This window comes from Pseudomonas asturiensis, from assembly GCF_900143095.1.
Classification (GTDB): domain Bacteria; phylum Pseudomonadota; class Gammaproteobacteria; order Pseudomonadales; family Pseudomonadaceae; genus Aquipseudomonas; species Aquipseudomonas asturiensis.
Window position 1 is genome coordinate 1 of record NZ_FRDA01000004.1, and the last position, 57,671, is coordinate 57,671.

46 protein-coding genes (1 of these 46 running past the window's edge) are annotated in these 57,671 nt (G+C 60.8%); 29 read left to right on the top strand and 17 right to left on the bottom strand.

Annotated features, from left to right (window positions below):
- From BUB69_RS08070 to BUB69_RS08090, 3 genes are all read right to left on the bottom strand, one after another.
- On the bottom strand, positions 1–167 hold a 167-nt coding region (locus tag BUB69_RS08070; RefSeq protein ID WP_175561685.1), incomplete at its 3' end, for a pyridoxal-phosphate dependent enzyme.
- Positions 168–756: 589 nt separating this feature from the next.
- Complete coding sequence (locus BUB69_RS08085; protein ID WP_073164383.1) at positions 757–1,797, bottom strand: AraC family transcriptional regulator; 1,041 nt, start codon at positions 1,795–1,797, stop codon at positions 757–759.
- Positions 1,798–1,799: 2 nt separating this feature from the next.
- The gene (locus BUB69_RS08090) at positions 1,800–2,942 is read right to left on the bottom strand and encodes a carbon-nitrogen hydrolase family protein (protein WP_073164386.1); all 1,143 of its coding nucleotides are present in this window, start codon (positions 2,940–2,942) and stop codon (positions 1,800–1,802) included.
- Positions 2,943–3,167: 225 nt separating this feature from the next.
- On the opposite strand from BUB69_RS08090, the gene BUB69_RS08095 reads away from it, so the two are divergent.
- The 5 genes from BUB69_RS08095 (at position 3,168) to BUB69_RS08115 (ending at position 10,780) form a co-directional block, all read left to right on the top strand.
- Positions 3,168–5,207 (top strand): NADPH-dependent 2,4-dienoyl-CoA reductase, encoded by a 2,040-nt coding sequence (locus BUB69_RS08095; RefSeq protein ID WP_073164389.1) that lies wholly within the window; start codon positions 3,168–3,170, stop codon positions 5,205–5,207.
- Between the two features lie 51 nt (positions 5,208–5,258).
- Positions 5,259–6,170: a 1-aminocyclopropane-1-carboxylate deaminase/D-cysteine desulfhydrase gene (locus BUB69_RS08100; protein ID WP_073164391.1), complete on the top strand. Its 912-nt coding sequence runs from the start codon at positions 5,259–5,261 to the stop codon at positions 6,168–6,170.
- Between the two features lie 462 nt (positions 6,171–6,632).
- Entirely contained in the window at positions 6,633–7,979 is a 1,347-nt protein-coding gene (locus BUB69_RS08105) for an MFS transporter (RefSeq protein ID WP_073164394.1), read from the top strand.
- A 312-nt stretch (positions 7,980–8,291) separates the two neighbouring features.
- Positions 8,292–9,500 (top strand): MFS transporter, encoded by a 1,209-nt coding sequence (locus BUB69_RS08110; protein ID WP_073164397.1) that lies wholly within the window; start codon positions 8,292–8,294, stop codon positions 9,498–9,500.
- Positions 9,500–10,780, top strand: coding sequence for an arsenic transporter (locus BUB69_RS08115; protein WP_073164401.1), 1,281 nt, complete (start codon positions 9,500–9,502; stop codon positions 10,778–10,780). Before BUB69_RS08110 ends, BUB69_RS08115 begins: the two co-directional genes overlap by 1 nt.
- Here the strand turns inward: BUB69_RS08115 and BUB69_RS08120 are convergent.
- Positions 10,746–11,729 (bottom strand): DUF1853 family protein, encoded by a 984-nt coding sequence (locus BUB69_RS08120; RefSeq protein WP_073164404.1) that lies wholly within the window; start codon positions 11,727–11,729, stop codon positions 10,746–10,748. The two genes, BUB69_RS08115 and BUB69_RS08120, sit on opposite strands and share 35 nt — an antisense overlap.
- 326 nt (positions 11,730–12,055) lie before the next feature.
- Here BUB69_RS08120 and BUB69_RS08125 point away from each other — a divergent pair, with 326 nt between their 5' ends.
- The 17 genes from BUB69_RS08125 (at position 12,056) to BUB69_RS08205 (ending at position 29,782) form a co-directional block, all read left to right on the top strand.
- The gene (locus BUB69_RS08125) at positions 12,056–13,141 is read left to right on the top strand and encodes a GGDEF domain-containing protein (RefSeq protein WP_073164407.1); all 1,086 of its coding nucleotides are present in this window, start codon (positions 12,056–12,058) and stop codon (positions 13,139–13,141) included.
- Positions 13,142–13,237: 96 nt separating this feature from the next.
- Positions 13,238–14,128: an NAD(+) kinase gene (locus BUB69_RS08130; RefSeq protein WP_024687806.1), complete on the top strand. Its 891-nt coding sequence runs from the start codon at positions 13,238–13,240 to the stop codon at positions 14,126–14,128.
- Positions 14,128–15,099: a metallophosphoesterase gene (locus BUB69_RS08135; protein WP_073164410.1), complete on the top strand. Its 972-nt coding sequence runs from the start codon at positions 14,128–14,130 to the stop codon at positions 15,097–15,099. Before BUB69_RS08130 ends, BUB69_RS08135 begins: the two co-directional genes overlap by 1 nt.
- Positions 15,096–15,968 carry a rhomboid family intramembrane serine protease gene (locus BUB69_RS08140; protein ID WP_073164415.1) on the top strand — a complete coding sequence of 291 codons (873 nt, stop codon included), beginning with the start codon at positions 15,096–15,098 and terminating at the stop codon, positions 15,966–15,968. The genes BUB69_RS08135 and BUB69_RS08140 overlap by 4 nt, the downstream gene beginning before the upstream one ends.
- Before the next feature lie 28 nt (positions 15,969–15,996).
- The gene (locus BUB69_RS08145; RefSeq protein WP_073164418.1) at positions 15,997–16,257 is read left to right on the top strand and encodes a YeaC family protein; all 261 of its coding nucleotides are present in this window, start codon (positions 15,997–15,999) and stop codon (positions 16,255–16,257) included.
- Complete coding sequence (locus BUB69_RS08150) at positions 16,254–17,087, top strand: DUF2797 domain-containing protein (protein WP_163032223.1); 834 nt, start codon at positions 16,254–16,256, stop codon at positions 17,085–17,087. The genes BUB69_RS08145 and BUB69_RS08150 overlap by 4 nt, the downstream gene beginning before the upstream one ends.
- A 12-nt stretch (positions 17,088–17,099) precedes the next feature.
- A complete protein-coding gene (gene pepN, locus BUB69_RS08155) occupies positions 17,100–19,766 on the top strand; it encodes an aminopeptidase N (RefSeq protein ID WP_073164424.1) in 2,667 nt (888 codons plus the stop codon).
- 190 nt (positions 19,767–19,956) lie between these two features.
- Positions 19,957–20,610, top strand: coding sequence for a YjfI family protein (locus BUB69_RS08160; RefSeq protein ID WP_073164428.1), 654 nt, complete (start codon positions 19,957–19,959; stop codon positions 20,608–20,610).
- A gap of 26 nt (positions 20,611–20,636) precedes the next feature.
- Positions 20,637–21,344, top strand: a complete 708-nt coding sequence (locus BUB69_RS08165) for a PspA/IM30 family protein (RefSeq protein WP_073164433.1) — start codon at positions 20,637–20,639, stop codon at positions 21,342–21,344.
- A gap of 30 nt (positions 21,345–21,374) precedes the next feature.
- Entirely contained in the window at positions 21,375–21,932 is a 558-nt protein-coding gene (locus BUB69_RS08170; protein WP_073164436.1) for a rhomboid family intramembrane serine protease, read from the top strand.
- An 85-nt stretch (positions 21,933–22,017) separates the two neighbouring features.
- Complete coding sequence (locus BUB69_RS08175) at positions 22,018–23,043, top strand: ion channel (protein WP_073164439.1); 1,026 nt, start codon at positions 22,018–22,020, stop codon at positions 23,041–23,043.
- Positions 23,040–23,702, top strand: a complete 663-nt coding sequence (locus tag BUB69_RS08180; RefSeq protein WP_073164443.1) for a YjfK family protein — start codon at positions 23,040–23,042, stop codon at positions 23,700–23,702. The genes BUB69_RS08175 and BUB69_RS08180 overlap by 4 nt, the downstream gene beginning before the upstream one ends.
- Positions 23,703–23,715: 13 nt before the next feature.
- Positions 23,716–24,141: a DUF350 domain-containing protein gene (locus BUB69_RS08185; RefSeq protein ID WP_024687816.1), complete on the top strand. Its 426-nt coding sequence runs from the start codon at positions 23,716–23,718 to the stop codon at positions 24,139–24,141.
- 27 nt (positions 24,142–24,168) lie between these two features.
- Positions 24,169–24,921 carry a DUF1190 domain-containing protein gene (locus BUB69_RS08190; RefSeq protein ID WP_073164447.1) on the top strand — a complete coding sequence of 251 codons (753 nt, stop codon included), beginning with the start codon at positions 24,169–24,171 and terminating at the stop codon, positions 24,919–24,921.
- Between the two features lie 12 nt (positions 24,922–24,933).
- Entirely contained in the window at positions 24,934–26,091 is a 1,158-nt protein-coding gene (locus BUB69_RS08195; protein ID WP_073164450.1) for a glutathionylspermidine synthase family protein, read from the top strand.
- A gap of 214 nt (positions 26,092–26,305) precedes the next feature.
- A complete protein-coding gene (locus tag BUB69_RS08200; RefSeq protein WP_073164454.1) occupies positions 26,306–27,364 on the top strand; it encodes a WD40/YVTN/BNR-like repeat-containing protein in 1,059 nt (352 codons plus the stop codon).
- A gap of 27 nt (positions 27,365–27,391) precedes the next feature.
- Positions 27,392–29,782: an efflux RND transporter permease subunit gene (locus tag BUB69_RS08205; protein WP_073164457.1), complete on the top strand. Its 2,391-nt coding sequence runs from the start codon at positions 27,392–27,394 to the stop codon at positions 29,780–29,782.
- 722 nt (positions 29,783–30,504) lie between these two features.
- Here BUB69_RS08205 and BUB69_RS08210 read toward each other — a convergent pair.
- A complete protein-coding gene (locus tag BUB69_RS08210; protein ID WP_024686099.1) occupies positions 30,505–31,218 on the bottom strand; it encodes a FadR/GntR family transcriptional regulator in 714 nt (237 codons plus the stop codon).
- 105 nt (positions 31,219–31,323) lie between these two features.
- The gene (locus tag BUB69_RS08215) at positions 31,324–33,066 is read right to left on the bottom strand and encodes an IlvD/Edd family dehydratase (protein WP_024686100.1); all 1,743 of its coding nucleotides are present in this window, start codon (positions 33,064–33,066) and stop codon (positions 31,324–31,326) included.
- A 214-nt stretch (positions 33,067–33,280) separates the two neighbouring features.
- On the opposite strand from BUB69_RS08215, the gene BUB69_RS08220 reads away from it, so the two are divergent.
- The 6 genes from BUB69_RS08220 to BUB69_RS08245 all read left to right on the top strand — a co-directional run bounded on the left by BUB69_RS08220 (position 33,281) and on the right by BUB69_RS08245 (position 38,615).
- Positions 33,281–34,594, top strand: a complete 1,314-nt coding sequence (locus tag BUB69_RS08220; protein WP_073164460.1) for an MFS transporter — start codon at positions 33,281–33,283, stop codon at positions 34,592–34,594.
- A gap of 33 nt (positions 34,595–34,627) precedes the next feature.
- Positions 34,628–35,620, top strand: coding sequence for an AraD1 family protein (gene araD1, locus BUB69_RS08225; protein WP_073164463.1), 993 nt, complete (start codon positions 34,628–34,630; stop codon positions 35,618–35,620).
- 250 nt (positions 35,621–35,870) lie between these two features.
- Positions 35,871–36,155 carry a DUF5629 family protein gene (locus tag BUB69_RS08230; RefSeq protein ID WP_073164466.1) on the top strand — a complete coding sequence of 95 codons (285 nt, stop codon included), beginning with the start codon at positions 35,871–35,873 and terminating at the stop codon, positions 36,153–36,155.
- Positions 36,156–36,416: 261 nt separating this feature from the next.
- Complete coding sequence (locus BUB69_RS08235; RefSeq protein ID WP_141121835.1) at positions 36,417–36,974, top strand: hypothetical protein; 558 nt, start codon at positions 36,417–36,419, stop codon at positions 36,972–36,974.
- 97 nt (positions 36,975–37,071) lie between these two features.
- Positions 37,072–38,244 (top strand): lactonase family protein, encoded by a 1,173-nt coding sequence (locus BUB69_RS08240; RefSeq protein ID WP_073164472.1) that lies wholly within the window; start codon positions 37,072–37,074, stop codon positions 38,242–38,244.
- A 188-nt stretch (positions 38,245–38,432) separates the two neighbouring features.
- Positions 38,433–38,615, top strand: a complete 183-nt coding sequence (locus tag BUB69_RS08245; RefSeq protein ID WP_024687554.1) for a hypothetical protein — start codon at positions 38,433–38,435, stop codon at positions 38,613–38,615.
- 186 nt (positions 38,616–38,801) lie between these two features.
- Here BUB69_RS08245 and BUB69_RS08250 read toward each other — a convergent pair whose 3' ends face one another.
- From BUB69_RS08250 to BUB69_RS08300, 11 genes are all read right to left on the bottom strand, one after another.
- A complete protein-coding gene (locus BUB69_RS08250) occupies positions 38,802–39,467 on the bottom strand; it encodes a glutathione S-transferase (protein WP_084537066.1) in 666 nt (221 codons plus the stop codon).
- Positions 39,464–43,111, bottom strand: a complete 3,648-nt coding sequence (locus tag BUB69_RS08255) for an AAA family ATPase (RefSeq protein WP_073164475.1) — start codon at positions 43,109–43,111, stop codon at positions 39,464–39,466. The genes BUB69_RS08250 and BUB69_RS08255 overlap by 4 nt, the downstream gene beginning before the upstream one ends.
- Entirely contained in the window at positions 43,108–44,352 is a 1,245-nt protein-coding gene (locus tag BUB69_RS08260) for an exonuclease SbcCD subunit D C-terminal domain-containing protein (protein WP_073164478.1), read from the bottom strand. Before BUB69_RS08260 ends, BUB69_RS08255 begins: the two co-directional genes overlap by 4 nt.
- A 40-nt stretch (positions 44,353–44,392) precedes the next feature.
- Positions 44,393–46,051, bottom strand: a complete 1,659-nt coding sequence (locus tag BUB69_RS08265) for a BatD family protein (protein WP_073164481.1) — start codon at positions 46,049–46,051, stop codon at positions 44,393–44,395.
- Positions 46,048–47,769, bottom strand: coding sequence for a VWA domain-containing protein (locus BUB69_RS08270; protein ID WP_073164484.1), 1,722 nt, complete (start codon positions 47,767–47,769; stop codon positions 46,048–46,050). The genes BUB69_RS08265 and BUB69_RS08270 overlap by 4 nt, the downstream gene beginning before the upstream one ends.
- Positions 47,766–48,824 (bottom strand): vWA domain-containing protein, encoded by a 1,059-nt coding sequence (locus BUB69_RS08275; RefSeq protein ID WP_073164487.1) that lies wholly within the window; start codon positions 48,822–48,824, stop codon positions 47,766–47,768. Before BUB69_RS08275 ends, BUB69_RS08270 begins: the two co-directional genes overlap by 4 nt.
- Positions 48,817–49,311 (bottom strand): DUF4381 domain-containing protein, encoded by a 495-nt coding sequence (locus BUB69_RS08280; protein ID WP_073164491.1) that lies wholly within the window; start codon positions 49,309–49,311, stop codon positions 48,817–48,819. Before BUB69_RS08280 ends, BUB69_RS08275 begins: the two co-directional genes overlap by 8 nt.
- Complete coding sequence (locus BUB69_RS08285) at positions 49,308–50,252, bottom strand: DUF58 domain-containing protein (RefSeq protein WP_073164495.1); 945 nt, start codon at positions 50,250–50,252, stop codon at positions 49,308–49,310. The genes BUB69_RS08280 and BUB69_RS08285 overlap by 4 nt, the downstream gene beginning before the upstream one ends.
- Positions 50,253–50,256: 4 nt before the next feature.
- Positions 50,257–51,216 carry an AAA family ATPase gene (locus BUB69_RS08290; protein ID WP_002554476.1) on the bottom strand — a complete coding sequence of 320 codons (960 nt, stop codon included), beginning with the start codon at positions 51,214–51,216 and terminating at the stop codon, positions 50,257–50,259.
- Positions 51,217–51,500: 284 nt separating this feature from the next.
- Complete coding sequence (locus tag BUB69_RS08295; protein WP_073164498.1) at positions 51,501–52,250, bottom strand: amidohydrolase family protein; 750 nt, start codon at positions 52,248–52,250, stop codon at positions 51,501–51,503.
- A gap of 41 nt (positions 52,251–52,291) precedes the next feature.
- Positions 52,292–52,651: a hypothetical protein gene (locus BUB69_RS08300; protein WP_073164501.1), complete on the bottom strand. Its 360-nt coding sequence runs from the start codon at positions 52,649–52,651 to the stop codon at positions 52,292–52,294.
- A 370-nt stretch (positions 52,652–53,021) separates the two neighbouring features.
- Between BUB69_RS08300 and BUB69_RS08305 the strand changes: the two genes are divergently transcribed.
- A protein-coding gene (locus BUB69_RS08305; RefSeq protein WP_073164505.1) for an NAD-glutamate dehydrogenase crosses the window boundary here: on the top strand, positions 53,022–57,671 show its 5' portion. The gene runs 207 nt beyond the window's last position; 4,650 of the gene's 4,857 nt are visible here — the first part of the coding sequence; the start codon lies at positions 53,022–53,024; its stop codon lies beyond the right edge, outside the window.

The window sequence follows — 57,671 nt, forward strand, 5'->3', positions numbered from 1 at the left end:
TAAGCGCCGCGAATCTTGAACGAGAACACCGGCTGCAGGTCTTCGCGCTTGAGCAGCACCTGGTTGCCAAGGCGCTCGGAGAGCTGTCGTGCGCCTTGCAGCGGGGTCTCGATGGCGACGTCGTAGACGCGGGACGTGAGGATCTTGCGAACGTAGTGATTGAGCAGATCAGGCTGGCCATGACTCATCGCGTCGTTTCCTTACAGGTCGTTGCTTTGCAAGAAGCGCAGCGGGAAGCTGCAGCAATCGAAGGCGAGGACGCAATGAGGGTGATAGAGCGATAGAGAGTGATCATGTCTGACTCCTGTTGAGCGTTAGGTGGCTCTGGAGGCAGAAAAAAACCCGCCTCCAGGGCGGGTTTTTTTGCAAACGTCGGCTAACCCGCCATGACTGGAATGACGGTAATAATAATCTGGCCGAGGTTTTGCTTGATTGGGTTCATGGTCTGGAGGGTAGGGCGGCCCGGGTAATGAAGTCAAGGTTTGATTGGCGACCCTGTACGACGTTCTGCGTCTGAAGTTCCTGTCGGATTTTTCGTTTATCGAGTGGTATCAACATTTTTGTTTCACATTGGCACTTTAATGTTGATCCCACGGTCAGTTATCTCAGCTTTACTGAACGTGGCAACACGTGAATGACTCAATCAGCCAAGAGGGCGAAAAAATGGATGAATATCAAGAAGAACTGCTCGAATACCGCGCATCGGAACTGGACCCGGTAGAGCCTGCCGACGACGCCACCGAACTGTGAAGGGCGTCAGGCGCTTCGACGCTGGCTGCGGCGGAACTCTCCAGGTGTCTGTCCGTTCCAGCGTTTGAAAGCGCGTTGAAAGGCCTCAGCGGAGGCAAAGCCCAGCAGGTAGGCGATTTCTCCGAATGCCAGTTCGGTGTCGCGAATGTAGGTCATTGCCAAGTCACGGCGTGTGTCATTGAGGACCGCGCGAAAGCGAGTGCCTTCCTCGGCCAGCTTGCGACGCAGTGTCCAGGTCGGCAGTTTCAACCTTGCCGCCACTTCCTCCAGATCCGGTTCCCGCCCACCGCTCAATAGCGGCCCCAGCAATTGCGTGATGCGCTCGCGCAGGCTGCGCGTGCGGGTCAGTTGGTCCAGCTCCTTCTCACACAGTTGCAGCAGATGCCGCCAGGTGCTCGGGCAGTGGTCGGGGTTTCTCAATGCCAGGCTGTCCAGATCCAGACGAAGCTGATTGGTCGTTGCACCGAACGCAATCGGGGTGTCGCTCAATGGCGTGTATTGCCCCGCGTAATCAGGTGCGTCGAACTCGATTTCGATTCGCTGCGCGCGCAATGCATGGCCAGCCAGCGATGACAGTTGGGTGATCCAGCCGCTCAGGATCGAATCCACCACAAAACGGTTGTAGGTGTTGTACGGGTTGATGGAATAGAAGCGCATCCAGGCTCCGCCGGCGTCTTCATGGAAGCCCGACTGGCCTCGATAGTTCGCGCCGTACAGGGCCTCGAAGCGGATCAGGGTGCGGGCTGCCTCGCGCACAGTAGGCGCTTGCGCCGCCGTGACGCCCGCAAGGCCTGCCTGCGCCATTCGACTGAGCTGACCCATGCGCAACCCCAGGCCCGGCTGTCCGGTGAGCTGGATGGCCGCGTGGCCCAGGCGCATATAGCGTGGGATCGACAGCCGGGCGCCTGCTTCGCCCAGACGCACAGCGTCCAAGCCATATTGTTCCAGCAGGACATGGGGATCGTGGCCGAAACTGCTGACCGCGTCGGTCAGGCTCTGAACGAAGCCCACTGAAAGGTCGCCCAGGCGCAGGGTCAGTGTGGGCATCGTTAGAGCCAGACGTTGATCAGGCGTGCGCCAGCCATCGCGCCACTCTGCGCGGGCTCCTCGGCCACGTTTTGCCCGTTATGGCTGACAAAGCTTTGTCCGGAACTACCCTGATTCCAGAACTGCCCACGCATGAACACACTGATACCCGCCCTGGCCGTGCTCGAAGGTTCACGGGTGCTCAGGGTGAGGCGATGCCAGGCTTCGCCCTCGCTGAGGCTGCCAGGCTGTAGGTCGAGCCGTGGCGTCTTGTGCGTGCGAGCGCCGCGCCATGGAGACGACCAGCCCGTCCTGCCTGCCACAAAAGCGGGCACGACAATCAGCTCTGCGCCTTGCTGATTCATGCGCGCATAGCTGTCGGGGTACCAGCTGTCGGTGCCGATCAGAATGCCCAGTCGCCCGGCGGGTGTGTCGATGACATTGAGTGGAGCATCGCCTGCCGGTTTGACGTAGTGCTTTTGATAGGGGTTGGCGAACAGCTGACGCTGCGCAGGACCGAGCGGCTTGCCGTCGGCGCCAAAGGTCACGCTGCTGTTGAACAGGGCACCTGTACCGACCTGCAATTGGCCGTTTTCTACACGTGGGTCCGGCAGCACAATCGAGCCGGCCACGAGCGTCACGCCAAACTCCTTGGCCAGCCCGCCGAACAGCTGTTGGTAATCGTGCGCCATGGCGCGTGACTTCATACGCAGATGGGCATCGTCCATACGCTTTTCACCCTCTGCGCCGAGGGTGGCCTGGATGAACTTGAACGGGTTGCTCCAGGCCAGCCACTTCATCGCCTCGTCGACCGTGGCCGCCTGATAGAACTGGTTCTTTTCACCGCTTGCAAACAGCCAGGTGCCGATATGCTCTGGCATCACGACGATGGTCTTGGCGCTGATCAAACCCTGATCACGCGCCTGTTGCAGGTAGGCTGCCAGCTTGCGATGCAGGTGCTCCAGGTCCTGGTAGTCGGTGGGAAACAATTCGGGTTCGACGCCCAGCAGGTTGCCTTGTTCACCGGGCTGCCCCTCATTGATGGCCAGCCGGATGCGCAGATCCGACAGGTAATGCCCCATCGGGCGCTGTTCGGTCCAGAGCATGTAACTTGCAAGGCTGGCCAGGCTCACCAGGATGAGGCACGTGGCAAAAAATTTACGCATAGGAAGGGCGCAGGGCTGCCATCGGGAAATTGTCGACTAGGGTAGGACTACACTCGGCGCTTGCCAAGGGGCGCTGTGCGTTTGGATCAATAACTTGTCACTTTCGGTCATTGAGTGTGATCGGATGGCTCTTTACTGTTGCGCCATGAACGGGCCTTGAGGCTCGAATGAAGAGGGCACACAGAGGCCCTCGTCTATCCGTGATTGAATCGATGGAGCTTTGCCATGACTGCTGCTCACTATCCGCATCTGCTGGCCCCGCTGGATCTGGGTTTCACCACGTTGCGCAACCGCAGCCTCATGGGCTCCATGCACACCGGTCTGGAAGAGAAACCGGGCGGTTTCGAGCGGATGTCGGCTTATTTCGCCGAGCGTGCGCAGGGTGGCGTGGGCCTGATGGTCACCGGCGGCATCGCGCCGAATGAGGAAGGTGGCGTCTACGAGGGTGCCGCGAAGCTTACAACCCCGGAAGAGGCCGAGCGCCATCGCATCGTGACCCAGGCGGTTCACGAGGCAGGCGGCAAGATCTGCCTGCAGATTCTGCACGCCGGCCGCTATGCCTACAGCCGCAAGCAGGTCGCGCCCAGCGCGATTCAGGCTCCCATCAATCCGTTCAAACCGCATGAGCTGGATGAAGAGGGCATCGAAAAACAGATCAGCGATTTCGTGACCTGCTCCACGCTGGCTCAGCGTGCAGGCTATGACGGCGTCGAGATCATGGGGTCGGAAGGCTACTTCATCAACCAGTTCCTGGCGGCGCATACCAACCACCGCACTGACCGCTGGGGTGGCAGTTACGACAATCGCATGCGTCTGGCCGTCGAGATCGTGACCCGTGTGCGTCAGGCCGTGGGCCCGAACTTCATCATCATCTTCCGCCTGTCCATGCTGGACCTGGTGGAAGGCGGCAGCACCTGGCAGGAAATCGTGCAACTGGCCAAGGCGGTCGAACAGGCGGGTGCGACGCTGATCAACACGGGCATCGGCTGGCATGAAGCGCGGATTCCGACCATCGCCACCAAGGTGCCACGCGCCGCGTTCAGCAAGGTCACGGCCAAACTGCGCGGCTCGGTGAATATTCCCTTGATCACCACCAACCGGATCAATACCCCGGAAGTCGCGGAGCGGATTCTCAGCGAAGGCGACGCCGACATGGTGTCCATGGCCCGCCCGTTTCTGGCCGACCCTGAGTTCGTCAACAAAGCGGCGGCCGGTCGTGCCGAATTGATCAATACCTGCATCGGGTGCAATCAGGCCTGCCTGGATCACACCTTCGGAGGCAAGCTGACCAGCTGTCTGGTCAACCCGCGTGCCTGTCACGAGACCGAGCTCAATTATCTGCCTGCCCGACAGATCAAGAAGATTGCGGTGGTCGGCGCAGGCCCGGCAGGACTGGCGGCGGCCACTGTGGCGGCCGAGCGCGGGCATCAGGTGACGCTGTTCGATTCGGCCAGCGAAATCGGAGGCCAGTTCAACATCGCCAAGCGCGTGCCCGGCAAGGAAGAGTTCTCCGAAACCCTGCGCTACTTTACCCACAAGGTGCAGGACACCGGTGTGCAACTGCGTCTGAACACTCGCGTGACGGCGCAGGATCTTGTCGGTGCAGGCTTTGATGAGGTGATCCTGGCGACCGGCATCGCGCCACGCACCCCCGCCATTCCCGGCATCGACAACCCCAAGGTGCTCAGCTATCTGGACGTCATTCTGCAACGCAAGCCGGTCGGGCACAGTGTGGCGGTGATCGGTGCGGGCGGTATCGGCTTCGACGTGTCGGAGTTTCTGGTGCATCAAGGTGTCGCCACCAGTCTGGACCGCGAGGCGTTCTGGAAGGAGTGGGGCATCGACATCACCCTGGAAGCACGCGGTGGCGTGGCGGGAATCAAGCCCGAGGTCCATGCGCCAGCGCGTCAGGTGTTCCTGTTGCAACGCAAGAGCTCCAAGGTCGGCGACGGTCTGGGCAAAACCACCGGCTGGATTCACCGCACGGGCTTGAAGAACAAACGGGTGCAGATGCTCAATAGCGTCCAGTACCTGAAGATCGACGACGCAGGCCTGCACATCCGTATAGGTGAAGAGGGTGAAGAACAACTGCTGCCGGTGGACAATATCGTGATCTGCGCCGGGCAGGACCCGTTGCGCGAACTGTACGACGATCTGGTCGCGGCGCAGCAGAACGTGCACCTGATTGGCGGCGCGGACGTGGCCGCCGAACTGGATGCCAAACGGGCCATCGATCAGGGCTCGCGACTGGCGGCCGGGCTGTGACATCGCGCACTGAGGGGTAGACTGCGCATCGTTCTGTAAACGGCCTTCATCATGATTTGCGACGCCCTCGACTGGCAGCCTGATGCACCCCTTGAAATCCTCGACTTCGCCTGGTTGCAACAGGCCGGGGTCGAGGTGGCGATTCTGCGTCTGGACCTTATCGACCCGCTGATCAGTGGCAACAAGTGGTTCAAGCTCATCGGCCACCTGACTCAGGCAGCCAGTCGCGGGGCCGCGGGTGCGATCAGCCTGGGTGGGGCACACTCCAATCATCTTCATGCGCTGGCCGCTGCCGGCAAACGCTTCGGCTTTCCGACCGCCGGACTGTTACGCGGTCATCCACAGGAAACGCCGACCGTGCTTGATCTGCAGGCCTATGGCATGCAGTTGCACTGGCTCGGTTACGCCGGTTATCGCGAGCGGCATGCGGCTGACTTCTGGGTGCCGTGGCAGGCGCACTATCCCGATCTTTACCCGATCCCGGAAGGCGGTGGCGGCTTGCCGGGAACGGAAGGCTGCGCTCGGCTATTGACGCTTGTTCGCAGCCAGCTCAGGCAGTGTGGCTGGGACGAGTATCACGGCTGGTGGCTGGCCGCCGGGACCGGCACGACGCTGGGCGGGCTGGTTATCGCCGAGCAGGGAGCCCATCCGGTGTACGGCGCGATGGCGGTGCCGGATGATCATGGCGTGGCGCAGAACGTTACTGCGCTGGTCGGCGTTGATACGTCGGGCTGGCAGTTGCTCGATGCCAGTCGGGGAGCGTTTGCCCGCACCGATCCGGTGTTGCTGGAGTTCCTGGCTCGCAGCGAAACGCAAAGTGGTGTGCCGTTGGAGCCGCTCTATACGGGCAAAGCGTTGCTGGCGCTACACGACGATGTACTGGCTGGCCGCTTCATGCCCGGCACCCGATTGATCTTCGTCCATACCGGTGGGTTGCAGGGGCGGCGTGCTGCTCTGATGTAGCGTTGTGGAAAATACCGCCGGCCCCTTCGCGAGCAAGCTCGCTCCCACTGGCTGAAACCGGTTTCCGTGGTAGTGGACCGGGCGGCGTTCCCGTTGTCCACGAAGACTGACTTTCAGGCGCAACCCTTCGACTGACTACACCGGCCCATTCGCGGACGAGTCCGCTCCCACTGGCTGAAACCGGTTTCCGTGGGAGTGGACCGGGCGGCGTTCCGTTTGTCCACGAAGACTGACTTTCAGGCGCAACCTCTCGGCTGAATGTGCCGGTTCCTTCGCGGACAATCCGCCTTCGATGGCCCCGCCTCTGCCAGAACGAACGCCCGTCCCAGAGCCTTGGCATGAAATCTGTACCGAATATGCCGAGGCGTCGGCCCTGAATACGCGGATGACTTTTCTGGACTGAGGTGTCCGGGTCGCTGTCTCGATAATCGATCCATTCCAGATCATGACGCCGAGGTCAGCATGACAACCACCGCCGCAGAAAACGTTGATCCTGCCACACTGAGAAAAGTCATCGTGGCCGCTGCCATTGGCAATTTTGTCGAGTGGTTCGATTTCGCTGTTTATGGCTTTCTGGCCACCACCATCGCCTTGCAGTTCTTTCCCAGCGGCGACACCAGTGCTGCGCTGTTGAAAACTTTTGCGGTGTTTGCTGTGGCATTCGCCTTCCGGCCTTTGGGCGGGATCTTTTTCGGCATGCTGGGCGACCGCATAGGCCGTAAGCGGACCCTGGCGATGACCATTCTGTTGATGGCGGCGGCGACTACGCTGATCGGGTTGTTGCCCACCTATGCGGCCATTGGTGTCACTGCGCCGATTCTGCTGACCATCATTCGTTGTGCCCAAGGCTTCTCGGCCGGTGGTGAATACGCGGGTGCCTGTGCCTACCTGATGGAGCATGCCCCGCGCACGCAGCGTGCCTGGTATGGCAGCTTCGTCCCGGTGTCGACCTTTTCCGCGTTCGCTGCAGCGGCCGTGGTGGCGTATGCACTCGAGGCCTCGTTGTCTTCAGAAGCCATGGGCAGTTGGGGCTGGCGTCTGCCGTTTCTGATTGCAGCGCCGCTGGGGCTGGTGGGCCTGTACTTGCGCTGGAAGCTGGACGAAACCCCGGCGTTCCAGGCGGTGACTCAGGAGCATGCGGTCGCCCATTCGCCCCTCAAGGAAACACTGCGCAACCACGCAGGTGCTATCTGCTGCCTGGGCGCTTTCGTGTCACTGACCGCGTTGTCGTTTTATATGTTCACCACCTATTTCGCGACCTATCTGCAGGTGGCGGGTGGCTTGAGCCGGGCTTCGGCACTGCTGGTGTCGTTGATCGCCCTGGCGTTTGCCGCCGTCATTTGTCCGCTTGCGGGCGCTTACTCGGACCGCGTAGGCCGGCGCGTGACCATGGCCACGGCCTGCATTCTGTTGATGCTGGTGGTGTTCCCTTCGTTTTTGATGGCCAGTTCCGGCTCGTTCGCAGCGTCTGTGGTCGGTGTGATGCTGCTGGCAGTGGGCGCAGTATTATGTGGCGTGGTGACGGCGGCGTTGCTGTCCGAGACCTTTCCGACGCGCACGCGGTACACGGCGTCGGCGATCACCTACAACATGGCCTACACATTGTTTGGCGGCACAGCGCCGTTGATGGCGACCTGGCTGATCAGTACGACCGGCAGCAACCTGTCACCGGCGTTCTACCTGATCGCCGTAGCGGTAATGGCCATGGTGGGAGGCCTGGCCTTGCCCGAGACCTCGAGGGTTTCGTTGCATGACGTGGCGGCAGCGGACAAAGGCACGGCGGTGGGCTCGGCGCAGACGCACGCATGACGTCTGCACGGGGTATGCAGAGGTCAATAGCGCATTGAAGCCGGGGTAAGCCAGCAGCGACGGGATAAATTACCGATCCCACGCAGTGCTGCGTTTACCCCGCAACGCCTGTGCATAACGCTGAGCCTTGTGCCCGATAATGCCGTGCAGGACGCTCTGCGCCCGTACGGGTGGCTGAACCGCTCAACGAAAACGCAACAAAACGTGGCACTACTGCCCCGAAAAATGGCACATTGGCGCGCCCTGGTACGCGTGACACATCTTGTAATCATCCGTCCGGGGACACCCGAAAACCTTTTACGGATGAATTCCATGGCGACCAGTGCTCAGCCAGGTGCGGCGACGGCCACGACAACTCCACACTCCAGCCCGCTGGTGATGCGCATCATCGGTGCCGTTGCCCTTGCGCACCTGATCAATGACCTGATTCAGGCGATCCTGCCGTCGATCTACCCGATGCTCAAGGCCAGTTATGACCTGAGCTTCACCCAGATCGGCCTGATCACCCTGACGTTTCAGATCACCGCGTCGCTGTTGCAGCCTTGGGTCGGGTATTACACGGACCGTCATCCCAATCCACTGGTATTGCCGGTCGGTTCGATCTGTACCCTGATCGGTATCGTGATGATGTCGATGGTCGGCAGTTTTCCGTTGATCCTGCTCGCCGCCGCACTGATCGGTATCGGTTCGTCCACCTTTCATCCGGAAGCCTCGCGTATTGCGCGGCTGGCCTCGGGCGGGCGTTTCGGCTTGGCGCAATCGACGTTTCAGGTAGGCGGCAACACCGGTTCTGCGCTCGGCCCGTTGCTGGCGGCGGCGATCATCATTCCGTTCGGGCAGGGCAACGTCGCCTGGATTGGTCTGTTCGCGCTGTTTTCCCTGGGCTTGCTCTACGCGATCAGCCGCTGGTATCGCGCGCACTTGAACCTGTTCAAGCTCAAGGCCGGTCAGGCCGCCACCCACGGCCTGTCGAGAAACCGGGTCATCGCCTCGCTGGCAGTGCTGGCGTTCCTGGTGTTTTCCAAGTTCTTCTACATGACCAGCCTGACCAGCTACTTCACGTTTTACCTGATCGAGAAGTTCGACCTCTCGGTGGCCAGCTCGCAGTTGCACTTGTTCCTGTTTCTGGGCGCAGTGGCGGCGGGTACGTTCTTTGGTGGCCCGATTGGCGACAAGATCGGCCGAAAGGCGGTTATCTGGTTCTCGATCCTCGGTGCGGCTCCGTTCACCCTGGCGCTGCCTTACGCCGATCTGTTCTGGACCAGCGTGTTGAGCGTGATCATCGGCTTCGTGCTGGCTTCGGCGTTCTCCGCCATCGTGGTCTACGCCCAGGAATTGGTACCCGGTAACGTTGGCATGATTGCCGGTCTGTTCTTTGGCCTGATGTTCGGCTTCGGCGGCATCGGTGCAGCCTTGCTCGGTCATCTGGCCGACACCCACGGCATCCTGTTTGTCTACAACCTGTGTTCGTACCTGCCGTTGCTCGGCATCTTCGCGATTTTCCTGCCCCGGACCAAATGATGCTCATAGCCACGCTGATCTTCCTGTTCACCATCACACTGGTCATCTGGCAACCCAAGGGGCTCGGCGTCGGCTGGAGTGCAGTGCTCGGGGCGGTCCTCGCGCTGCTGACCGGCGTGGTGCATCTCGGTGATATCGCGGTGGTGTGGGGCATCATCTGGAATGCCACGGCCACCTTCATATCGCTGATCATCATCACGTTATTGCTGGATGAGGCAGGCTTCTTTTCCTGGGCAGCCCTGCACGTGGCGCGCTGGGGCAACGGCAAGGGGCGGCGCCTGTTTGCACTGTTCGTGTTGTTTGGCGCGCTGGTGTCGGCGCTGTTTGCCAACGACGGCGCTGTGCTGATCCTGACACCCATCGTGATCGCGATGATGCTGGCGCTGCGTTTTTCTCCAGCCTCGACCCTGGCGTTCGTCATGGCTGCCGGATTCATTTCCGACACCGCGAGCCTGCCGCTGGTGGTGTCGAATCTGGTGAACATCGTGTCGGCGGACTATTTCAAAATCGGTTTCAACCGCTATGCGGCGGTGATGGTGCCGGTCAACCTGGTCAGCGTCGCGGCCACGCTGGCGGTCCTCATGCTGTATTTCCGTCGTGATATTCCGCGTGACTTCGATCCCGACCAGCTTGAGAAACCGGAGACGGCCATCAAGGATAGGGCGACGTTCATGGCCGGCTGGTGGGTGTTGCTGATTCTGCTGGTGGGCTGTTTCGCCCTTGAGCCCCTGGGCATCCCGATCAGCGCAATTTCCGCGACCTGCGCGGTGCTGTTGCTGGGCATTGCCGCCAAAGGCCACACCATTTCCACGCGCAAGGTCATGAAAGAAGCGCCTTGGCACATCGTCGTGTTTTCGCTGGGCATGTACCTGGTGGTTTATGGTCTGCGCAACGCCGGACTGACGGGTTACCTGGCCAGCCTGCTGGACTGGTTCGCCGGTTATGGCATCTGGGGTGCGGCCATGGGCACAGGGGTGATGACCGCGTTCCTGTCATCGATCATGAACAACATGCCGACGGTCCTGATCGGACTGCTGTCCATCGAGGCCAGCCATGCCACGGGCGCGATTCAGGAAGCGATGATCTACGCCAACGTGATCGGCAGCGACCTGGGACCGAAAATCACGCCAATCGGCAGTCTGGCGACCTTGTTGTGGCTGCACGTGCTGCAACGCAAGGGCATCAACATCGGCTGGGGATACTACTTCAAGGTCGGCATCGTGCTGACCGTGCCGGTGCTATTGATCACGCTGGCGGCGCTGGCACTGCGACTGAGTTGAACGGGTGGCTGGTGTCGGCCAGGTTCGGCCACAGGTCCGACACCAGAAAAAGCCGCTCGGCTTCCTCCCATTCGCCTTGAGGGTTCTCGGTCAGGCGCACCAGCAATTGCGCCGGGGCCAGCGGGTCGAGTTGCGTCAGCCAGTCCTGCAGCTGTCCGTGAGTCCAGGCTTGCCGATAGTGCGCGGGTGCAAGCCAGGCGTGGCGGGGCAGGGGTTGCCAGCGTCCGGTTTCGCTCTGATTCACGAATCTTTTCCAGTCTCGCTGATGCAGCCAGCGACCTTTCAAATGCTGGTGATGGGCTCCGGCAGGCGAATCAGCAGACCCCGGCCACGGATAGAGCAGATACCCGCCCAGCCATAGTTCGGCGTTGAACGCTTCGACGCCCAGGGCCGCAAGCGCCGATTGGCTTTCCGGGCGTGAAGAAATAGGCAACTGATGCTGGCTCAGGTGCGCCAGCTTGCGGTCCAGGCGGTCGTGACAGCCAGGGCCGAGCCATTGCGCGGGGTCGCTGCCATCGCCGTTCTGCGGGCCGAGATACAATTTGATCGCCAGTTCCACATGGTGCACGCCATCGCGATCGCGCAGCAGCATGTCCAGTTCGCCGAGCGTCTGACCGTCCAGCCGGATCGGCAGGTTGGCTGCGATGATCTCGACCCCCGGCGCGTGTTGCACTGCAAACTGCCAGAGCCTTTCGTAATAGCGTCCCAGTCGGCGTGTGGACGCCTGCGCAATCCAGTGCTCCAATTCACTGCTGTTCTGGTCCAGCCTGCGCAGAAAGTCGACCAGGCGCTGCGGTGCGTCGACCCAATCGCTGCCAGCCAGTGGATGACGTTGCGGCCAGGGCGTTGCATCCAGCATGGGCGGCGCCAGAATGACCCACGCGAGGTCGCGCACCTCAGGGTGTCGCAACTGGCGGGGAAGGTCGATAAGGTCGGGGAATAGAGTCATGTACCGAGAATAGCCTGACTTGGGGCTGGCCGGTGATGAGTTCGATCAGGCGTCAGGTTGATATCCCGCGACGCCCGCCCGACGCTTCTTTTTTGTCACGCCCTATCATGTATTTCTATCATGGCCTGTCAACAATCTCCGACCTGACTTGATACGAACTCTTTAATACGACATTGTATTCCTGTCCCCGTGCGCGGCAGGCATCAACGATTCATTGGCGGTAGGCCGATGGAGTGCCGGTATTAACAGTTGAGTGCTGTCAGCCGGTCGGCTGCGAATGAGGGCACTCTTCGCATGGTCAGGATACGGAAGGCCTGGGGTTATATATGAACAGTGAAATGCAGGCCCGTATTAAGTGTCTTCTGGCGCCGGCCGTTGCACTGGCGCAATGCCTGGCGATCGTATGCTGGTTGATTGTCCTGACGGTGACACCTTATATTCATTATGGTGTTCGGGAGTTTGTCCTGACCGTCGGTTTGCTCTTGACCTGTGCCTTCCAATATCGCGCACGGCAGTTCAGGACGTGGCGTCTGGCGGGCAGTCTGTTCGTGATTGTGGTCGCCCTCTGTTTTGCCAGGGCCAGCGAGTTGAACAGCGACATGGGCGTAAACTGGGCATTACCCATTGCTGTGATGATTGTTCTGGGCTCGACATTATTGATGGTGTATACCCGGGATTATCTATTTGTCACGATGCTGTCCTGGCTCATTCTCTCCCCGGCGCAAGGGATTAAACCCGGGGATGTTGCGTATCTGTTCATGAGCTTGTTGTTTGTTGCGTCGACCAGTCTGGGTGTCTTGCTCAATCTCACCTATACCCGAACACTGCGCAATGTCCTGTCATTGGAGAGCAAGTTCCGCGAACAGTCCTTGACCGATTACCTGACGGGTATATTGAATCGCCGCGCGTTGATGGAGGCGCTGGAGTGTCACCTGAAAGCGCGAAGTGCCGGTTACTTCCTGATGCTGGATATTGATAACTTCAAACAGATCAATGACGCGCTCGGGCATGATGCCGGTGATGAAGTGCTGCAGCTCATGGCGTCGTGCCTGGAGCAGACCCAGGGCAGTCTCGCGTATGGACGATTGGGTGGGGAGGAGTTCGGCGTGATTCTGCCGGTCAGTAGCGAAAGCGCGGCCCGGGACTACGTGATTCGTCTGCTGCGTGCAATCAGGCAGGCGGCGGTGAGTCGTCCGTTTACCTGCAGCGCCGGAATGGCTGATATCGACGCAACCTGCAGCAGTTCCCACGTGCTCAAAACCGCTGACATCAATCTGTACCAGGCCAAGGACGCCGGGAAGGATATGGCCTTCTGGAGGGGAGCGCCGCTGGTGGAACCCGCGGCAGACGGTCTTCCGGCCGGGTGCGAATCGCGGCCCCACCGGGTGGCCACGCCCGAGGCCGGGCTTTGAGGCGCGCTGTCTGAGCGCACGTTCGTTTGCTGCTGTGTGGTGCTTTCGCCCATAATCCCCTCTTTGAAGCCGTATCGAACCCGCAGCAGGAGTCTCATGGAGCAATTTCGCAACATCGGCATCATCGGTCGCCTGGGCAGTGTCCAGGTGCTCGATACCGTGCGCCGACTCAAGAGATTTCTGTTGGAGCGTCACCTTCATGTCATCCTCGAAGAGACGATCGCTGAAGTGCTGCCCGGCCATGGCTTGCAAACCTCATCGCGCAAGATGCTCGGTGAAGTGTGCGACATGGTGATCGTGGTAGGTGGCGATGGCAGCCTGCTGGGTGCTGCGCGGGCGCTGGCCAGGCACAACGTACCGGTACTGGGTATCAACCGTGGCAGCCTGGGGTTTCTGACCGACATTCGTCCCGACGAGCTGGAGGTCAAATGCGCCGAGGTGCTGGACGGGCATTATCTGGTTGAAAACCGGTTCCTGCTGCAGGCCGAGGTTCGTCGCCATGGCGAGGCCATCGGGCAGGGCGATGCGCTCAATGACGTGGTGCTGCATCCTGGCAAATCCACGCGCATGATCGAATTCGAGATCTACATCGACGGCCAGTTCGTGTGCAGCCAGAAGGCCGACGGCCTGATTGTCGCCACGCCGACCGGCTCCACCGCCTATGCGCTGTCTGCCGGCGGACCGATCATGCACCCCAAGCTCGATGCCATCGTCATTGTGCCGATGTACCCGCATACCCTGTCCGGCCGGCCTATCGTGGTTGACGGCAACAGCGAGCTCAAGATCGTGGTGTCCAAGGACATGACCATCTACCCGCAGGTCTCCTGCGACGGCCAGAACCACTTCACTTGCGCGCCCGGCGATACCATCACGGTCAGCAAGAAGCCGCAGAAGCTGCGGCTGATTCATCCACTTGACCATAACTACTACGAAGTCTGCCGCACCAAGCTCGGCTGGGGCAGCCGGCTTGGTGCTGGAGGCGACTGATGATCGATCCGGCGCGTGGCTACGATCTGATCGGTGACGTGCATGGGTGTGCTCATACCCTGGAGCATCTGCTGGAGCTTCTCGGCTATCGACGGCAGGCGGGTGTCTGGCGCCACCCCGAGCGCATGGCGATCTTTGTCGGCGACATCATTGACCGCGGGCCTCGTATCCGCGAGTCGTTGCATATCGTGTATGACATGGTTCAGGCCGGCCAGGCCTATTGCATCATGGGCAATCATGAGTTCAACGCGCTGGGCTGGGTCACACCGGCGCTGCCCGAGAGCGGCAACCGGTTCGTGCGTGAGCACACGCCACGCCACGCCAAGCTGATCGGCGAAACGCTGACACAGTTCGAGGAGCACCCGGATGAGTGGAAAGCGTTCGTCGAGTGGTTCTACGAACTGCCGCTATACCTGGATGCCGGGCGTTTCAGAGTGGTGCATGCCTGCTGGGATGCGACCCTGATCGACCCGCTGCGCGGCCTGCATGGCACCGGTTGTATCGACAAGCACTTTGTGCAGGCTTCGGCCGTGCCGGGCAGCTTCGCCAGCAATGTGTTCAACCGTCTGCTGCGCGGCACCGACATGCGCCTGCCGCATGGCCTGACGCTGACCGGCGGCGATGGCCTGACCCGCGCCTTTTTCCGTACCAAGTTCTGGGAGGATGATCCCCAGACGTACGGTGACGTGGTGTTCCAGCCTGACGCCTTGCCCGAGGGCGTGGCCAAGACGCCGCTGTCTACGTCCGAGAAGAACGCGCTGCTGCGTTACGGGGTCGACGAACCCCTGCTGTTCGTCGGGCATTACTGGCGCAGCGGCATCCCCGCACCTATCCGGCCGAACCTGGCCTGTCTGGACTACAGCGCAGTGCTCTACGGCAAACTGGTCGCCTATCGGCTTGATCAGGAAACACAGATCGACCCCGACAAGTTCGTGTGGGTCGATGTACAGCGTCCCGAGGTTTCACGATGAGCCCTGTTGCAGCCCTGCGTTTGCCATTAACCGCTGATTTAAGCGGATTTGTCAGCCTGCTGCACCGCCTGCAGATCCCTCATCGGGTCAGCGAAGAGGTGGGTAAGCAAGTGCTGTGGGTGCCCGATGCTGGCGAGTTGGCCCAGGAGGTGCGCGCCCTGTACGAGCGCTTCCCGGAAGGTGACGAGGCTTTTCAACTGCCCGGTATTGCGCAAGAGACCGTGGCCAGCAACCCCGGTCTGCTCTATCAACTGCGTCGTAGCCCGGTCACCGCGCTGGTGCTGCTGGCGACACTGCTGGTGGCAGGACTGACCCTGCTGGGCGACAACCTGGAAGCCATTCGCTGGCTGACGTTTCTTGATTTTCGCGTGCATGGCGACTATGCGTCGTTCCTGCCGCTGGCCGACAGTCTTGCAGCCGGACAGTGGTGGCGTATCGTGTCGCCGATGCTGATTCACTTCGGCATCCTGCATCTGGCCATGAACGGCCTGTGGTACTGGGAACTGGGGCGGCGGATCGAGATTCGCCAGGGCAGCTGGCATTTGCTGGGCCTGACGCTGCTATTCTCGGCGGTGTCCAATTATGTTCAGTATCTGTCGTCAGGTCCCAGCCTGTTTGGCGGGCTGTCGGGCGTGCTTTACGGGTTGCTCGGTCACTGCTGGATCTTCCAGATGTTGGCGCCCAACCCGGTTTATCGCCTGCCACGCGGCGTGCTGGTGATGATGCTGGTCTGGCTGGCGCTGTGTCTGTCCGGTCTGGTGAGCATGCTCGGTTTCGGCGAAATCGCCAACGGCGCTCACGTCGGTGGCCTGATCATCGGTTGTGTTACCGGCCTGCTGGGTGGTGCGCTCGCGCGCCGCAAGGCCTAAAATTGCCCGCTATTTTCTGGAGTGCGCCATGTCGTCTTTTGTAGAAATGATTGAAAACATCACCCCGGACATCTACGAGAGCCTGAAGCTGGCGGTGGAAATCGGCAAATGGTCAGACGGTCGCAAACTGACCCAGGAACAGCGTGAGCTGTCGCTGCAGGCGTTGATCGCCTGGGAAGCGCAGAACCTGCCTGAAGACCAGCGCACCGGTTACATGGGGCCGCAGGAATGCGCCTCCAAATCGGCACCGGTGCCCAACATCCTGTTCAAGTCGGATGCCATCCATTGATTGAGATTGGACGCGGTGCTGTAAACAAGATGTCCGTGCGCCAGGACGATTCGTCACTGGTGCAATACGCATTTCGCTTGGGCGAGACCGAGATCGCGGTCAACCCGCTGATCGGCAAGACGGTCCGTCTGGAGTTTCTGGGAGCCATTCACTGCAGCCACTGCGGTCGCAAAACCAAGTCCAGCTACAGCCAGGGTTATTGCTACCCCTGCATGCTCAAGCTGGCGCAGTGCGACGTGTGCATCATGAGCCCGGAAAAATGTCATCACGATCAGGGCACCTGCCGTGATCCGGCGTGGGGCGAGCAGTTCTGCATGACGGACCACATCGTCTACCTGGCCAATTCGTCGGGCGTGAAGGTGGGCATCACGCGCTCCACCCAGTTGCCGACCCGCTGGCTGGACCAGGGCGCCAGTCAGGCGCTGCCGATTCTGCGCGTCGCCACACGTCAGCAGTCGGGTTTCGTCGAAGACCTGCTGCGCAGTCAGGTGGCCGACCGGACCAACTGGCGCGCCTTGCTCAAGGGCGATGCCCAGCCGGTGGACCTCAAGGCCATCCGCCAGGAACTGTTCGAGACCTGCGGTGCGGGCCTGCTGGGATTGCAAGAACGATTCGGCCTGCAGGCCATCCAATTACTTCATGACGCCGAGCCAGTCGAGTTTCGCTATCCGGTCGAGGCGTACCCGACCAAGATCGTGAGCTTCAACCTGGACAAGAACCCGATTGCCGAGGGCACGCTGCTGGGGATCAAGGGTCAATACCTGATCTTCGATACGGGCGTGATCAATATTCGCAAATACACGGCCTACCAGCTGGCCGTGCATCAGTAAAAGGATTCCAGCATGCGCACCGAACAACCGACCATGATCTACCTGAAGGATTATCAGGCGCCCGAGTACCTGATCGACGAAACGAACCTGACGTTCGAGCTGTTCGACGATCACTCGCTGGTCCACGCGCAACTGGTGATGCGCCGCAACCCGGCACGCGGTGCCGGTCTGCCGCCACTGGTGCTGGACGGTCAGCACCTGGAGCTGCTTTCGGTGAATCTGGACGACGTCGAACTGACGGCCGCCGATTATCAGTTGACCGAAGATCACCTGACCCTGCACCCCAAGGCAGAGCGGTTTACGGTCGATAGCACGGTGCGCATTCACCCGGAAACCAACACGGCGCTGGAAGGCCTGTACAAGTCCAGCGGCATGTTCTGCACCCAGTGCGAGGCCGAAGGCTTTCGCAAGATCACTTACTACCTCGACCGCCCTGACGTGATGAGCAAATTCACGACCACGGTCAGTGCTGAAAAGCACAGCTTCCCGATTCTGCTATCCAACGGCAATCCGGTGGCCAGTGGCGATGAAGAAGACGGCCGTCACTGGGCGACCTGGGAAGACCCGTTCATGAAACCGGCCTACCTGTTCGCGCTGGTGGCGGGCGATCTGTGGTGTGTCGAGGACACTTTCACCACCCTGAGCGAGCGGGTCGTGACCCTGCGCATCTATGTCGAGCCGGAAAACATCGACAAGTGCCAGCACGCCATGAACAGCCTGAAGAAGTCCATGCGCTGGGACGAGGAGACCTACGGTCGTGAATACGACCTGGATATCTTCATGATCGTCGCCGTCAACGACTTCAACATGGGCGCGATGGAGAACAAAGGTCTCAATATCTTCAACTCCAGTGCCGTGCTGGCCCGTGCCGAAACCGCCACCGATGCTGCGCACCAGCGCGTCGAGGCCATCGTTGCGCATGAATACTTCCACAACTGGTCGGGCAACCGTGTGACCTGCCGTGACTGGTTTCAGCTGTCGCTCAAGGAGGGCTTCACGGTTTACCGGGACGCCGGTTTCTCCGCCGACATGAACTCGGCCACGGTCAAACGCATCCAGGACGTCGCCTTTCTGCGCACTCACCAGTTCGCCGAAGACGCAGGCCCGATGGCCCATGCCGTGCGCCCGGACAGCTTTATCGAGATTTCCAACTTCTACACCCTGACGGTCTATGAGAAGGGATCGGAAGTGGTCGGCATGCTTCACACCCTGCTGGGTGCAGAGGGCTTCCGCAAAGGCAGCGACCTGTATTTCGAGCGTCATGACGGCCAGGCGGTGACCTGCGACGATTTCATCAAGGCCATGGAAGACGCCAACGGCATCGACTTGACCCAGTTCAAGCGCTGGTACAGCCAGGCCGGTACGCCACGTCTGGCGGTCAGCGAGTCCTACGACAGCACGGCGGGCACTTACAGCCTGACGTTCCGCCAGAGCTGCCCGACCACACCGGGCCAGCCGGGCGATCAGAAACAGCCGTTCGTGATTCCGGTCGAACTGGGCCTGCTGGACAGCCAGGGTCGTGACATTGCGCTGCGCCTGTCAGGCGAAGCGGCAGCCAGCAGTACCACGCGGGTGCTGTCGGTGACCGAAGCCGAGCAGACGTTCACATTCGTCGATGTCGCGGAAAAACCGTTGCCTTCGTTGCTGCGCGGCTTCTCGGCGCCAGTCAAACTGAGCTTCCCTTACGACCGCGACCAGCTGATGTTCCTGATGCAGCACGACAGCGATGGCTTCAACCGTTGGGATGCCGGTCAGCAACTGTCCGTGCAGGTGCTTCAGGAAATGATTGGCCAGCATCAGCAAGGTCAGGCGCTGGTCATGGACCCGCGTCTGGTGAAGGCTTTGGGCACCGTGCTGGCTGATGAGCAACTGGATCAGGCGATGGTCGCAGAAATGCTGTCGCTACCGGGCGAAGCTTACCTCACGGAAATCAGCGAAGTGGCCGATGTCGAGGCCATTCACGCGGCGCGCGAGTTTGCCCGTCAGCAACTGGCAGACAGCCTGTTCGACGGCCTGTGGGCGCGTTATCAGGCTAATCGTGACATTTCCAGGGTCATGCCTTACGTTGCCGAAGCCGAGCATTTCGCGCGCCGTGCATTGCAGAACATCGCGCTGTCCTACCTCATGCTCAGCGGCAAGCCAGAAGTGTTGGCCGCGACCATCGACCAGTTCGACACCAGCGACAACATGACCGAACGCCTTACTGCACTGGCGGTGTTGGTCAACTCGCCATTCAGCGAGGAGCGCGACAAGGCGCTGGCCGTGTTCGCGGAGAACTTCAAGGACAACGCGCTGGTCATGGATCAGTGGTTCAGCGTTCAGGCGGGCAGCACTCAGCCGGGCGGTCTGCAGCGCGTCAAGGCGCTGATGCAGCATCCCGCGTTCAACATCAAGAACCCGAACAAGGTTCGGGCGTTGATCGGTGCCTTTGCCGCGCAGAATCTGATTAATTTCCATGCGGCGGACGGTTCCGGCTATCGCTTCCTGGCGGACCTGGTGATTGAGCTGAACGGCTTCAACCCGCAGATCGCGTCTCGCCAACTGGCACCGCTGACCCGCTGGCGCAAATACGACAGCGCGCGTCAGGCGCTGATGAAAGCTGAACTTGAGCGCATCCTCGCTTCCGGCAAGCTGTCGCCAGACGTGTATGAAGTGGTGAGCAAAAGCCTGGCCGAGTAACGGCTGACGTCATGACGGGTGTGATGTCGGCACCCTGCACAGAAAGGCTGTCCGCTGCGGTGGACGGCCTTTTTTATTGGTTTTTTGTGACAAAACCTGCGAAAAAACTCACATGTGATGCATATCCAGCTGCCAGAACATCTGATACGTTATGTGCCTGATACACGGCCACATGCAAGAGGAAGCGCCAATGCCTCGTAAAACCCAAGGCGATAACGCAACCGTCCCGGCCAAGGTACCGAAGAGCTCAACCGACTACATGCGTGAAATGCGTCTACGACTCAAGGACGCCGGGCTGGTCAAGCGAGAGTTCTGGATACGGCCCGAGAACGTCGATGCCCTGCGGGGTATCGAGAAAGCGTTAAGACAGCCCTTTCTGGGTGACAGGATCAAACTGGAGGATTTCATGACCGAGAACACCAACTGGACGATCAGCTCTCTGCAAAAGGCCCTGGCCGAACTGGATCTGGTCACTGAGGGCAAGATCGAGATGGCCGTGCTCGAAGGAGACGCGGCCGGGATCAAGCTGACCATGGCCGATTTCGGTGATCTGCCGATCTACATCGCGGTCGAGGGCGATCAGATTCTGGCCGACGCCACCCTGATCGAGGTGAACAAAATCAAGGACGTGGCCGCTTTCAACAGTGAAGTGCTGCGCAGTCGTGATCTGTTTCCCCTGTCGTCGGTAGGTATCGAGAAGCTGGCTGATGATCAGGAAGTCTATTGCCTGTTCGGTGCCCTGAGCGCTGCCTCCTCCCTCACCGTCATCGTTCAGGAAATTCTCACCCTCGCGGACAACGTGATCCGGGCGGCCGACGCCTTCGAAGATCATTTCATCTACTGATCACTCCCGTCAGGAGCAATGCATTCATGACAACAAGCATCTGGAAAAAACTGGTTACTGCCGTTCGTGGCGGCGCTTCCGAAGTGGGCGAGTCGATTGCCGACGCCAACGCCATCCGCATTCTGGATCAGGAAATCCGCGACGCGGACAATGCCCTGATCAAGGCTCGCGACGGCCTGATCACCATCAAGGCCAAGCACAAGCTTTCGGCTCAGCGCCTTGAAGAGCACGCCACCAGCATCGCCAACTGGGAAGGCCGCGCCATGCAGGCCCTGAACAAGGGTGAAGAAGCGCTGGCCGTGGAGTGCGCGACCAAGATTGCCGAGATCGAAGCCCTGCGTGATCAGGAGAAGGAGCTGGCTGACCAGTTCAGCAAACAGATCAGTCTGCTGCAGGATCAGGTCATCAAGGCCGAGTCGCGCATCAAGAGCCTCAAGCAGCAGGTCGAAATGGCCAAGGCGCGCGAAACCGTACAGAAGGCCCGTGTTGCAACCGCCACCGCTACTGGCGGTGCGAGTGGCGCGGTCGAGACTGCAGTCGGTTCGCTGGCACGACTCAAGCAGCGTCAGGACGAGCAGGATGCCAAACTGGAAGCCGCCGAAGAACTGGCCAGCCAGTCGAGCGGCAGCGATCTGGAGCGTCGCCTTCAGGAAGCTGGCATTGGCGCCAAAAGCGGCGGTGCAGATGATGTACTGGCGCGCCTGAAGGCTAAAAGCCAGACGCCGGCACCGTAAGCCATTCTGGAGAACGGGCGAGGGCGCAGAATGGGTTTCTCGATACGATTGCAGGTCGTTCTCGCGCTGTCGCTGCTGCTGGTTGCGGTGCAAGTGGTCAATTCGTTCACCGCTGGCAGCCTGATCGGGTACGGCATCATCCCGCGTACGGCATCGGGCTTGCAGGGCATTGTTTTTGCGCCCTTCATCCATGCCTCGTTTCAGCACTTGCTTGGCAATCTACTGCCCTTCATGATTCTGAGCTGGCTGGTTGCAACGGAGGGCGTCAGGCGATTCGCGTGGGTGGCAGGGCTGATTTGCCTGCTGGGCGGCTTGTTGGTCTGGGTGTTCGCACGCACCAGTATTCATGTTGGTGCGAGCGGCTTGATCTTCGGCCTGTGGACCTATCTACTGGCGCGGGCGTGGTATCAGCGCAGTCTGATGAGCCTGCTGCTGGCGATGATCGCATTGGTGGGTTATAGCGGGCTGATCTACGGGTTTATTCCAGTGGCCGGTGTTTCATTTGAATCACATCTGGCCGGCGCAGTTGCCGGCATCGGTGTTGCCCGGCTGATGCACTCGCGGACGTTGCCGGCCGAAGTCACCTGATCAAAAGGGTGGCAGGGCATTGCGGTGAAGCGCGAGTCGTCATTGACTCGTCAGGAAATGCAATCTGACTCAAGGATTTGAACGGATGACCCTGTTGCTGTTGATTCGGCGTCATACCTCGGCGTTCTTCGAACGGTTCGGTTGGGCAGGCATCGGCCTGTTGCTGCTCACCCATTACATCGTGTCCTGGCTGCTGTTGAGCCTGGCGGGCGAAGAGCACCTTGTTCAGGGTGTCGATTTCACTTATTTCTACCTCACCACTGCCACCACCGTGGGTTACGGCGATCTGTCGCCCAAATCCGGCTGGGGCAAGATCATTACGACCACCTGGATCATGCTGGGCGGTATCGCCTTGCTGACCACGGTCATTGGCAAGGCGTCGACATCGGTCGGTGAAATCTGGAGACGGAACATGAAAGGACAGGGCGACTGTTCGACACTCACCGGTCATACCGTGCTCATCGGCTGGGACGGTGAAACCAGTGAGCGCATTGTCGAACTGCTCAACCAGGACTCGGCCACCCAAGGTACGGGCCTGGTTATCTGCGATTCACTCATTGTCGAAAACCCGATGCCGGGTCGCGCCTCGTTCATCAAGGGCGACTCGCTGGATTCGCCTGCGGTGCTGCTGCGTGCCGGGGTCATCGGTGCGCAGCGTATTCTGGTGCACACTCAGTCCGACAGCCTGACCCTGGCGATTGTCCTGACGCTCAAGAACCTTGGGCCGACCGGCCATGTCGTCGCGCACTTCAACAACTCTGAGCGGGCTGCGCTGGCCAGAACCTACGCGCCCGAACTGGAGTGCACCTCGGACATGGCGATCGAAATGCTGGTTCGTTCCTCTCAGGATCCTGGCTCAAGCACGGTCATCACCGAACTGCTGTGCATCGGGCAGGGCGCCACCCAGTTCCGACATGTGCTGCCATCCGACTACACATCCTCCTGTGGCGAGTTGTACATGCGCCTGCGGCAGGACTTCAACGCCACGCTGATCGGCTATCGCGCCTCCTCAATGGCGCAATTCCAGATCAATCCCGCCAATGATGTTGCCATTCTGGGCGGGGAAATCTTCTACATCGCCTCCAGCCGCCTTCAAGGAAATGCGCTATGAACTGGTTTAAACGTGCCATGGGGCTGGAAGCGCCCAAGGGCTCGACTCAAGGCACAGGGTCCACCGGTTCGTCCGGTGCACTGGGCCTGGCCTCCGGCCGCATGCTGTGTCTGGACACGTCGCTGAAGATGCTGCTTGAAGGTCATTCGTATGTGGTCGTTCCGGGAGATGAAAAGGTCTGGGCCGTCGGCCGGATCGACCTTGGGCAATCGCTGACCCTGCAGCGGTTCTACCTGGATGACGAGGATTACTTCCTGCAAGTGGTCTCGAATGGCCCGAATGCCGAGGATATTCAGGACATCATCCTGTTCGGCTATTACAGTGCCGCGCCGATCACCAGCAAGGACGAACTGCTACGCCTGACCGGTCCTGGCTCGAAGATCGGCCTGCCGACCTATGAACACGAAGGTGAGGTGTTCGAAAGGCAATGGGGAACCGAAACCGGACAGACTGAGCTGACGCCTCTGGACGAAGACATCGTCAGCCCTGACGGTGCCTATCGCGTCAAACACCTGAGCATGCTGTACGCCCGTGAAACAGGCCTGATCAACCGTCGCGAGTTTCTGCTTTTCTCGGTCGAAGAAGACGAAGAGGGGACGATTACCCTGACCACGGCGGTCGGCGTCACGCTGCAATCCACTGATATCAACGTTCTATGACAAGGAAATCCTCATGATCGACGCGCTTCGTATGTCGCTCAACGCCACCGCGGTGTTTGGTTTTGTGATGTACATCCTGGTGGCGGCCATCCTGTTCGCCCTGTTCCAGTTCATCTACAGCCGCGTCACGCCGCACAAGGAGTTCGCGCTGATCCGCGAGAACAACAGCGCAGCTGCGCTGGCTCTGGGCGGTTCGCTGATCGGTTTCGCGCTGCCGGCCAGCAACATCATTACCTACAGCATCGGCATTCTGGACGTCATCGTCTGGGTGGTGATTGCGGCCGTGGTGCAACTGGCGGCCTTCGGCGTGACCAGCCTGGTGCTCAAAGGTCTCTCGACCCGGATCGCCAAGGGTGAAATGGCGGCTGCCATCTATTCGGCCAGTGTCGCGATCAGCGTCGGTCTTCTCAACGCGGCCTGCATGACCCCTTCGGTCTGACAGCGGCGACGGTCAAGGAGACTCACGATGAGACGCAGTTCAGTAAAACTGGTGCTTGCCAGCACGATTCCACTGGCCCTCGCCGGCTGTGGTTCCAGCGACGAGCCTAACTTCAAGGCCCAGGCCAACTTCAAGTCCGTGCAGGAGTGTGCCGAGGCCAAGGTTCCGGTGGACGTGTGCTCGGATGCCTACATGCAGGCGCTGTCCGATCACCGACGCATCGCGCCCACCTATGATGACAAGGCCTCTTGCGATGCCGACTTCGTCCCGGACTACTGCCAGGTCACGTCTGACGGCAAGTACATGCCAAAGCTGGGTGGCTTCGAGCTGGGGTTCGAAGGTAACGTGCCCAAGGCGGCCCTGGACCGGGCCAATCAGGAAGTGGCCCAGTCAGCGCCTGCCGGCATGAGCGGTACCAGCGGCCTGCTGACCGGTCTGTTGATCGGCAACCTGATGAGCAACGGGTTCGGCAACAATCGTTATTACTCCCAGCCGATCTACCAGACGCGCGATGACCGCAATTCAGGCGGCGGGACGTTCGGGTATTACGGGTCCACATTGTCCAGCCAGATGGACCGTGGCAAGACCTTCGGCAACTCGAACCAGGCCCGCTCCAACTCCGGCAGTTACAACAAGAACACCCTGGGGCGCAGCCTGGGCAGTTCCGGCTCCGGTTCGTCGGTCTCCTCGACGATCTCGCGGGGCGGTTTCGGCAGTCAGGCATCCGCACGCAGCGGCTGGAGCGGCAAGAGCAGCAGCGGTAGCAGTTTCGGAGGCTAAGGGATCCGCCCCATGAAAAAGATCAGTATCGAAGAGCGGCCGCACTGGCAGGCCACCGTCGAGCGGGAGGGATTCAACTTCCACACCATCGACGGTGAACGCTACTGGGATGAGCGCGGGTATTACCTGTTCACGGAACAGCAGATCACCCGCGATCTGGAAGCACCGACCCAGGAGCTGCACCAGATGTGCATGGACGCCGTAGGGCGCATCGTGGACAGCGAGGCACTGCTCGAACAGCTTGCCATTCCCGAAGCCTTTTTCGACCTGATCCGTACATCATGGAAGGAGGGGCATCCGCATTTGTACGCGCGCTTCGACTTCGCCTACGACGGTACTGGCCCGGCCAAGATGTATGAAATCAACGCCGACACACCGACCAGCCTGATGGAGGCCGGGGCTGTGCAGTTGCTCTGGCTTGAAGAGCAGATGGCGCGTGGCGTGCTGCCGGCCCATGCGACGCAGTTCAATTCCATCGCCGAGGATCTTGTGCGGGCCTTTGCCGAATTTCCTCATCCGGGCCCGTTTCACTTCTCATGCATGTCCGGGTCGGTGGAGGATCGGGGCACCACCGATTTTCTGCGCCGGATGGCGGCCCATGTCGGCATCAACGCCAGGCATATCGACATCGAGGACATCGGACTGACCGCAGACGGCCGCTTTGTCGACCTGGAAGGGCAGCAGATCGAGCGTCTGTTCAAGCTGCATGCCTGGGAGCACATCTTCCATGAGTCGTTTGGTGAACACGTGGCGGCCAGCGGCACTCAGTTCGTGGAGCCTGCCTGGAAATCGATCCTGAGCAACAAGGGCATTCTGCCGCTGCTGTGGCAATTCAATGAAGGCCATCCCAATCTGCTGGCGTCCCATGTCGATCACCACCCTCGGCAACCCGTGCCCAAGGGTTGGGTGCGCAAGCCTTACTTTTCCCGCGAAGGCGCCAACATCGAGATGCGCACCCCCGGCGATCAGGTGATTGCGGTCGACGGCCCCTATACCGACGCGCCTTACATTCTGCAGGCGTACTCGCCGCTGCCGCGCTTTGACGACAGCTATACGTTGATCGGCTCCTGGGTGATCGGAGATCTGGCCTCGGGGATCGGCATTCGTGAAGACGACAGCCTGATCACCAAAGACACCAGCCGCTTCCTGCCGCACGTCGTCATCGACTGAGCGCACTCAAGCCGTCTGCATCAGGCTCGCTGATAGCGCATCAATCACACTCAGTGCGCTTAACAAAAGATAACGACATGTCGATTGTCAGGCATTTGCAAAACTGCCTAGGATGGCGAGGCTTCCAAAAAGGTACGGCCAGAGCGCTCGCGAGCGTCTGGACGGTACGAACGGGTCGATCCAGGGCCTGAATAACAATAAGAGGGGAGAGTCCATGAGTGAGCCTGTCTACCGGCGCACCCGATCAAGTGCGGGCATGTCCCTGGCAACCCTGCTGTTCTGCTCGATGGCTGCTCCGGCAATGGCTGCGTCCGATCCGGCGGCAGCGCCAGCTGCCAATACCAATGCCGATACCAGCACTGTTTACGCCATCGAGTCAGCCAAGGCCTCGCGCGGCCTGCTGCTGGACGTGGCTCACGCGGGCGCTCGACTGGTCGCCGTCGGCGACCACGGTCACATCCTGTATTCCGACGATCAGGGCAAGAACTGGGTCCAGGCCCGCGTGCCGACTCGCCAATTGCTGACCGCGGTTTATTTTGTCGACGAGCAGCACGGTTGGGCCGTAGGCCACGATGCGCAGATTCTGGGCAGCAGCGATGGCGGCAAGACCTGGAGCAAGCAGTTCGAGGACCTGGCGCGCGAGGCACCGTTGCTGGATGTCTGGTTCAAGGACCTGCAAAACGGCTTTGCCGTCGGTGCCTATGGTGCCTTGTTGACCACCACCGATGGCGGACAGCACTGGGAAGATGTCAGTGATCGCCTGGACAACGAAGATCAGTACCACCTCAACGGTATCGCACAGGTCAAGGACGCAGGCCTGTTCATCGTCGGCGAGGCCGGCAGTATGTTCCGCTCCCGTGACGAGGGGCAGACCTGGGAAAAACTCGAAGGCCCGTATCAGGGTTCGTTGTTCGGGGTGATCGGCACGGCCAGTCCCTCGACGCTGCTGGCTTATGGTTTGCGTGGCAACCTGTTTCGCTCCACCGATTTCGGTGACAGCTGGCAGCCCATCGAGCTGCAAGGCGCGCGCGGTCCGCTGGAGTTCGGTCTTGCCAGCGCGTCCCTGCTGGCAGACGGTTCGGTGGTGCTGGTCGGTAACGGCGGCAGCGTGATGCGCAGCAGCGATGACGGCGAAACGTTTCAGGTTTTCAACCGCCCCGACCGTATTTCGCTGGCGGGCGTGACCTCCAATCTTCAAGGCAATCTGATTCTGGTAGGTCAAGGAGGCGTACGCGTCACCTCGCCAACGGGCGCCGAGACGACCCAACAATAAGACCTTTCAGGGCGGGGACATTCAGGCATGAGCAATCTTCAACACACCCAGCACTCCGGCGGAAAAGAGACCTTTCTCGAGCGCCTGATCTTCAACAATCGTCCGGCCGTGATCATTCTGTGTCTGCTGACCAGTATTTTTCTGTTCTGGCAGGCCACTCAGGTTCGCCCGTCTACCAGCTTCGAAAAAATGATCCCGCTGTCCCATCCGTTCATTCAGAACATGATGGAGCATCGTAACGACCTGGCGAACCTGGGCAACACCGTGCGTATCTCGGTGGAAGCCAAAGACGGCGACATCTTCTCCAAACAGTACATGGAAACGCTGCGCCAGATCAGTGACGAGGTGTTCTACATCCCCGGCGTTGATCGCTCTGGCCTGAAATCGCTGTGGAGTCCCAGCGTGCGCTGGACCGAAGTGACCGAGGAGGGCTTTGCGGGGGGCGAGGTCATTCCACAAAGTTACAACGGTTCCGAAGGCAGCCTGGATCTTCTGCGTAACAACGTGCTCAAGTCCGGACAGGTCGGGCGGCTGGTCGCCAACGATTTCAAGTCGAGCATCATTGATGTGCCGTTGCAGGAGTCCTACCCGGACCCGGCCGATCAAGGCAAGTTACTGGCGCTGGACTATCAGCAGTTCTCGCACCAGCTTGAAGAAAAGATTCGCGACAAGTACGAAGCGCAGGACCCCAACATCAAGATTCACATTGTCGGTTTCGCCAAGAAGGTCGGCGACCTGATCGATGGTCTGTTCATGGTGGTGATGTTTTTCGGCATTGCCTTTCTGATCACGCTGGTGCTGCTGATCTGGTTCACGCGCTGCATCCGCAGCACCATCGCCGTGCTGATCACCACATTGATTGCTGTGATCTGGCAACTGGGGCTGATGCATGTGGTGGGGTTCGGCATCGACCCGTATTCGATGCTGGTGCCGTTTCTGATCTTTGCCATCGGCATTTCCCACGGGGTCCAGAAGATCAACGGGATCGCGTTGCAATCCAGTGATGCGGAGAACGCATTGATGGCGGCGCGGCGTACGTTCCGCCAACTGTTCCTGCCCGGCATGATCGCGATTCTGGCTGACGCCGTGGGTTTCATCACGCTGCTGATCATCGACATCGGCGTGATTCGCGAGCTGGCCATCGGCGCGTCCATTGGTGTCGCAGTGATCGTGTTCACCAACCTGATTCTGTTGCCGGTGGCGATTTCCTACGCAGGTATCAGCAAACGGGCAATCAATCGCAGCAAGCAGGATGCAGTGTCCGAGCATCCGTTCTGGCGATTGCTGTCCAACTTCGCCAGCGCAAAAGTTGCCCCGGTTTCCATCGTGCTGGCGCTGCTGGCCTTCGGTGGTGGCCTCTGGTACAGCCAGAACCTGAAGATCGGCGATCTGGATCAGGGTGCGCCGGAGCTGCGTCCCGATTCACGCTACAACAAGGACAATGCGTTCATCATCAATCATTACTCCACCAGCTCTGACGTGCTGGTGGTGATGGTCAAGACGCCGCCCGAGGGCTGCTCGGCCTATCCGACCATGGCGGCGATCAACGAACTGGCCTGGAAGATGGAGAACACTCAGGGCGTGCAGTCGGCGATTTCGTTGGTGACGGTTTCCAAACAGGTCATCAAGGGCATGAACGAGGGCAACCTGAAATGGGAAACCCTGTCACGCAACAAGGACGTGCTCAACAACTCCATCGCCCGTGCCGACGGTCTGTACAACAACACCTGCTCGCTGGCGCCGCTGCTGGTATTTCTCAACGATCACAAGGCTGAAACCCTTGATCGCGCAGTGCATGCGGTGCAGGACTTCGCCAGGGAAAACAACCGCCCTGACATGCAGTTCCTGCTGGCGGCCGGTAACGCCGGTATCGAAGCGGCCACCAACGAGGTGATCAAGAAGTCCGAGTTGACCATTCTGGTGCTGGTCTACATCTGCGTGGCGGCCATGTGCATGATCACCTTCCGTTCCTGGGCGGCGACGCTGTGCATCGTCCTGCCGCTGGTCCTGACTTCGGTACTGGGCAATGCGCTGATGGCGTTCATGGGCATCGGCGTGAAAGTTGCGACCTTGCCAGTGGTGGCGCTGGGTGTGGGGATCGGTGTCGATTACGGCATCTACATCTATAGCCGTCTGGAGAGCTTCCTCAGAGCGGGGTTGCCGTTGCAGGAAGCCTATTACGAAACGCTGAAGTCCACGGGCAAGGCCGTGCTGTTTACCGGTCTGTGCCTGGCGATTGGCGTGTGCACCTGGATCTTCTCGGCGATCAAGTTCCAGGCCGACATGGGGCTGATGCTGACCTTCATGCTGTTGTGGAACATGTTCGGCGCACTGTGGCTCTTGCCAGCGCTGGCGCGGTTCCTGATCAAGCCGGAGAAAATGGCAGGGAAGGTGGGCAATTCACTGTTTTCACATTGAGACGTCAGCAGCGCGTGAGCGTACCCACGTTGCGCGCTCAGCGTTTTACAGTCCCACGCAATAAACCTGGGAGGCGGCTTGCCGGCGATGCGTATCTTCAGTCGATTCATCAGTGACTGACCTGACGCTTTCGCCGGCAAGCCGCCTCCCACAGGTTGTGCGCTCAACCGGCCATTCGCTGCCTGGCCTTGTCCTGCGCACGGCATGGATCAAACCCCGCCCAGCACCACGCGATTAAAAGCGTGGGAGGCGGCTTGCCGGCGATGCGTATCTTCAGTCGATTCATCAGTGACTGACCTGACGCTTTCGCCGGCAAGCCGCCTCCCACAGGTCGTGCGCTCAACCGGCCATTAGCTGCCTGGTCCTGTCCTGGCACGGCATGGATCAAACCCCGCCCAGCACCACGCGATTAAAAGCGTGGGAGGCGGCTTGCCGGCGATGCGTATCTTCAGTCGATTCATCAGTGACTGACCTGACGCTTTCGCCGGCAAGCCGCCTCCCACAGGTTGTGCGCTCAACCGGCCATTAGCTGCCTGGCCTTGTCCTGCGCACGGTGTGGATCAAACCCCGCCCAGCACCACGCGATTAAAAGCGTGGGAGGCGGCTTGCCGGCGATGCGTATGTTCAGTCGATCCATCAGTGACTGATCTGACGCTTTCGCCGGCAAGCCGCCTCCCACAGGTTGTGCGCTCAGCCGGCCACTGGCTGCTTGGCCGCCCCCATCAAACCCCGCCCAGCACCACGCTCAGCGCATTACGCGCATCGTCCAGTTGCACCAGTGAGGCATGGCGGGCGCCGAGGGCGTCGCGGTTCTGGATGGCGGTGAGTATGGCTTTATGACGCGGCATCGCCAGTTCGTGCAGGTTGGGACGCTTGTTGGAATACTTGAGCGCCTCGCGCAAGGCCAATGACAGCATGTTGCACAGATGAGCCAGCAGGTCATTGTGGGTTGCGTCGGCGATGCGGCTGTGGAAATCCAGGTCCGGCTGTAACAGGTCCTCAGGGGTCGGAGCCGCCTCCATGCGCTGATAGGCCTCATGGATGGAGTCGATTTCCTCATCCGTCGCATGCTGTGCTGCCAGCGCGGCGACTGCGGGCTCGATCACTGCGCGTACGCTGGTCAACAGGTTGAAGAACTCATTCTGCGGCGAACTCTGCATCACCCAGTGCAGCACGTCCGGGTCAAGCAAGTGCCACTCACGTCGAGCCTTGACCACCGTGCCGACACGCGGTCTCGAGTAGACCAGGCCTTTGGCTACCAGCACCCGCGTGGCTTCACGCAGCACCGGACGGCTGACTGCGTACTCTTCACAGAGCAGTGCCTCGGCAGGCAGTTTTTCGTCAGGTTTGAATCGACCGGATACGATCTGCATGCCCAGTTCCTGGACAATGCGCGCATGCATGCTTTTACGGTCAGAAGGCTTTCGATAGTCCATGGGAACGCGAGTCGATCCTGGCGATGAATGCCGCGCATGATAACACTGCGCACAGCCCTGAGCGGCCGCCCTTGCGAGGCAACCGCCACATTGGCCGGTGAGCGGTCAGTGAGAATGCCTCGGCACTTCGGACCCGCGGTTACCGATCAGGAAGTCGAAATCGCAACCCTGATCGGCCTGCATCACATGATCGACATACAGCTGACGATAGCCGCCAAGCAGCAGTTGAGGCGGTGCCTGCCAGTCAGCCAGACGTGCGGCCAGTTCGGCCTCGGGGATATCCAGATGCAAACGCCCGCTGGCACAGTCCAGTTCGATCCAGTCGCCTTCCTTCACCACCGCCAACGGTCCGCCTGCTGCCGCTTCCGGCGCGACGTGCAAGACCACGGTGCCATACGCGGTGCCACTCATACGTGCGTCGGAAATCCGCACCATGTCGGTTACGCCCTGAGCCAGCAGCTTGGCCGGCAGCCCCATGTTGCCGACCTCAGCCATGCCCGGATAACCCTTAGGCCCGCAGTTCTTGAGGACCATGACGCAGGTTGCATCAATATCCAGGTCCGGATCGTTGATGCGCGCCTTGTACATCTCGAAATTCTCGAACACCACCGCGCGACCACGGTGCTGCATCAGTGCAGGCGTTGCGGCGGAAGGCTTGAGTACTGCGCCCAGCGGCGCAAGGTTGCCGCGCAGCACGCAAATGCCGCCATCGGCGCGGATCGGGTTGTCCAGCGCGCGGATGACCTGGTCTTCGCCATAGATAGGTGAGTTGCAGGTGTTCTCGGCAATGCTTTTGCCATTGACGGTCAGCGCGTCAGGGTTGGGCAGCAACCCGGCCTCGTTCATGCGTCGCAGCACGGCGGGCAGGCCGCCTGCGTAGTAAAACTCTTCCATCAGGAAGCGCCCGGAAGGTTGCAGGTCGACGATGGTCGGCATGCCGCGACCGACACGGGTCCAGTCATCCAGCTCCAGGTCGACACCGATGCGTCCGGCGATGGCTTTCAGGTGGATCACCGCGTTGGTCGAACCGCCGATGGCGGCGTTGACCCGAATCGCATTTTCGAACGCGGCCTTGGTGAGAATCTTCGACAGGCGCAGGTCTTCGCGAACCATGTCCACCGCCCGCATGCCAGACATGTGCGCCAACACGTAACGACGCGAATCCACCGCTGGAATCGCCGCGTTGTGCGGCAACGAGGTGCCCAGTGCTTCGGCCATGCAGGCCATGGTCGAGGCGGTGCCCATGGTGTTGCAGGTGCCTGCCGAGCGGGACATGCCCGCTTCAGCGGACAGGAACTCATCCAGGCTGATCGTCCCGGCTTTATAGGATTCGTGCATCTGCCAGACGATGGTGCCCGCGCCGATGTCCTTGCCTTCATGCTTGCCGTTGAGCATCGGTCCGCCGGTCACGACGATGGCTGGAATGTCACAGCTGGCCGCGCCCATCAGCAGTGCAGGGGTTGTCTTGTCGCAACCGGTCAGCAGCACCACGCCATCAATCGGGTTGCCACGGATCGCCTCTTCAACGTCCATGCTCGCCAGGTTGCGGGTGAACATTGCGGTGGGGCGCAGGTTGGATTCGCCGTTGGAGAACACGGGAAACTCCACCGGCCAGCCACCGGCCTCGATCACGCCGCGTTTGACGTGTTCGGCAATCTGACGGAAATGGGCGTTGCAGGGCGTCAGTTCTGACCAGGTGTTGCAAATGCCGATGATCGGTTTGCCTTGAAACTGATGGTCGGCGATGCCCTGATTCTTCATCCAGCTGCGATACATGAAGCCATTCTTGTCGGCAGTGCCAAACCACTGGGCAGAACGGAGGGTCGGTTTTTTATCGGAGTCAGACATGATCGGCTCTCTTATTGTAAGACTTAATGTCGATGCTGCTGGCTAAGGTAAGCCTAAAAAACGCCGATTGGAAGAGTTGTCAGTTTAAATAGTATTACTATATAGTCGTTTTCAGTCGAGGGACGACCCTTGCTTCGGTGTTGTGTCATAACAGCCCCAGGTACAGAGGCGATCTCCGCAGGTTCCATAACAAAAACAATGGGAGACCGCCTTCATGAGCCAGGAACTGCGGCTTATACGCCGCATCACGTTCAAACTGATTCCCTTTCTGATCCTGCTTTACCTCATCGCCTATGTGGACCGCTCTGCCGTGGGCTTCGCCAAGCTGCACATGGGTGCCGATATCGGCATTGGCGACGCGGCCTACGGGCTGGGTGCCGGGCTGTTCTTCATTGGTTACTTCCTGCTGGAAATCCCCAGCAACCTGATGCTCGAACGCTTTGGCGCACGCCGCTGGTTCGCACGAATCATGATCACCTGGGGCGCCATCACCATCGGCATGGCCTTCGTTCAGGGACCCCACAGCTTTTATGTGATGCGTTTCCTGCTGGGCGCGGCCGAGGCGGGCTTCTTCCCCGGCGTGCTGTACTACATCACCCAGTGGTTCCCGGTGCGTCATCGCGGCAAGATCCTGGGCCTGTTCATCCTGTCGCAACCCATCGCCATGATGATTACCGGTCCTGTGTCCGGCGGTCTGCTGGGCATGGATGGCGTACTGGGTCTGCACGGCTGGCAGTGGCTGTTCATCGTGATCGGTACGCCTGCGATCCTGCTGACCTGGCCTGTCTTGCGCTGGCTGCCAGACGGTCCGCAGCAGGTCAACTGGATGGATCAAGCCGAGAAAGACTGGTTGACCGGTGAACTGAAGAAGGATCTGGAAGAATATGGCCAGACCCGGCACGGCAACCCGCTCCACGCCCTGAAGGACAAGCGCGTGCTGTTGCTGGCGCTGTTCTATCTGCCCGTCACATTGAGTATTTATGGACTTGGCCTGTGGCTGCCGACGCTGATCAAACAGTTTGGCGGCAGTGACCTGACCACCGGGTTCGTGTCTTCGGTGCCCTACATCTTCGGCATCATCGGCCTGTTGATCGTGCCGCGCAGTTCCGACCGTCTCAATGATCGTTACGGCCATCTCGCGGTGCTCTATGTGCTCGGTGCCATCGGCCTGTTCTGCAGCGCCTGGCTGACCCTGCCGGTCGCCCAACTGGCGGCGCTGTGTGTGGTGGCGTTTGCGCTGTTCTCGTGTACGGCGGTGTTCTGGACCTTGCCGGGCCGCTTTTTTGCCGGTGCCAGTGCAGCGGCCGGTATCGCTCTGATCAACTCGGTGGGCAACCTGGGCGGCTATATCGGACCGTTCGTCATCGGTGCCCTGAAAGAGATGACCGGCAGTCTGGCTTCCGGGTTGTACTTCCTGTCCGGCGTCATGGTCTTCGGGCTGTTGCTGACCGGTATCGTTTACCACGTGCTGGAGCGCAAGCATGTGCTGCCCGCTTCCGAATTCGCTGCCAGCGCCAAGGCGCGCTAGGTCCGGCTTTCCACTGTCTGAAAGGAGATTTCCATGCGGTTGGTGCAATTTGAACTGAACAACGGTCAGCGTCGGGTCGGTCTGGTGGACGGCGATCAGGTGCGTGAAGTGCTGGGCGCCGAGAGCGTTCGCGAACTGGCGCTGGCGGCGATTCAGGCAGGCTCTGGGCTGGCGCAGCAGGTCGAGCAGTCAGGGGTGGGCGAGAGCCATGATTACGCGCAACTGCTGGAAGAACTGCGCATTCTGCCACCGCTGGACCACCCGGATCCTGCGCACCTGCTGGTCAGTGGCACCGGCCTGACGCACCTTGGCAGCGCCTCTGCGCGGGACAAGATGCATCAGCAATCGGGTGACGAATCGGCGATGACCGACACCATGCGCATCTTCAAATGGGGCGTGGAAGGCGGCAAGCCGCCCGCCGGTCAGGCCGGTGTGCAGCCGGAATGGTTCTACAAGGGCGACGGCAGTATCGTCGTGCGCCCGGGTGCATCCTTTTCGCTGCCGCCGTTCGCTGAAGATGGCGGTGAAGAGCCGGAACTGAGCGGCCTGTACGTCATCGGGCATGACCGCAAGCCTTACCGGCTCGGGTTCGCGATCGGCAACGAATATTCCGACCACATCATGGAGCGTCGCAATTACCTGTACCTGGCGCACTCCAAGCTGCGCGCCTGCTCGTTCGGACCTGAATTGCGGGTAGGTGAGTTGCCGCAGAATCTTTCAGGCACCAGCAAGATCTGGCGTGACGGTGAAGTGGTGTGGGAGAAGGAGTTTCTGAGCGGCGAGGCCAACATGTGCCACAGCCTGGAAAACCTTGAGTATCACCACTTCAAATATGCCCAGTTCCTGCGCCCTGGAGATGTGCATGTGCATTTTTTCGGCACCGCGACCCTGTCTTTCGCCGATGGCGTGCGGACTCAGCCGGGGGACAGGTTCGAGGTCAGTCAGGCCGAGTTCGGCAAGCCACTGATCAATGGCCTGGCACCGGGCGAAGCGGTGTTCCAGCCGGGTGGGATTGGCAGGTTGTGAGATAAGGGTAGCGATGACGTCCATCGCTGCCATCATAAAACCCGAGTAGATGAATGTGTGCCTTGTGGGAGGCGGCTTGCCGGCGATGGCGTCAGTTCAGTCGCTGACAGGTCGCCTCAGAAAAAGCATCGCCGGCAAGCCGCCTCCCGCAGTCCGTTGGTCGTCACTGCCGTCGCGGTTTTCGCCAGGATCATGGCCAATCATCGTGCGATTGCCCTATCATTCGCGTTTTTGCAGCCCGGATAACCTCATGACGACTACCCCAGAGACCTTGCTCGCCGCCCTCGAAACGTCCTCGATGCTGGAAATCGATGGTCTGCACGCTTGGGAATTTTCGCTGGACGATGAACTGAACGTTGAATGCATGGACGGTCGCGAGCGCAAGGTGTGGCGTTTCACCCTTGATCAGGTCAAGGCTGCGACGTTCGACGAGTCCCTGCAAAGTTGGGTCGTCAATGACGGCAACGCTGACCACCGGATCGTCTGCCTGGATGCGTTCACGCCTACTGATGAAGACGACGCTGACGAAGCTTGATCCAGATCAAGTCATGCTCACCGATTAGTCGCTAGATTCACCTGTGCGCGTCGACTGCTTTTGTGAAGGCATCGGCGCCAACTAGCAGGGTGCCGAGTGTGACGTCGTTAGCGACGGTGCTCACTTCGCACACACGGATGTGCTTGCCTTTTCTTATTGCCCCGACGCGTTTTGCCGTCCGGGAATAACGACGTTTCATACACTGGCCTCGCCAGTGTCGGCCCAATGGACTGGGCCATACCAACAAGATAGGGAGATCCAATGTCTACTCAAGGTGCGTTGAGTCGTGCACGTATGTTGCCGACGTTGCTGGGCGTTCTGTTGCTGGTACTCGGTCTGGTGATGCTGATCGGCGGCTTCAGGCTGGTCGGCCTGGGCGGTTCGTTCTATTACATGTTGTGCGGTTTCGGTTTCTCGGCCATCGGCGTTCTGCTGGCCATGGGGATGCGTTTTGCTGTCTGGCTGTTCACCCTGATGCTGTTGTTGAGCACCGTCTGGGCGTTGTGGGAGGTGGGCCTGGATCGCCAACAGTTGCTGCCGCGCCTGTTCGTTTGGTTTCTGGTCGGGCTGGTGTTGGTACTGCCGATCACCAGGCAAGGGTTGCGGCCGCTGCGCCGCAGTGTGCCGATTGGCGGTCTGGTCATCGCGTTGATCCTGGCGGGTGTGACGTTCGATCCCATCGGGCAGTTCAGGCGGCTCGCCCAGCACACCGAGGATTTCATGGTGGCGCTGGTTCCGGGCATGGACCTGCGCTGGATGCCCTCCGTCGACAGCGAGACCGGGTTGCAGAGGCCGGAAAGTCAGGCCGGGTGGCAATGAATGCGTGCGCTGCAAAACTACCCGACCGTATTCAGTGTCATAGCCCTGACTGTCGCGTGACAGGCGTCAATAACGTCAACAAAAAAGGGATGCCCCCATGCCCCATAAAATTCTGCCGTGGCTGGCGATGGCCAGTGCCATGAGCACGTTTACCTTGCAGGCTCAACCCATGACCGATTCCCAATTGCTGCTGGGTTCCTACACCCAGGGAAAAAGCGAGGGTATCTACCGGTTCGGCTTCGACAGCAAGACCGGCATGATCGACCCCAAACCGCTTCAGGTGATCAAGACCGAAAATCCGTCCTGGCTGACGGTTTCCAAGGACCAGCGTTATCTGTTTGTCGTCAATGAGAACGGCCCCGGCCAGACCGATGTGGTCGGTAAGGTCAGCAGTTTTTCCATCGAACCCAAGACCTTCAACATTGCGCCGATCAATCAGGTGGAGACCAAAGGTGAGGAGCCGACTCACTCGAGCCTGAGCAAGGACGGGCGTTATCTGTTCGTGGCCAACTACGCGGTAAACCCGGATCCGGGTGGCGCGTTGTCAGTGATGCCGGTCAGCAAGGACGGGCAGTTGGGTGACGCCGTTCAGGTATTGCCGCTGGGCCCCGGCAGCAAGGTCAATCCAGAGCGCCAGATGTCGTCCCACGTTCACCTGGCGGTGCCGACACCGGATGACAAATACGTCGTAACGGCCGACCTGGGTGCCGACAAGCTATTCGTCTACCGCTACAACGCTGATCAGAGCAAACCGCTGCAGCCTGCCAGTATACCGAGCGTGCAGTTGCCGGCAGGCAGCGGACCGCGTCATGTCCTGTTCAGCGGCGATGGCAAGCATGCCTGGCTGGTGCTGGAGATGTCGGCCCAGGTGGTGGTCTTCGACTATCGGGATGGCGTCTTCAAGCAGACCCAGATCGTGGACATGAAGAACAAGGGCGTCGAACAGAAGAACGGTGGCGGTGCGTTGCACACCTCGCCCGACGGCAGGTTCCTGTACGTGACCAACCGTGGCGAAGCCAATCAAGTGGTGGTGTTCCGGATCGATCCCAGCAGCGGAAGGCTTGAAGAAATCCAGCGCCGGGCCGTCGAAGGCGCAGAGCCTCGTGAGTTCAGCTTTGACCCCAGCGGCATGTTCATGCTGTTTGCCAATCAGAAGAGCAACCAGATCGTGACGGTGCGCCGTGATGTGAAAACCGGCTTGATCGGCGATACGGTGCAGAAAGTCGATGTGGATGCACCCTCGTATTTGCACTTTCTGAATGAAAAATAAGTTACAAAGCCTTCAGCCCGCGAAACGCGCGGGCTGAAGCCGTTATCAATGCCGATGATATGAGTTAGTGCTACAAAAGATTTCTGCTGACCCGCCCTCAGGCGTAAGTTTGAGTCACGGCCAAGACGGCCATAACTCAAAGCGGCACATAACAGCGTGCAGCGCCGACACAAAGAGAGGTGACCCAGATGAACTTCAATCTTTTCTCCATCATTGCTGCATCGGCTATTTCCGCGTCTGTGGCACTTCCTGCCAGCGCCAGTGTCGATGTGAGCGACAAGAAAGCCCACGCGACCCAAACCTATACACCGAAGTACCTGCAACAGAGCGCCAACTTTTACGCCGCGCTGGATCACAAGTCTGCGCAATGAAACGTCCGTGAATTCATTCCCCGTTAGCGACGGTGCCGATACCGGGGAATGGATTCGTGAACGGCAATGCTTTCGCGAGCATGTTCGCCCACACAGGTCCACGCGACCACTGCCCATTGCGTGGCAGACCCTGCATGGACTGTTACGTGAGCCTGCTCGCGAAAGCGTTGAATCCCCTTGTCCCTGCTACCGTGCTGGTAGCGGGGATTTTTTTGCATCCGGTGCCTGGGTATCCCGCCCTTGAAGATCGGCCTGTTTATGCATGACCGCTGCAAACAGCCCGCTGTCCAGAAAGCGCTGTAGCCATTCGCGCAGCGCCGGATAAGCACTTTGCGCGAACCAGTCCGGATCGACAAAACAGAACTGGCGAATAAAGGGCGCGATGGCAATGTCGGCCAGTGTCGGGTGCTCTCCCATCAGGTAAAAACCCGACTGCAGTCGAATGTCCAGCGTGCGCAGAAAGGCTTCGCCCTGTTCGCGATAATGCTCGGCGCAATGTTCCGGGTAACGCACGGCGTATTTATATCGGTCCAGATTCGGCTTGAAGACCTGATCGTTCTCTTCGATCAGGTCGGCCATTTCACGTTGTGCTGAAGAATCGCAGGCCAGCAGCCAGTCATCTGGATCATTCTGCGCCAATGCCCAGTGCATGATGTCCAGGCTCTGCTCCAGAACACGGTCGGCAACAATCAGCACCGGTACCGTGCCCTTGGGCGAGCGTTCGAGCATGTGCGGCGGTTTGGCCTTGAGGCTGACTTCGTGGATGTCCACCTCACAGCCCGCGTAGTGCAACGCCATGCGTGCACGCATGGCGTAGGGGCAGCGGCGGAACGAGTAGAGCACCGGCTTCATGAGCTGCCGACTTCAATGGTGCTCAACCCGTTACCCTGACGCCGGACCTTGATCTGCACCGGGATGCGCTCGTGCATTTCCTGAACGTGGGAAATGACGCCCACCTTACGGCCCTGCGCCTGCAAGCCGTCCAGTGCATCCATGGCCAGTTGCAGCGATTCGGGGTCAAGGCTGCCGAAGCCTTCGTCGATGAACAGCGATTCGATACGCAAGGTGCTGGACGCCATCGACGCCAGACCCAGGGCCAGGGCCAGCGACACCAGAAAGGTTTCCCCGCCCGACAGCGAATGCACCGAGCGTGTCTCGTCGCCCATTTCGGTGTCCAGCACCAGCAGCCCGAGCATGCTGCCGCCGCGCTTGAGGCGGTAGCGGCGCACCAGTTGTTTCAGTTGGGCGTTGGCGTGGTGCACCAGCAGATCGAGGTTATAGGCCTGGGCGATCTTGCGGAATTTGTCGCCTTCGGCCGAGCCGATCAGCGCAGCCAGTCGAGCCCAGCGCTGATATTGGCCAGTAGCTTCGTTGATGCGGGCCTGCAATTCACTGTTGGCGTCACGGCGGCGCTGGTCTTCGCTCAGTTGCGCGCGGAGTTCGGCACAGTGTTGTTCGCTCAGCGCCGTCTGTTCCTGGGCCTGCAACAGGGCGGCATTCAGCGCGTCGCCGTCGGTCAGGTCGGCATGTTGCGTCTGATGTTGCTGCACGCGTTGTGTGCGTTCATCGAGCAGAATCCGCGCCTGCTCCAGGGCTTTCTCGGTCGCTTGGGACTGCCTGCGCAATTGCTCGACGTGTTCGTCGTCGTAGGTGAGCAGGGTGTCGAGCGCAGCGTCGTCCAGTTCCGGGTGCTGATTGCGCCAGTCGGCGAGCGTGGCATCAAGCTCTGTCAGTTCCTGCTGCAAGGCCTGCTGCTGTTGCTCGCCGGAATTGAGTTCGGCGGCCAGCTGGATCAACTGACTCTGGATGTCCTGCAAGAATTGGGCTGCCGAGCCTTCGGCCTGGCGGGCCTGCTCGACGGCCTGTTCCAGGGCCTGCTGCCATTGCTCCGCGCTGGTGTATTCGCCCAGCAGCTCCTGCAACCGCTGCTGACTTGCCTGCTGCTGTTCAGTGAGTGCCGTGACCGTCTGCAGGTGTTCTGAGACGCGCAGCAGGCGGTTCTTCTGCTCGACCTGTTCGCTGTCGATGCGCTGCTGGCGTTCGCGTTGCTCCTGCTGCTCCTCGCCTTGCTGCTCCAGTTGATCGAGTCGCTGCGTCACGTGCTGTTCAAGCTGCATCACGGTGGTCGATGCATCGTTGCGCAGCCCGTCCAGCGTCTGCGGCGAGACCAGCGAAGCAAAGGCTGTCAGCTCTTCGTCCAGGCGCTGCTGATCGGCGCTCAACTGCTGGAGCTGATCGGCCACATGGCGTGCGGCCGTCTGGCTGGCCTCCTGTGCAGCCTGTACGGACTGTTGCAGGCGTGCGGCGTCTTTCTGCAGGGTGAGCAGGGCTTGCTGGCGTTGCTCGTCGCGGACGATGACCTCGGTCAACTGGCTGAGCTGCTGGCTTAACCAGGCGTCGCGTCCGGCAGGGTCGCGGTCCAGCAATTGAGCGCTCAGCGGGTGCGCTTCAAGGTCCGGTGCCAGTGCCTGCCGGCGCATGGTCAGTTGTTCATGTTGGCGCAGCAGTTCTTTCTGCCGGGCGATGATGCCGCCCACGTGCTCGCGCAACAGATTGCGCTGCTCGGTCAGGGTATCGACGGTTTTCTGCGCGCTGGCCTGTTCATCCTCGTCATGCCGGGTAAGGCTGTGCAACAAGGCCTCGGGCTGGTGCCACGGATGCTCGGCACTGCCGCAGACCGGGCAGGGCTGGTCGTCCTGCAACTGGGTGCGCAGTTCTTCGACGCTGGCGCTACGGGCCAGACGCTGGCGTTCCAGCAGTTGCCGGGTCACGCTCAGGGTCTGCTCGGCGACAGTCAGCTCGTCCTTGACCTTGATGCCTTGGGCGACCAGTTGCTCGCGTTCCTGCTGGGCATTCTGTTGCTGCCGGGCCAGCTCCTGCAGTTGCCGTTCGATGTCGTGATGGCTGGCCCACAGACGTGTCAGCTCTTCAAAGGCGCGCTGTTGCTTGCGATTGTCCTGCAACAGGCTACCGAGAATCTGCAACTGTTCGGTGACGGCTGCAACTTCGCAATCGGCCTCGCGGTACAGCAATTCCAGTGCGCTGCGTTGTTCCGTCAGCTGTTGCTCGGCCTCGCTGGCACGCTGTTGCAGCGCAGGCAACTCAAGGTTGCCGTGCTTGAGGCGATTGGCGGTCAATGTCAGCGTCTTCAGGCGATCACGCCACGCACTCCAGCCTTGGGCGAGCGGTGCCAGATCACGGCTGTGTTCGAGCTGTTCGGCAATGCGTTCAAGGCGCTGGGCAACCTGCTGCTGTTGATCGAGCAGGATTTGCAGGCCGGTCTGGCCCTGGGTGCAGGACTGTTCGGCCTGCTGATGCTGTTCCGAGGCCTTGCTCAGCTCTTGAGCGAGGCGGTTCAGCGTGTTTTGCGCGTCGAATGCCTGCTGCAAGAGCGGCCTGGCGAGGCTGTGCGCCTGTTGGGCGTCCAGCAACTGAGACTGCGCCTGGCTGCGTTGGTCGTGCAGTTGCTGCTGGCCGTTTTGCAGCGTGACCTGCTGCTCCTGATGCTGACGAATCTGCCCGGCCAACGGCGTGAGCTGGGCGTTCAACGTGATCCGCCGTGCGAAGCGATGCCGTTGCGGGCCGAGGTGTTCAAGCTGGCCAAGTGTCTGGCGCTGGCTGCTCTGATCGTTCCACACCTGTTGCGCGGCGCTCAGGCTTTCCTGAGCAGCGAGTTGTTCGTCGCGCAGCCGATGCAGCTCGGTCAGCCATTGCTGCTGCAGCTCCAGCTGGCGCTGCTGCGCCTGATGCAGTTTGAGCTGCTGCTGTGCATCGCTCATGCGCTGCTCGAGTTCGACAAGCTGCTCGGGATCCAGCGGGCTGATATGACTGGCCTGGGCGGTCAGGACCTTGAGCGCTTCTTCGGCCTCTTTGCTCTTGCTGTAGGCGCGTCGCCCGAGCTGGCTGTAGATCGCGGTGTTGGTCAGTTTCTCCAGCAGTTCGCTGCGTTCCTTGTCGTCGGCCTTGAGAAAGGCGCTGAACTCGCTCTGGGCGAGCATCACGGCTCGGGTGAACTGTTCGAAGTTCAGGCCCAGGCGGCTTTCGATCAGTTGCTCGAACTCGCGCTTGCTCTGATTACTGAGGACCTGCTCACTGTCCAGGTCGGTCAGGGTCTGGCGGCTGGCCTGCAGTTTTTTCGCCGCGTTGTCCCGGGCGCGGTTGGTTTCCCAGCGCGCGCGGTAGCGGCGCTGGTCGATGCCGATGAAGTCCACCTCGGCATAACCGCTGCCGGTGCCACGGCGCAGCAGGGTGCGTGGATCACTGGTGGTGATGTCGCCGTCGATGTCCGGGACTTTTGACTGGCCGATGTTGCTCAGGCGCGGAATGGCTCCGAACAGCGCCAGGCACAAGGCATCGAGCAAGGTGCTTTTGCCCGCGCCGGTCGGGCCGGTGATGGCGAACAGCCCGGCGCTGGCCAAGGGCTCTGCCGTGAAATCCAGCTCGAACGGTCCGGCCAGAGAGGCCAGGTTTTTCAGGCGAATGGCGAGAATCTTCATGGCTGTTCGCTCTCCTGCTGCACTTCACGCAACAGTGTGGCGAAGTCGCTCAGGGTCTGTTCATCGACCTCTGTACCGAAGTTGTCCTGCCAGGCGCGGCTGAACAGCTCCTGTGGGCTGAGCTGATCCAGTTCGATCAGCGCGGCATCGCCATCGCTGCCGTCTTCGCTGCCTTTGCCCGCGTACTCGGCTCCGATGCGCACCAGGCGCACAGCCTTGCCCTGCAGGGCGGTTTCGATCTGATTGCGCAGGTCCGGCTGTGGCTCGTCCAGACGCACGCGCACCTCAAGCCAGGGCTGCCGGTCCGGGTCGGCCAGCAGGTCCACGTTGGGCAATTCCTTGAGCTGAACCAGCAGTTCGGCAAGCGGCGCAGGCCCCAGACGCTGCAGGTTGACGGCGCGTGGAATCAGGCAGGTGTCGACGCTGGTCAGCGTCTCGCCGTCGCAATTGATCTCCAGAATCTGGTGCTGATAGCCGATTTCCGAGAATGACAAGGGAATCGGCGAGCCACTGTAGCGAATGCGCTCTTCACCATTGACCCGCTGCGGCTTGTGCAAATGTCCGAGCGCGACGTATGTGATGCTCGGTCCGAACAGGCTGGCGGGCAGGGCTTCGGCGTTGCCGATGATCAGGCTGCGCTCGGAGTCCTCGGACACCGAACCACCTGCCATGTGCGCGTGGCTCACGGCAATCAGTGCCTGCCCTGGCTCACGTTTGCGGTTGGCGGCTTCGATCAGGCGCTCATGAACCCGGGCGATGCCTTTGAGGTAGTCGTCGCCCAGCGTCGGGCCGGTGACTTCGGCGGGGCGCAGAAACGGCAGCGCCAGGCACCAGGCGCGTACGTCACCCTTGGCATCAGGCAGCGGCAGTAGCAGACGCTCGGCATCCAGCGCGCCGTCGTCCAGCCACAACACCCGGCCAAGCGCGTGAGTGCGCAGGCGACGCATCAACGGCGCGGGCAGTTCGATACGAGAGCCCGAGTCGTGGTTGCCGGCGATCATCACGATGGTCAGCAATGGGTTCTGTTCGTGAGCGTTGACGATGAAGTCGTACAGACGTTCCTGGGCTTTGACCGGCGGGTTGACGGTGTCGAAGATGTCGCCCGCGATCAACAGGACATCGGGTTGGCGCTCGGCCAGACGGGCCAGCAGCCAGGTCAGAAAGCAGGCGTGTTCGAAGTCGCGCTCCTGACCGTGAAGGTTCTGGCCCAGATGCCAGTCGGAGGTGTGGAACAGACGCATTGAATTACCTTGTCATGAAGAGGTGTGCCCGGCTGCATCCTCACTTGGGATACAGCGGCGGCAACCCGGCATCGCCAGCCGGGTCCTGAATGTGTTCGGCGGCGGGGAGGGTGCGAATCGCACGCCACAGGTCCTCGCCCAGCCAGAGCTTTCCGGTCTCACTGTAAAGCGCGCCGTTCAGGCCATCCAGTGCGTCGGACAGCGGCACGAAGCGGGCGGCCATGTCAGCCAGGGTGTCCGGTTGCTGGCGTGCCCAGGCGTCCAGTGCCTGGCGCGTGGCCTGCGGGTCGTTGGCCAGGCAGGCGCGCTTGAGGTCATCGAGCACAGTACGCGGGCTTGGCCCGGCCTGCACGGTTCTGGCAATGGCCGGCTGGCTGCGCGCGCGCCACCAGAGCACACAGCCGAGCAGGGTGGTGCAGGCGAAAAACAGCGTGCTCATCTGCCACGGCCAGACGGGCGGGCCGATGATCGTCAGGCCGCCCATGTCGCTGCTGACTGGCGTGTCCACGGTCAGGCCGGGGTTGATGCCGATCTGCAACGTGCGCGCAGGCAGGCTGGTGTGTTCCAGATGGTCCTCGCGGGTGTTCCACCAGGTCACTTCGACGGCGGGCAGTTCGATGGCGCCGGCACGGGCGGGCACCAGCGCTTCACGCTCTTCGCGGGTACCGATCAGGCCGCGTTCGCTGGGCAGGTTGCGCAGTTGCGGCTGGTCCGGGTAACGACGCAGTCCGGGGACCTCGGTGGCGGGCAGCGGCGGCAATTGCGCACCTGCCAGACCTTCGGCCTTGAGGATGATCGTGCGGGTCAGCGAATCGCCGACCTGGGTCTTGCCCGGTTCCGGGCTCCAGCTTTCTTCCAGATTGATGCTGCGCGCTGGCAGCCACGGCACATGCGCCGGGTAATCGGCGGGCATGGGCTTGACGGTCAACGGTATTTCGGCCGAGCTGACGCGCGTGACCTTGCCCGGCTGAGGCCCGAACGGGTTGACGTCCTGGCTTTGCGCGCCCGCGGCCTGAGGCTGTACCTGGGTCGCGCTGAACACCTGAGGCGGAATGTTCAGCACGCCACTGTGCTGGGGATAGAGTGCATAGCGCATCTCGATAACGCCGTGGCGTATCCCATTGATCAGCTTTTCATAGGTCCGCGAATCGCCCAGTTTTTCGACGCGTGCGTCCGGTACCTGCAACGGGCTCAGGCTGCTGTCATCGAACAGGGATACCGAGTGATAGATGCGCAAGGTCAGCACCGCTTGAGCCTGAACATAGACGCTGTCCTGATCCAGTGTGGCCTCGATGAACACCGGTGCCAGGTGGTTGCTCTGCTCCGTGGGCTCGCTCTGCAGGATCTGCAGGGTCAGGGGCTGGCTTTTCAGCTCGCCCAGTTGCAACGCCGGAATCACCACGCTCCCGGTCTGCCTGGGCAGCAGGGTGATGATCCATTGGGTGGTCGCCTGATTGTTGCCGCCCAGGGTGGTCAGGCGGTTGAGCTGGCGGGTGTCACGCACCTCGAAGTCGCGGTCGAGCGAGCTCAGGTCAGGCTTGCCGAACTGCGTCACGTCGTCGGTTTCCAGGGTCAGTTCGACGGTTTCCCCGGCGTTCAGGCGCGTGCGGTCGACACTGGCTTTCAACTCCGCAGCCTGCGCCGACAAGACAACCAGACTCAGCAACAGGCCGGTCAATAAGGGGTAAACGCGACTCATCGGGTCTTTTCCTGATGTTGCTGTTCATAGCGGAATTTGCGCCGCAGCAGTTCGCCCGGGTCATCCGGGATCTGCCTGAGCCACTGCTCCAGTTCCTGACGTCGTTCACCCGTGATCGGGCTGTCAGACCCTTGCAGCGGCGGGCGGGTGGTCTGCTCGTCGTCGCTCGATGCCCCGGACGTCTCCACACCAGACGTGCTGTCCGACGGCGGGCTGTCACTGCTGCTGTTGTCATCGGGTTGGGCGTTGTTCTGATCGCTGGGCGAGGTGCTGCGAGTCTGATCCTGTGATGCTGATTGACCGGCCTCGTCCTGCTCGGCGTTCTGTTGCTCGTTTTTGGCAGGTTGTCTGGCGTTGGCCTGATCCAGCAGGCTTTGTACGAGCGCACGATTGCTCACTGCCGCTGGAAAGTCCGGCTGGCGTTCCAGCGCCTGCTCGTAAGCGTCCAGCGCCGCTTCCAGTTCGCCACTGCGGGCCAGCGCATTGCCGCGGTTGTAATGATCGGCTGCGGTGCTGCCTTCGGCGAAGCGTTGCGCGGCGCTGGCATAATCCCCGGCCTCGTAAAACGCTACACCTTTCCACTGCGGATTCTCGAACCGTTGTGCGGCTTCGGCCGGGCGATGCTGCTCCAGCAATCGCTGCCCCTGTTGATCCGGGCGCAGCCAAAGGTCCTGAAATTCGAACGCCTGGCTGGTCTGCGGAAGCATGAACAGCAGCGGCAGGCAGAACAACCAGCCACGTCGGCCCGCACAGGCCGCAATCAACAGCAGCGGCAGGAGGAACCAGTGACCCTGATCGGCCCAGGTGTCGAGCTGCACGATCTGTCCGTCGCCACGTACCTGCTGCGGGCTGGCCAGCAGACCCAGGCTGCGCAGGTCGTCGTCATCGTTACGGGCCTGACGGTAGCTGCCCCCGATCTGTTCGGCAAAGTCGTTGAGGCTGCTGCTGTCCAGACGCGGCACCAGAATCGCGCCCTGACTGTCCTTGAGCAGGCTGCCGTTTTCCTGAGTCACCGGCGCGCCGTCAGCGGTGCCGATGCCCAGCATCAGAAAGGGAGGCGACTGCCCGTGCAGCGCCCGACGAATACCGTCGCGCTCCTGTTCGCTCAGCGAGGAGCCGATCAGCAGGATTCGCCCTTGGCCCAGCGCGCCTTGTTTGAGCAGTTGCAATGCCCTGACGACCGCCAGGTCGGCGCGTTGGCCTGCCAGTGGCATGATCGATGGCCTGATGGCGTCCAGCAGGTTATGGCTGGTGACCAGGTCGTCGGAAAGAGGCACCAGTGTGTGTGCGCTGCCGGCGTAAACGATGATGGCGGTCTGGGAGTCGCTGCGTGCCTGCAACAGATCCAGCAGTTTGCGTCGCGCCTGCTCCAGTCGCGTGGGGGCGATGTCGGTCGCGAGCATTTGCGGGGTGAGTTCCAGAATCACCACCAAGGGATCGACCGGTTTCTGGCTGATCTGTTCGACGCGCTGCCAACCGGGGCCCAGCAGCGCGGCCAACGCCAGCAGCCAGGCCAGTCCCAGCACGACCCAGGGCAGTTTGCTGTTACTGCTGCGACTGCCGTTGAGCAGCACCGCGTGAAAGGCAGCGGGCAGAATGATCTGCCAGCGTCCGGCGCGTTTCTGCCGATGCCAGAGCTGCCAGATCAGCAACACCAGCAAGGGGACAATGAGCAGCCACGAAGGGCGGAACCAGTGCGGCCAGAGAGAGGCGATCATCGCGACCTCCAGAGCCGTTCGATACGCTCACGCCAGCCGATGGCACGCAGGCGGGCCAGCACGCGTTGCACGGCATTGTTCGGCCACAGGCTGCGCACCACCAGCAACACGCTCATCAGCAGCGCGATGGACAAGGGCCACTGATACAGCACTTGCGCGGGTCGGGCCTGGGTAGGCTGCTGGGCGACAGGCTCCAGCGAGTCGAGCGTGGCGCGGATCTTTTCCAGTTGCTCGCCGTCACGGGCGCGGAAGTACTGACCGCCGCTGAGGCTGGCGATGTCCTTGAGGGTCGGCTCGTCGAGGTCCAGGCTCGGGTTCAGGCCCAATAGTCCCTGGATACCGCTTTTGTCAGGGTCCGAACCGATGCCGATGGTGTAGATCCGAACCCCTTCATCGGCTGCCAGGCGTGCAGCGGTGATGGGATCGATCTGCCCACCGTTGTTGGCGCCATCGGTCACCAGTACCAAAACGCGGCTGTTGGTCGGGCGCAGTCGCAGACGCTTGAGTGCCAGGCCAATGGCGTCACCGATGGCGGTGTTCTTGCCGGCGATACCGATTTTCGCTTCGTCGAGCCAGACGCGTACGGTGCGTCGATCGAAGGTCAGCGGGGCCTGCACGAAGGCCTGGCTGCCGAACAGGATCAGGCCGACGCGATCACCTTGCCGGCCTTCAAGAAAGTCGCCCAACAGGTGCTGAACCAGCACCAGCCGGCTGACCTCGTCGCTCTGCCATTGCATGTCCGGGTAATCCATGGAGCCGGAAACATCCACGGCCACCAGCAGATCACGGCCGCTGGCGGCCACTGGCAGCGGTTCGCCCAGCCATTGCGGGCGAGCGGTGGCGATCAGCAGCAACAGCCAGATCAGCAGAAACGGCGAACGCTGTCGCCAGGCCGGAAGATTGGCCTTGGCGCGGCGTCCGCTCAGGCCTTCGAGTTCGCTGAGGAAGCTGACCTTGAGCGCCGCTTCGCCACTGTCAGCCATCGGCAGCACGAGGCGCATCAGCCAGGGCAGTGGCAGCAGGGCGAATGCCCAAGGCCAGACGAACTCAAACATGTTTGCGAATCCAGGTATCGACGGCCTGGGTCAGGCCACTGATGGCCTTGTCATCGAGCTTGCATTCGGGCTTGTAGGCTCCTTCGACCAGAATCATCCAGCGCGTCAGGCCTGCGGCCGGGCAGCGGTTGTCGAGAAACGCCAGCCATTTGCGACCGTTGAGCGTGTGGCTCTGACTGTGCGGATAGTGGTTGCGACACAAGCGCTTGAGCAGGCCGTTGATCTGCTGCAGCCAGGCACCGGCGGGCGCGCCGTCGTAGGGTTTGGGCAGGCTCGCCAGCTCGGCCAGCGCCGCGATGCGCACCGGGTCCAGCGGCTGCTCGCTGCGGGTCTTGCTGGCCTTGACCGGCAGCAGGGTGCGCAGCCGCCACGCTCCCCAGACTAAAACCGGAATCACTAGCAACAATAACCACCAGCCCGGCGCCGGTGGCCAGAAACCGACGGCTTCGGGGGCGATCAGGGGATGCAACTGATCCAGTGGGTTCATTTGCGCTTCACCGGACGCTGGGCGTTGAGGTATTCACGCAGTTGCTCGACCAGCTCCAACTGAGTGCTCAGTGGCATCAGCAGCACCCGCAGCTTCTGGGCAAGCAGTTCCCAGCGGGCGGAACGCTCTTCGCCCTGAACGCGATAGGCCCGGCGCAGCTCGGGGTCGAGGGTGTCCAGCTCCAGTTGTGCGCCGCGTTCGGCAAAACGCAGCAAGCCGGCCGCAGGCAGTGCCCGGTCCAGCGGGTCGGACAGCGGCAGCAACAGCAGGTCGCTGTGGCGCGCCAGCAGGGTCAATTGCTGCTCGGCGGTGTCGGACAGGGCGCGTTCATCGCACAGCACGATCACCAGGCTGCCGGGGCGCAGCACTTCACGGGCGCGCCGCAGGGCAGTGCCGAACGCATCGCGGTCGGCGGGGATTTCGGTATGCAGCGACTGATTGACCCGCACCAGCCGGTTGAGCAGCTGCAACAGGCTCTGCTTGCTGCGCCGGGGTTTGATTTCGTAGTGCTCGTTGTCGCCGAACACCAGCCCGCCGACCCGGTCATTGTGTTCCAGCGCGGCCCAGCCGATCAGTGCCGCGGCTTGAGCGGCCAGCACTGACTTGAACATTTGGCCGGAGCCGAAGAACAAACGACGGCTCTGTTCCACCAGAATGAAGATGGGCCGTTCGCGTTCTTCATGGAACAGCTTGGTGTGCGGCTCCTGGGTACGGGCGGTCACTCGCCAGTCGATGCTGCGCACGTCATCGCCTGCCTGATACACCCTGACCTGATCGAAATCCACCCCACGGCCACGCAGCTTGGAGTGGTGCAGGCCGATCAGCGGGCTACGCTGGCTCGGCGTGGAAAACAGCTGCACTTCCCGCACGCGATGGCGCATCTCGATCAGCTCGCTGAGCGTGACGCGGATGCCCGGTTGTGGGATCAGGAAGGGTTGCATGGGGTCAGGCGACGGCCACGACGTCGAGGATCCGCTGAATCACGCGGTCCTGATCGATACCGGCGGCTTCGGCCTCGAACGACAGGATGATGCGATGGCGCAGCACATCGAACAGCACCGCCTGAATGTCTTCCGGGCTGACGAAGTCGCGTCCGGCCAGCCAGGCGTGCGCCCGTGCGCAGCGGTCCAGCGAGATTGAGCCGCGAGGGCTGGCACCATAGGCGATCCACTCGGCCAGTTCCGGATCGAACTTGGCAGGCGTACGGGTCGCCATGACCAGTTGCACCAGGTATTCCTCCACGGCGTCGGCCATGTACAGGCCGAGGATTTCTTTGCGCGCGGCAAAAATGGCTTGCTGGCTGACGCGTCGCTCCGGCTTGGTTTCGCCGTTCAGCGCTTCGCCGCGAGCTTGTTGCAGGATCTTGCGTTCGACAGCAGCATCCGGGAAGCCGATCTTGACGTGCATCAGGAAGCGGTCGAGCTGCGCTTCAGGCAGTGGATAGGTGCCTTCCTGCTCGATGGGGTTCTGGGTCGCCATGACCAGGAACAACGGCGAAAGATCATAGGTGCTGCGCCCGACACTGACCTGACGCTCGGCCATGGCCTCCAGCAGCGCCGACTGGACCTTGGCTGGCGCACGGTTGATTTCATCCGCCAGGACCAGGTTGTGAAAGATAGGCCCCTGCTGGAACACGAAGCTGCCGGTTTCCGGACGATAGATCTCGGTACCGGTGATGTCGGCGGGCAGCAGGTCGGGAGTGAATTGAATGCGGTGGAACTGTGCTTCGATGCCTTCTGCCAATTCCTTGATGGCTTTGGTCTTGGCCAGACCCGGGGCACCTTCGACCAGCATGTGGCCGTCGGCAAGCAGGGCGATGAGCAGGCGTTCGATCAGTTTTTCCTGGCCGAGGATTTGCGTTGAAAGAAATGTTCGCAGCGCAATCAGCGCCTCACGATGTTCCATCGGTGACTGTTCCTGGCAGGGTAATCAGCCGCGTCAATCGACAGCAGGCTGGGGGCGATACTTTAATTCATTCGGGCGGGTATCGACTAACGACTCCAGGGTTTTTTATGGAGTTTAGGGACCGTTCAGACGTTTATTTGGGAATTGTCCCGCAGAGTCTGTCTGTTCTTTGTAGGAATAAGCGGTGAGAGGCCTGTTCTTGGACAACGTGCCTTGTGTCTGACGGCTCGCCTTCTTCCGCTTACCGCCCAAGGCAAGCTCACTCTGACAACCCACCGGCTTGCTCATGACACCCGATAAAACGCCGCTGCATTGCCCCACAGTACCTTCTGCGCGCCACTGTCACCCAGCGCATCGATAACCTTGGCGATATCGTCCGGTTCGAACGGTCGCGGCGCGCGAGTGGAGGGCAGGTCGGTGCCAAACATCAGGGCGTCGGGGTTGGCCGAATGAATGTCTTTCAAGGCTGACGGCACCGGAAAATCGACTCGCCCGAAGCCGCAGGCTTTGATCCTTACACCCTGCTCGGCCAGGCGCAGCAGCACCGGCAAGCCTTCGGCGCTCAATCCCAGATGATCAATGCTGACGGCGGGAAGCCTCAGCAGGCGGGATTCGATGTCGGCCAGCTCACGGGAATCGATGTACAGCTCCGAGTGCCAGCCCACCTGACGGTGAACACGCAGGGCAAGGGCTTCCAATTGGTCGAGCTGTTCGGAGCCGCCACGCTTGAGGTTGAACCGCAGGGCGCGCACGCCAAACCCGTTGAGCGTTTCCAGTTCCGCGTCAGTGACGCTGGCAGGCAGTTGAGTGACCCCCACGAAACCCGGACCCAGACGGTTCAGCGCAGCAAGCAGATAACCCTGGTCGAAGCCTTGAAACGATCCGGAAACCACCGCGCCACCGATGACGCCAAGCGGCTCGACCAATGCCAGATAGTCTGCCACGCCGAACGGCTCGGGCAGGAAGCCGTTATTGGCCTGAAGCGGAAAATGCGGGTCGATGATGTGGCAATGGGCGTCGAAGATCGCAGGCATGGCAGGCTCCGGGTGGCTGAACGATGACTGTACGGGGTTGCTCAGGCGAGTTCGCTGACGTAAGTACCCACGTCTTTCAGGATGATCTGCAGGGTTTCTTCAACCTCACGCAACTCGCCCGCCGAGGTGCTGTGCAGAATTTCATAACGGTCATGGCCGTCGAGTTGCTTTCCATCGGCCGGGTCGATTTCGACCAGCAGGCGCTCGGCGCTGAACGTCACGTTCAAATTCGAGACTGTGTGTGCCTTGTCGTCGCGGACCGTGATTTCCACCTCGTTTTCATCAGGAAAACGGGTCAGCGAAAACAGGTCGCCGTTCTCGCCGTGACAGCAGAGCAGGGCCATATTGTCGTACTCGTCATCGCAGGGATTGACGATGAGGCTGGCAGTCTTGATGTGCATGGTCGATTTCCATTTTTTCAGCGTTGGGCAGGCAGTGCGGATTTTGCCAGTCTGGAACACATTTTGTCGGCCTTTATTGGCACCATCGTGCGTGTTTGCCTGCTAGACGATGACCGAATATGTCGCAGCCTCGTAAGTAGTGTCCGGTCCGCTGTCGTTAAGCTGCACCAAAGACGTGCGCGCGAATGCGTCACGCCTGTTTCACATGACAGGCGCGCCGTCATTCAAATGTGACTACCCTGACACGGCAGGCGTTAGTACTTTAGCTTTACACTCGATCAGGGGTGTCCACGCAAGCGGATGCCGTTACACCCGGATCACAACACCTTCTTCAAGCCTCCCCAATAAAAGCCAAAGCGGAGTACCACAGATGGCGTTCTTCACCGCAGCCAGCAAGTCCGACTTCCAGCATCAACTGCAATCGGCACTGGCTCAGCACATCAGCGAGCAGGCACTGCCACAAGTGGCGCTGTTCGCTGAACAGTTCTTCGGCATCATTTCACTGGATGAACTCACTCAGCGTCGACTGTCCGACCTCGCGGGCTGCACGCTGTCCGCCTGGCGCCTGCTGGAGCGTTTCGAACACGCCCGGCCGCAGGTGCGGGTCTACAACCCTGACTACGAGCGTCATGGATGGCAGTCGACTCACACTGCCGTCGAAGTGCTGCATCATGATCTGCCGTTTCTGGTCGACTCCGTGCGCACCGAGCTGAACCGTCGTGGTTACAGCATTCACACCCTGCAAACCACCGTATTGAGTGTTCGACGTGGGCCTGCCGGCGAGCTGCTGGAGCTGTTGCCCAAGGGCACGACCGGCGACGACGTGTTGCAGGAATCCCTGATGTACCTGGAGATCGACCGCTGCGCCAACGCCAGCGAGTTGAACGTACTGGCCCGCGAGCTGGAGCAGGTGCTGGGCGAGGTCCGCGCGGCGGTTGAAGATTTCGAGCCGATGAAGGCGCGCCTGCGTGATTTGCTGACCAGCATCGACGCCAATGAATCCAACACCGACGCCGAAGAAAAGGCCGAAATCAAAGTCTTTCTGGAATGGCTGGTGGACAACCACTTTACCTTTCTGGGCTACGAAGAATTTGAAGTCCGCAGCGACGCCGACGGTGGTCAACTGGTGTACGACGAGTCGTCGTTCCTGGGCCTGACCAAGCTGCTGCGTCCGGGCCTGAGCCGCGAAGATTTGCACATCGAAGACTACGCAGTGAAATACCTGCAAGAGCCGATGCTGCTGTCGTTCGCCAAGGCTGCCGTGCCGAGCCGTGTGCACCGTCCGGCGTATCCGGATTTCGTCTCGATCCGTCAGATCGACGCGTCGGGCAAGGTCATCAAGGAATGCCGCTTCATGGGCCTCTACACCTCGTCGGTGTACGGCGAAAGCGTGCGGCAGATCCCGTACATCCGCCGCAAGGTCGCGGAAGTCGAGCGTCGTTCCGGCTTCGATGCCAAGGCGCACCTGGGCAAGGAACTGGCACAGGTGGTCGAAGTGCTGCCACGCGACGACCTGTTCCAGACCCCGGTGGACGAGCTGTTCACCACCGTGATGTCCATCGTGCAGATTCAGGAGCGCAACAAGATTCGCGTGTTCCTGCGCAAAGACCCGTACGGCCGTTTCTGCTACTGCCTGGCCTACGTGCCACGTGACGTGTACTCCACTGAGGTGCGGCAGAAGATCCAGCAAGTCCTGATGGAGCGTCTGAAAGCCAGCGATTGCGAATTCTGGACGTTCTTCTCTGAATCGGTACTGGCCCGCGTTCAGCTGATTTTGCGCGTGGACCCGAAGGTCAATCTGGAAATCGACGTCGCCCAACTTGAAAACGAGGTCATTCAGGCCTGCCGTTCCTGGAAGGACGATTACGCCAGCCTGGTCGTCGAAAGCTTCGGCGAAGCCCACGGCACCAACGTGCTGGCCGACTTCCCGAAAGGCTTCCCGGCAGGCTACCGCGAGCGTTTCGCGGCGCATTCGGCTGTGGTCGACATGCAGCACGTGCTGAGCCTGAGCGAAGCCAATCCATTGGTGATGAGCTTCTACCAGCCGCTTGCCGGAGGTCGTCAGCAACTGCACTGCAAGCTGTACCACGCCGACACCCCGCTGGCACTGTCCGATGTGCTGCCGATTCTGGAAAACCTCGGCCTGCGTGTGCTGGGTGAATTCCCGTATCGCCTGCACCACGCCAACGGTCGCGAGTTCTGGATTCACGATTTTGCCTTTACCTATGGCGAAGGCCTTGACCTCGACATTCAGCAGCTTAACGACACGCTGCAGGATGCATTTGTACACATCGTGCGCGGCGATGCCGAGAACGACGCTTTCAACCGTCTGGTGCTGACGGCCGGTCTGCCGTGGCGCGATGTGGCGTTACTGCGGGCCTATGCCCGTTACCTGAAGCAGATTCGTCTGGGCTTCGACCTGGGTTACATCGCCACCACCCTGAACAACCACACCGACATCGCCCGCGAGCTGACGCGTCTGTTCAAGACCCGCTTCTATCTGGCGCGCAAACTCGGCTCGGATGATCTGGACGACAAGCAACTGCGTCTGGAACAGGCCATTCTGACCGCACTGGACGATGTCCAGGTGCTCAACGAAGACCGCATCCTGCGTCGCTACCTGGACCTGATCAAGGCGACCTTGCGGACCAACTTCTACCAGACCGACGCCAACGGTCAGAACAAGAGCTACTTCAGCTTCAAGTTCAACCCGCGTCTGATTCCCGAACTGCCCAAGCCGGTACCCAAGTTCGAGATTTTTGTCTACTCGCCGCGCGTCGAAGGCGTGCACCTGCGCTTCGGCAATGTGGCCCGTGGCGGTCTGCGCTGGTCGGACCGTGAAGAAGACTTCCGTACCGAAGTGCTGGGTCTGGTCAAAGCCCAACAGGTGAAGAACTCGGTCATCGTGCCGGTCGGCGCCAAGGGCGGTTTCGTGCCGCGCCGTCTGCCGACCACCGGCAACCGTGACGAGATACAGGCCGAGGCCATCGCCTGCTATCGCATCTTCATCTCGGGCCTGCTGGACATCACCGATAACCTGAAGGAAGGCGTGCTGGTGCCGCCGGTCAACGTGGTTCGCCACGATGACGACGACCCGTACCTGGTCGTCGCCGCCGACAAAGGCACCGCGACCTTCTCCGACATCGCTAACGGCATTGCCATCGACTACGGCTTCTGGCTGGGCGACGCCTTTGCGTCCGGCGGTTCGGCCGGTTACGACCACAAGAAGATGGGCATCACCGCAAAAGGCGCGTGGGTTGGCGTGCAGCGTCACTTCCGTGAGCGTGATATCAACGTTCAGCAGGACAGCATCAGCGTGATCGGCATCGGCGACATGGCCGGTGATGTGTTCGGTAACGGCCTGTTGATGTCCGACAAGCTGCAACTGGTCGCAGCCTTCAACCACCTGCACATCTTCATCGATCCGAATCCGGACCCGGCCACCAGCTTCGTCGAGCGTCAGCGTCTGTTCGACCTGCCGCGTTCGTCCTGGACCGATTACGACACGAGCATCATGTCCGCTGGCGGCGGAATCTTCCCGCGTAGCGCCAAGAGCATCGCCATCACCGAACAGATGAAGGCGCGCTTCGACATCAAGGCCGACAAACTGACCCCGACCGAACTGCTGCATGCACTGCTCAAGGCACCAGTGGACCTGTTGTGGAACGGCGGCATCGGTACGTACGTGAAATCCAGCGAAGAGTCCCATGCGGACGTCGGCGACAAGGCCAACGACGCGCTGCGTGTCGATGGCAACGAACTGCGCTGCAAAGTGGTGGGCGAGGGCGGCAACCTGGGCATGACCCAACTGGGCCGTGTCGAGTTCGGCCTCAATGGCGGCGCGACCAACACCGACTTTATCGACAACGCCGGTGGTGTGGACTGCTCCGACCACGAAGTAAACATCAAGATCCTGCTCAACGAAGTGGTGCAGGCTGGCGACATGACCGAGAAGCAGCGCAACCAGCTGCTTGAAAGCATGACCGACGAAGTCGGCCATCTGGTGCTGGGCAACAACTACAAGCAGACTCAGGCGCTGTCGCTGGCGGCTCGCCGTGCCTACGACCGCATCGCTGAATACAAGCGCCTGATGAACGACCTGGAAGCCCGTGGCAAGCTGGACCGTGCCATCGAGTTCCTGCCGGCCGAAGAACAGATCGTCGAGCGTGTCTCGGCCGGTCATGGTCTGAGCCGTGCCGAGCTGTCGGTGCTGATTTCCTACAGCAAGATCGACCTCAAGGAAGCGTTGCTGGAATCCCGTGTTCCGGATGACGACTACCTGGCACGCGACATGGAAACCGCGTTCCCGCCATCGCTGGGCGCCAAGTTCTCCGTCGCCATGCGCAGTCACCGCCTGAAGCGTGAAATCGTCAGCACCCAGATCGCCAACGATCTGGTCAACCACATGGGCATCACGTTCGTGCAGCGACTCAAAGAGTCGACCGGCATGAGCGCTGCCAACGTGGCCGGTGCTTACGTGATCGTGCGTGACATCTTCCACCTCCCGCACTGGTTCCGTCAGATCGAGGCGCTGGACTACAAGGTGTCGGCAGAAATCCAGCTGTCGTTGATGGATGAGCTGATGCGTCTTGGGCGTCGCGCCACACGCTGGTTCCTGCGCAGCCGTCGCAATGAGCTGGATGCCGGTCGTGACGTGGCGCACTTCGGTCCGCATATCGCCGCACTGGGCCTCAAGCTCGACGAACTGCTGGAAGGTCCGACCCGTGAGGTCTGGCAGGCGCGTTATCAGGCCTATGTCGAAGCCGGTGTGCCTGAGTTGCTGGCACGCATGGTGGCGGGCACCACGCACCTGTACACGCTGTTGCCGATCATCGAAGCCTCCGATGTCACCGGGCAGAACGCTGCCGACGTGGCCAAGGTGTACTTCGCTGTGGGCAGCGCGCTGGACGTGACCTGGTACCTGCAGCAGATCAGCAGCCTGCCGGTGGAAAACAACTGGCAGGCACTGGCACGCGAAGCGTTCCGCGACGACATCGACTGGCAACAACGGGCGATCACC

What these genes read in the sequence shown, in the direction of transcription:
- BUB69_RS08085 (WP_073164383.1), bottom strand. Translation starts at nt 1,797, where the DNA reads ATGCCCACACTGACCCTGCGCCTGGGCGACCTTTCAGTGGGCTTCGTT.
- BUB69_RS08090 (WP_073164386.1), bottom strand. Translation starts at nt 2,942, where the DNA reads ATGCGTAAATTTTTTGCCACGTGCCTCATCCTGGTGAGCCTGGCCAGC.
- BUB69_RS08095 (WP_073164389.1), top strand. Translation starts at nt 3,168, where the DNA reads ATGACTGCTGCTCACTATCCGCATCTGCTGGCCCCGCTGGATCTGGGT.
- BUB69_RS08100 (WP_073164391.1), top strand. Translation starts at nt 5,259, where the DNA reads ATGATTTGCGACGCCCTCGACTGGCAGCCTGATGCACCCCTTGAAATC.
- BUB69_RS08105 (WP_073164394.1), top strand. Translation starts at nt 6,633, where the DNA reads ATGACAACCACCGCCGCAGAAAACGTTGATCCTGCCACACTGAGAAAA.
- BUB69_RS08110 (WP_073164397.1), top strand. Translation starts at nt 8,292, where the DNA reads ATGGCGACCAGTGCTCAGCCAGGTGCGGCGACGGCCACGACAACTCCA.
- BUB69_RS08115 (WP_073164401.1), top strand. Translation starts at nt 9,500, where the DNA reads ATGCTCATAGCCACGCTGATCTTCCTGTTCACCATCACACTGGTCATC.
- BUB69_RS08120 (WP_073164404.1), bottom strand. Translation starts at nt 11,729, where the DNA reads ATGACTCTATTCCCCGACCTTATCGACCTTCCCCGCCAGTTGCGACAC.
- BUB69_RS08125 (WP_073164407.1), top strand. Translation starts at nt 12,056, where the DNA reads ATGAACAGTGAAATGCAGGCCCGTATTAAGTGTCTTCTGGCGCCGGCC.
- BUB69_RS08130 (WP_024687806.1), top strand. Translation starts at nt 13,238, where the DNA reads ATGGAGCAATTTCGCAACATCGGCATCATCGGTCGCCTGGGCAGTGTC.
- BUB69_RS08135 (WP_073164410.1), top strand. Translation starts at nt 14,128, where the DNA reads ATGATCGATCCGGCGCGTGGCTACGATCTGATCGGTGACGTGCATGGG.
- BUB69_RS08140 (WP_073164415.1), top strand. Translation starts at nt 15,096, where the DNA reads ATGAGCCCTGTTGCAGCCCTGCGTTTGCCATTAACCGCTGATTTAAGC.
- BUB69_RS08145 (WP_073164418.1), top strand. Translation starts at nt 15,997, where the DNA reads ATGTCGTCTTTTGTAGAAATGATTGAAAACATCACCCCGGACATCTAC.
- pepN (WP_073164424.1), top strand. Translation starts at nt 17,100, where the DNA reads ATGCGCACCGAACAACCGACCATGATCTACCTGAAGGATTATCAGGCG.
- BUB69_RS08160 (WP_073164428.1), top strand. Translation starts at nt 19,957, where the DNA reads ATGCCTCGTAAAACCCAAGGCGATAACGCAACCGTCCCGGCCAAGGTA.
- BUB69_RS08165 (WP_073164433.1), top strand. Translation starts at nt 20,637, where the DNA reads ATGACAACAAGCATCTGGAAAAAACTGGTTACTGCCGTTCGTGGCGGC.
- BUB69_RS08170 (WP_073164436.1), top strand. Translation starts at nt 21,375, where the DNA reads ATGGGTTTCTCGATACGATTGCAGGTCGTTCTCGCGCTGTCGCTGCTG.
- BUB69_RS08175 (WP_073164439.1), top strand. Translation starts at nt 22,018, where the DNA reads ATGACCCTGTTGCTGTTGATTCGGCGTCATACCTCGGCGTTCTTCGAA.
- BUB69_RS08180 (WP_073164443.1), top strand. Translation starts at nt 23,040, where the DNA reads ATGAACTGGTTTAAACGTGCCATGGGGCTGGAAGCGCCCAAGGGCTCG.
- BUB69_RS08185 (WP_024687816.1), top strand. Translation starts at nt 23,716, where the DNA reads ATGATCGACGCGCTTCGTATGTCGCTCAACGCCACCGCGGTGTTTGGT.
- BUB69_RS08190 (WP_073164447.1), top strand. Translation starts at nt 24,169, where the DNA reads ATGAGACGCAGTTCAGTAAAACTGGTGCTTGCCAGCACGATTCCACTG.
- BUB69_RS08195 (WP_073164450.1), top strand. Translation starts at nt 24,934, where the DNA reads ATGAAAAAGATCAGTATCGAAGAGCGGCCGCACTGGCAGGCCACCGTC.
- BUB69_RS08200 (WP_073164454.1), top strand. Translation starts at nt 26,306, where the DNA reads ATGAGTGAGCCTGTCTACCGGCGCACCCGATCAAGTGCGGGCATGTCC.
- BUB69_RS08205 (WP_073164457.1), top strand. Translation starts at nt 27,392, where the DNA reads ATGAGCAATCTTCAACACACCCAGCACTCCGGCGGAAAAGAGACCTTT.
- BUB69_RS08210 (WP_024686099.1), bottom strand. Translation starts at nt 31,218, where the DNA reads ATGGACTATCGAAAGCCTTCTGACCGTAAAAGCATGCATGCGCGCATT.
- BUB69_RS08215 (WP_024686100.1), bottom strand. Translation starts at nt 33,066, where the DNA reads ATGTCTGACTCCGATAAAAAACCGACCCTCCGTTCTGCCCAGTGGTTT.
- BUB69_RS08220 (WP_073164460.1), top strand. Translation starts at nt 33,281, where the DNA reads ATGAGCCAGGAACTGCGGCTTATACGCCGCATCACGTTCAAACTGATT.
- araD1 (WP_073164463.1), top strand. Translation starts at nt 34,628, where the DNA reads ATGCGGTTGGTGCAATTTGAACTGAACAACGGTCAGCGTCGGGTCGGT.
- BUB69_RS08230 (WP_073164466.1), top strand. Translation starts at nt 35,871, where the DNA reads ATGACGACTACCCCAGAGACCTTGCTCGCCGCCCTCGAAACGTCCTCG.
- BUB69_RS08235 (WP_141121835.1), top strand. Translation starts at nt 36,417, where the DNA reads ATGTCTACTCAAGGTGCGTTGAGTCGTGCACGTATGTTGCCGACGTTG.
- BUB69_RS08240 (WP_073164472.1), top strand. Translation starts at nt 37,072, where the DNA reads ATGCCCCATAAAATTCTGCCGTGGCTGGCGATGGCCAGTGCCATGAGC.
- BUB69_RS08245 (WP_024687554.1), top strand. Translation starts at nt 38,433, where the DNA reads ATGAACTTCAATCTTTTCTCCATCATTGCTGCATCGGCTATTTCCGCG.
- BUB69_RS08250 (WP_084537066.1), bottom strand. Translation starts at nt 39,467, where the DNA reads ATGAAGCCGGTGCTCTACTCGTTCCGCCGCTGCCCCTACGCCATGCGT.
- BUB69_RS08255 (WP_073164475.1), bottom strand. Translation starts at nt 43,111, where the DNA reads ATGAAGATTCTCGCCATTCGCCTGAAAAACCTGGCCTCTCTGGCCGGA.
- BUB69_RS08260 (WP_073164478.1), bottom strand. Translation starts at nt 44,352, where the DNA reads ATGCGTCTGTTCCACACCTCCGACTGGCATCTGGGCCAGAACCTTCAC.
- BUB69_RS08265 (WP_073164481.1), bottom strand. Translation starts at nt 46,051, where the DNA reads ATGAGTCGCGTTTACCCCTTATTGACCGGCCTGTTGCTGAGTCTGGTT.
- BUB69_RS08270 (WP_073164484.1), bottom strand. Translation starts at nt 47,769, where the DNA reads ATGATCGCCTCTCTCTGGCCGCACTGGTTCCGCCCTTCGTGGCTGCTC.
- BUB69_RS08275 (WP_073164487.1), bottom strand. Translation starts at nt 48,824, where the DNA reads ATGTTTGAGTTCGTCTGGCCTTGGGCATTCGCCCTGCTGCCACTGCCC.
- BUB69_RS08280 (WP_073164491.1), bottom strand. Translation starts at nt 49,311, where the DNA reads ATGAACCCACTGGATCAGTTGCATCCCCTGATCGCCCCCGAAGCCGTC.
- BUB69_RS08285 (WP_073164495.1), bottom strand. Translation starts at nt 50,252, where the DNA reads ATGCAACCCTTCCTGATCCCACAACCGGGCATCCGCGTCACGCTCAGC.
- BUB69_RS08290 (WP_002554476.1), bottom strand. Translation starts at nt 51,216, where the DNA reads ATGGAACATCGTGAGGCGCTGATTGCGCTGCGAACATTTCTTTCAACG.
- BUB69_RS08295 (WP_073164498.1), bottom strand. Translation starts at nt 52,250, where the DNA reads ATGCCTGCGATCTTCGACGCCCATTGCCACATCATCGACCCGCATTTT.
- BUB69_RS08300 (WP_073164501.1), bottom strand. Translation starts at nt 52,651, where the DNA reads ATGCACATCAAGACTGCCAGCCTCATCGTCAATCCCTGCGATGACGAG.